Source organism: Thiothrix sp. UBA5583, from assembly GCA_002425225.1.
Lineage (GTDB): Bacteria > Pseudomonadota > Gammaproteobacteria > Thiotrichales > Thiotrichaceae > Thiothrix > Thiothrix moscowensis.
This window is the reverse complement of record DILV01000031.1, coordinates 57,672-115,342: the sequence shown is the minus strand read 5'-3', so window position 1 is coordinate 115,342 and position 57,671 is coordinate 57,672. Positions and strand designations below refer to the sequence as shown.

The following is a 57,671-nucleotide window of genomic DNA, read 5'->3' as shown; positions in this document are numbered from 1 at the left end:
TCAATTTCGGTAGCCATCAGAACTTCACTAATGCAGAACCCCAGGTGAAACCGCCACCGAAGGCTTCCAGCAATAACACTTCACCACGCTGGATGCGCCCGTCACGTACAGCAGTATCCAATGCCAACGGAATGGATGCTGCCGAGGTATTGCCCTGATCAGCCACCGTCACAACTACCCGTTCCATCGGCATATCCAGCTTTTTCGCGGTTGCCTGAATAATGCGGATATTTGCTTGATGCGGCACTAGCCAGTCAACATCAGATTTGCTCATCTGGTTGGCATCCAGCGTCTCATCCACGATGCGCCCCAAGGTATTCACTGCCATGCGGAAAACTTCATTGCCTTTCATTTGCAGAAACGCACGCCCTTCCAGCAAGGCTTCACTATTGCGTGAAATGCCACCTGCCACATTCAACAAATGCTCGTAAGCACCGTCAGTATGCAAATGCGTCGACAGGATACCTGCCTCCTCACTCGCCTCCAGCAGCACCGCGCCAGCACCGTCACCGAACAGCACACAAGTGCCACGGTCATTCCAGTCCATCAAGCGGGTCATGGTTTCTGCGCCAACTACCAACGCACATTTGCTGACACCGCTTTTGACAAACTTGTCGGCAACACTGAGCGCAAACACGAAACCGGAACAAGCCGCTTGCACATCAAATGCCGCACCGCCATTTTTAATGCCCAGCCGACCCTGCAACAACGACGCGGTGCTAGGAAACACCAAATCAGGGGTGGATGTACCCAGCACAATCAGGTCAACGTCTTCAGGCGCTTTACCTGCCATTTCAAGGGCACGACGCGCCGCAATTTCTGCCAGGTCGCACGCGGACTGTGTTTCTGCCACATGACGCTGACGAATGCCAGTGCGTTCCACAATCCATTCATCAGTTGTGTCAACAAATTTTTCCAAGTCTTTGTTGGTTAACACTTTTTCCGGCAAATAACCACCAGTTCCGGTAATGCGCGAATAGATCATGCGTTCTGCCTCTGTGCAAGCAAATGTTCGAGTTGTTTGTGAATACGTTGCGGCACTTGCTGGATAATTTCGGTGCGGGCAATACCAATGGCGTTAGCATACGCCAAACTGTCCGCTCCACCGTGGCTTTTCACCACAATACCCTGCAAGCCTAGCAAACTGGCGCCATTATAACGTCTTGGGTCGAATTTGCGGCGAAATGCTTTCAATACCGGCATGGAAATCAATGCCGCAATTTTCGTAAAAATGTTGGCGGAGTATTCGGTTTTCAACTGTGCCGATACCATCTTCGCCAAACCTTCACTGGTTTTGAGTGCGACGTTGCCAACAAAACCATCGCAGACCACCACATCAACATCACCGTGGTAAATATCGTCGCCTTCCACATAACCGATGTAGTTTAACGGGCTGTTTTGCAGCAAGGCACTGGCAGCTTTGACTTGTTCGTTGCCCTTGATGGCTTCCTGCCCGATATTAAGCAAACCGACCTTCGGACTGGAATTATTATCATCCATCGCCTTAGTCAGTTCTGAACCCATCAATGCAAACTGGTAGAGGTGTTCGGCTTCGGAATCGACATTCGCCCCCAAGTCCAGCATGTGGACATGCCCGCGCGTAGTCGGCAGAATACCGCAAATCGCCGGACGGTCAATACCGGGCAAGGTTTTCAGCACAAAACGCGCCGTTGCCATCAGTGCCCCGGTATTTCCGGCACTCACGGCGGCTCCAGCTTCACCAGTTTTTACCAGATTAATCGCCACCCGCATCGACGAGTCTTTTTTGTTTTTCATGGCAAGAGCAGGTGACTCATCCATTGCCACCACCTGGGAGGCGTGCCTGATGTGTAACCGGTTGCCTGGTGCGGACTTGTGCTGAGACAGGGTAGCCACGATTTGTGCTTCATCACCTACCAGAATCAGCTCAATGTCATTATATTGTTGCAGGGCTTGCAGTGCGGCTGGCACCACGACTGACAATCCATGATCTCCCCCCATCGCATCCAGCGCAATGCGATACCGCTCAGTCATGCTTCCCCTCTCCTGAAAAAAAATCGCGGGTCAAGCCCGCGATTCTATATCATCTGTTTGCAGAAGTGCTAAAAATTAGCAACTTAGTCATCCTGATCGGCGACATCCACTGCATTTTTGATGATCTGGCGACCGCGATAGAAACCGTCTGCGGTCATGTGGTGACGCAGGTGATTTTCACCGGATACCGGATCAACCGAAATGGTTGGGTTTTTCAGCGCATCGTGGGAACGACGCATACCACGCTTAGAACGTGTCATTCGGGCTTGACCGACTGCCATCGTTAGTTACTCCGTTTTTTTCCAATCTTTCAAAACCGCAAACGGATTTTTACGACCTTGCGGTGCGTCATCCGTGTGCTCACTTTCAGTGGCAGGCAAATCCTCTGGCAAGGCTTCAATCAGTGCCTTGAGTGGTTCACACTGCTCATGCCGCGCCACCAGGGGCAGGGCAAGAAGAATTTCATCTTCGACGAAATCCTGCAAGAACAGCCGGTCGTCTTCTACCAGCCAGGCTTCAAAGCCTTCCTGTTCAGGACGTTCATCCGACTCAAACGTTGTCAGGGCAACTTGCACCGTGCAATCCACCTGAATTTCCACCGCCTGCATACAACGCTGGCATTCCAGCACTGCTGTCCCGCGCACATATCCCCTGATAATGGGCAAGCCGGACACACTGCGGGTAAAATCCAGTTCCACTGCGAAATCCCCGGTTTCAGCCAGCACCATTTCAGCCAGACGTGGCATTTGCTGGGGCGACATCAAACCAGTCAGGCATTTTTTCTGCTCGACCAGTCGGAAGGGATTAACGTCTACGGGCAACCTGTTCAACATAAGCGCGGGATTATATGAATCCAGACTAGGCAGTGTAAAGAAATTTCTGGCTTTTTTACTTGGGGAATGCGCATATCTTGCGTATCATTCCGCCCTTTCCTACCAGATAAGCCATCACAGCGTGACATCATGACCCGGCAACTGATCCTTGGCTCGACCTCGCCCTACCGGCGCGAACTGATGCAGCGTTTGCAAACGCCGTTTGTTACTGCTGCCCCTGACATTGATGAAACCCGCCTTAGCGGTGAAAGTGCCCGCGACATGGTGCTTCGCCTGTCACTGGCAAAAGCCCGGAAGGTGGCAGAACAACACCTGGACGCACTGATCATTGGCTCTGACCAGTGTGCGGTCTTGCACGCGCAAGTCATCGGCAAACCAGGCAATCACGAAAATGCCGTCAGGCAACTACAGAACTCATCCGGGCAGACCGTCGATTTTCTAACCGGGTTATGCCTTTATGACAGCCGTGACGACAGCTACCAACTGGATGTTGTGCCATTCTCGGTGGATTTCCGTGAGTTGACGGATACAGAAATTGATCGTTACTTGCGCAAAGATCAACCATACAACTGTGCGGGCAGCTTCCGCTCGGAAAGCCTGGGGATTACGCTATTCCAACGCATGTACGGGGACGACCCAACCGCGCTGATGGGTCTGCCACTGATCCGCCTGAGCCAGATGTTGCAACAGGCGGGGGTCGATTTGCTGGGGTGAGGTTTACACCACTTCCTCGGCAATCAGGAACTCGGGGGCGTCAACAAACTGCATGAATTCGCCCATGACCGCTTGCACGACGCTACTACCCATGTCTTCTGTCAGGAAGCCATCCATGTCGGCGATGTCGAAAAACTCGACGTAATCAACCGTGGGGGCAGCCTCACTTAACAGGTTGCGCACGGTACGGTAATTGACGAAACGCGCCACCCGTGTCAAACCACGCATGGTCGGGTAGTCGGTAGTGCGCGTCCAGCTCTCATACTGCTCGCGGGTAACGCCTTCCTTCAGTTTGTATTTGATGATGATTTGGGGCATGGTGGATTCCTGTTACTATGTTTGTGATTATCCGGGTTAATGACAGCACAAGTTTAGCCCACCCGCCCCATAATACAAGCACCATTGGTCATTCTGCGCCCACACAACAACCTTGCCGCTTACTTGCAGTTTCTTTGTGGTGAAACCCAGCCTTCTTCCAGACTGCTCAGCATGTAGGTAATCATCGACTTGAATTCGTTAATGGAAAGGCTGTTGCTGCCACCGTGTGCATACATGTGACCTTTACCATCAATCACGCTTCTTGCCAGTGCATCCAGACCCTTGTCCTTGCGACCTGCCCATGTTTCCAGACTACCCAACTGGGGCGCACCCAGATCGCCGTAATCGTGGCACTTGAAACAAGTCTGCTCATACAGCTTGCGCCCATGCAACAGTTGCAAGTGATGCTCCTTGTCTGCGGCACTGGCGGTGTTGACCTGCTTTTGGCTTTCCGCATCCGCCACAGTACTCATCATGTAACGGATCATGCTGCGCAGTTCCCACTCAGACCAGACCGGGCTGATGCCTTTGGGGTACATGTGGCTGGGGCCATCAATCACTGCCTTGAACAGAGTATCTTCGCCCAAGGGCAACAATTTGTTCCAATCCGCCTTTTCCGCCGGACGTGGGGCATTGCCCAGACCACGGTCATGACACATGAAACAATAGGTTTCGTACAGGGCTTTTCCCGCTAGCGGATCAATGGGCTTGCCTTCAGCCAGTGTATGCGATGCGGAAAAGGACAGAACAGCACACAGGGTGGAAACAATCAGCTTTTTCATACTGCGACTCCTTGCAGTTTATCGGTTAGACACCAGAACCTTATGCTCCCAGTCTAATCCATTTCCACAAGGTAAATATTGATATTAGCCGCCCAATTCAGCACGTAACTGTGCCAATATCGGCGCAGTATCCGGGCGCACACCACGCCAGATGAAAAAGGCTTCCGCTGCCTGCTCGACCAGCATTCCTAAGCCATCCAGTGCCTTGGCTGCCCCTTGCGCCCTGCCCCATTGCACGAAAGCGGTCGGTTTGGCGGCATACATCATGTCGTAGGTACTACCACCCTCTGCCAGACAGCCAGCGGGTAGCGGTGGCAAATCGCCTTGCAGGCTGGCTGCCGTGCCATTGATGATGAGGTCAAACTGACCACTGATTTCATCGAAACCACCACCCGCAACGCGAGCAAATTCGGTGAAATCCTGCGCCAGTTCGGTGGCTTTAGCGGCTGTGCGGTTGGCGATAAACAGGCTGAAGGGGTGCGCTTCCAGCAACGGTTGCAACACGCCACGTACTGCCCCACCCGCCCCCAGCAGCAGGATGCGTTGACCTTGCAAAGCAATGCCGTGGTTTTGCTGGAGATCACGCACAATGCCGATCCCGTCGGTATTCGCGCCGTACAACGTGCCATCATCGCGGAATGCCAGCGTATTCACCGCTTTGGCACGGGCAGCGTAAGCGGAAAGCTCATCCGCCAATTCCCACGCTTCCTGTTTGAAAGGCACAGTTACATTGCAACCCTTGCCGCCAGTGACAAGGAACATCATCACGTCCTGCGCAAATTCTTCCGGCTCGGATAGCAAGGCACTGTATTCCACCGATTCGCCCGTCTGTTGGGCAAACAGGTTATGGATGCGTGGGGATTTGCTGTGAGCAATGGGATTGCCGAATACGGCGTAGCGGTCAACCATGTTTCAACCACTCCGCCACCTGTTTGGCGTAATAAGTGAGGATGCCATCTGCACCAGCGCGTTTCATCCCGAGCAAGGCTTCCATCACACAGGCTTTTTCGTTGATCCAGCCATTCATGCCCGCTGCTTTCAACATCGCGTATTCACCACTGACGTGATAGACATAGGTGGGTGCTTTGAACTCGTACTTGACCCGGCGCACGATGTCCAGATAAGGCATCCCTGGCTTGACCATCACCATGTCTGCACCTTCCTGAAGATCAAGCGCGACTTCCCACAAGGCTTCATCGGAATTGGCAGGATCCATCTGGTAGCTGTATTTGTTGCCACCCTTGAGGTTGGCTGCCGAGCCGACTGCATCACGGAATGGCCCGTAGAAACTGGAGGCATATTTGGCGGAATATGCCAGAATCCGCACATTCACATGCCCATGTTGCTCCAGCACATCGCGGATTTCACCGATACGCCCGTCCATCATGTCGGAAGGGGCGACCACATCAGCCCCCGCTTCAGCATGGGACAACGCCTGTTTGACCAGTGCCGCCACTGTTTCATCGTTGAGGATGTAACCATTTTCATCCATCAGCCCGTCCTGCCCATGGGAAGTAAACGGGTCGAGTGCCACATCGGTAATCACACCCAATTCCGGCACGGCAGCTTTCAACGCACGCACCGCACGCTGCGCCAAACCATCCGGGTTCCAAGCTTCTTCGGCCTTGTCGGACTTCGCTTCCTGTGGGGTAACGGGGAAAATCGCCATCGCCGGAATCCCCAGTTTCGCTGCGGCTTCGGCTTCCTGCACCAACAAGTCGATGCTCACGCGCTCCACACCCGGCATGGAACTGATGGCTTCACGCTGGTTTTGCCCTTCCAGCACGAACACAGGCCAGATCAGGTCGTTAACAGTCAGCACGTTTTCACGCATCAGGCGACGGGAAAAATCATCGCGGCGCATACGACGCATTCGAGTATAGGGGTACATTCCGGGGAAGTTAGCCATTGCAAGCCCTGCATGTGGTGGAAAGGTGGCTTATTTTGCCGCGTAATGCCTACCTTTGCAAAAGTCTGCTGCATGATTCAGAGTGGCTGGAGCCCTGATTTGCCCGGAAACAGGGCTTCCGGGCGGGCAAACGCTTATGTTAGCGTTTAATAAATGAGCGAGAACAATTTGTTGCGGTATTTTTTCACCAGCGGGTTCTTCGCCCCGATCAGTTCAAAAGTGCTGAACAAGCCTTGCTTGCCTGCACCATCCTGATAGTTGCTGTTCTTTTTGTGGACGGTGAAATACAGTTCCAACCCAGCTTCAATGTCGTCGGTGGCAATGCGGATTTTTGCCAGTTCCAACATCGCATCCAGATCGTCGGGATTGGCTGCCAACCGCTGTTCCAACGCAGAGGTATCCACCCCACTGACCTGCTCCTGTAACCTGGCTTTTTTCGCTTCTGCCAGTAGCTGACTGAGAATTTCGTTATCAATCGCATCCGGTGGTACCGTTTGCAGCATGAATTCGGCTTCTTGCGCCCGGTTTTGCTGAATCAGCATCCCTGCCAGTTCCACCACTGCTTCGTAGAAATCAGGCTCATGCTGCACAACCTGTTCCATCAGTTGCACTGCCCCTTCCAAATTACCCGTCTCGTACATCTGCAAGGCTTGCTGGCGGTATGGTTCGGTTGGGCGTACCCGGTGACGGTTGATGATTTTGCGGATTTCGCTTTCCGGTTGTACACCCATGAATTCGTCCACAATCCTGCCACCTTTAATCACCTTGACAGTTGGCAGGTTACGCACCCCGAACTGGGCAGCCAGTTGCTGATGCTGGTCGGTATTGACCTTGACCAGAATGAAACCACCCCGGTATTCGTCGGCGAGTTTCGCCAGCATCGGCATCAGGGTTTTGCATGGTTGACACCAGTCAGCCCAGAAATCGACCAGCACGGGTACTTGATGAGAGTTTTCCAGCACCAGTTGCTGAAAATTCTGTGGAGTAGCATCAAAGATGTAGGGGGAATCAGCCATTGCCAAATGTCCTTAGCGACGAGTTTTAATAGCCATTAACAATAAGGGCTAGGACGAAAAATGCAAGGGAAGCCCCCTCGGGGAAACCGGGGGGCTGGTGGATTTTACTTCTTTTTCTCTGCTGGCTCAGCGCCTTCGTCCATACCTTGCTGCATTTGCTGGAGTTGCTTGAACATTTCCAGCGTTTCAGGTGGCACGTCGTCGCTTTCTTCCAGCATCTGCATGATTTCAGGGGTCAAACCTTCATCCTGGATACGCTGCATCAGGTCTTCAGGAATACCCATGTCGTTGGCGGAACCCGACATGTCACCCCCCTCTTCCGTCATGCCACCACCCATGTTGGGTGCAAGCAACTGGAGCAGGTCGGCAAATGGCATCTGCTTGCCGTTGAGGATGGCGTTTTCACCTGCCAGCTCAAGCTGGGCAGTGATTTTTTCGCCTTCCTGCTTGAGCAAACCCTGCTCAGCCAAAGGCGCAACCATCATGTCTGTGCCTTCTGGCAGAATGGCTTTGTCAGCATCCAGCAGGATTTTGCCTTTCATCATCTTTGCCCAGTCGTTGGGGCCATAGGATACCATCTCCATCAGTTTGGGCGGTTCCTTCCCGGTGTAAGTCAGGTCGATACTGGCATTCAGCTTACCTTTGGGGGATTCCGCCATGAGGGCGTGTTGCATCCGGCTTTTGTCAGTTTTCAATACCTTGGTGAAAATGACTTCAATCATTTCCTCGGCTTTCTGACTGGTGTTGGTCATCAGCTCCTGCATTTTTTGCTGACCTTCCGGGGTTTCCATCGCTTCAGCATTCCAGTCGATCTGGCTTTGCATGTTGGTCATTTCAGTCTGGATGCGGTTGACTTCCTTCAGACCGTCCACCGCTAGCCCCTGGAATGTCAGGCTGTAATCCAGCTTGCTGAGGACATCCTGCGCACCCTTGATATTTGCCATGCCGAATTTGACCGTACCTTCTGCTTCGTCATTCTTGATGTCGCTGTTGGTCTGCACATTCATGTCAAACACGAACGGCTCGGTCACGCCTTCTGCCTGGATACTCACTTGTGGCGCTTTGATGTCGAAGGAACCCAGCGCCTGACCGGCTGCCATGCCGGTAATGTTGCCATCAACCTGCATGGATGGCATGGTAAAACCGCTGCTGGCTTCCTTGATTTCCACCTTGCTGACCTGCATGTTGAACTTGCCGGTCATATCGGCAGCGGAATCACCTGTGAGGGTTGCGCCTTCCATCACGATGGTGGTGCCGTCCTTGTCAAGTTTCATCGGGTTGACTACTACGTCATAGGTACTGCCGCCCCCAAAACCCAGTACAGCATGGCTCTCAAACGGTGGTTTGCCGGAAAAAGCAGCTTCCAGTTCCTTGCGCACGGTTTCATCCAGTGCATCCATATCCAGACGGCTGTTGATGCGCGACATGCCGAATTGGGGCGCACCCGCCAAAAACACCGGGCCATTGTCAATTTCATTGACGAACTGGATGTCCTTGAACATTTCACTCAGCGGCGGCGTGGTGAATTTGAGTTTGGTAACAGCTTTTGCCCCAAACGTGCCTTTTTCATAGCTGACCACTTCCTGGGTAACGCCTTGGGAAGACGTCTGTTCATTTTGCTGCTCAATGAACTGGCGGAGTGTCGACTCGGTTTGCTGCCCTACATACCAGCTTGTGCCAGCCCAGACTACCCCCAACACAACCGGGACAGACAAAACCGTGATTAATTTTTTCATGAAAGAACTCCTGAGTATTCGGTATTTATTCCGTTATGGTGCGCAGCATGTCGCTGCCGCTGCCCACAAGTCTAGCAAACAAACCGGTATTACCGGCCCAACATCTGTCTGAACGGCATTCCCAACAGACGCAACGTAGCAAAATAACTTATCAACGCCAGCAGGATCAGCCCGAGAAGCCACCAGACCTTATGCCACACCAGTGCCTGTTGCCACCAGACATCAGCCGGTGAAACCAGCCACAAAGCCGCCCCCATTGCCACGCACGCCAGCAGGATTTTCAGCAGGAAAGCTGCCCAGCCCTTCTCCGGGTCAAAAATCTGCTGCCGGTGCAGGCTGTAAAACAGCATTCCGGCATTCACGTAACTCGCCAGTGCGGTAGCCAGTGCCAGACCCGCGTGCGCCCCCGCCGTGCCGGAAAAATGCCAAGGCAGTACAATCACCACATTCAGCGCCATATTGGCAAAAATCGAGACAATACCGATTTTTACCGGGGTTCTGGTGTCTTGCCGCGAGTAAAAACCGGGAGCCAGCACTTTCACCAGAATGAAACCGCTCAAACCAAACGCATAAGTGGTGAGGCTCAGAGCGGACATTTGCACATCCTGCCAACCATACGCGCCATGCATCATCACCGTCGCCAGAATCGGCTTGGCAAGCAGCATCAAGCCCAACGTTGCCGGGACAGAAATCAGCAAGCCCAACCGCAGCGCCCAGTCCATCGTATGCCGGAACTGGGTGGCATCCGCTTTGGCATGGTCGCTCGACAGCTTGGGCAGGATCACGGTCGCCAATGCCACCCCGACAATCGCCAGCGGCAATTCCACAAAGCGGTCGGAATAATACAGCCAGGAAATGCTGCCCACCGCCAGAAACGATGCCAGCATGGTATTGATCAACAAATTCAGTTGCGCCACGGACGAACCAAACAGGGTCGGAACCATCAGCTTCATGATGCGACTAACGCCTTCATGTGCCCGGCGGATGCGAAAACGCGGCAGCAAACCCAGACGACTCAAGGTCGGCAACTGGAACAGCAATTGCGCCAACCCGGCAAAAAACACCCCCCAAGCCAGTGCCAGTACCGGCTCGTCGAAATAAGGTGCTCCCCAGATGGCTGCGGCAATCATCACCACATTCAGCAAGGCTGGGGTCAATGCCGGAATCGCAAACTTGTGGAAAGTATTGAGGATGCCACTGACAAACGCCGTCAAGGAAATGAACAGGATATAGGGGAACGTGATCCGCAGCATATCCACCGCCAAATCAGGGCGAGCACTCGGCTTGCTGTCAAAACCGGGCGCAAACACCCACATCACCACAGGCGCTGCCACCACCCCAATGACTGTCACCACCAGTAGAATCAATGCCAGATAGCCCGCCACATGGTCAATCAGATCCTTGAGGGTTTCACGATCCTGCTTTTCCTTGTATTCCGACAACACCGGCACAAACGCCAGCGAAAACGCTCCCTCAGCAAACAAGCGACGTAACAGGTTGGGAATGCGGAACGCAACATAAAAGGCGTCGGTTGCCCCATCCACCGGGAAATAGCGGGCAACAATCATGTCGCGCAACAACCCCAACACACGGGAAATCATGGTCATGGCGCTGATGACGGCGCCGGAACGCAAAAGGCGGCTCATTTTGTTATGTGGTATCCATCCAGTGAAGGCGCAAATTGTGCATCAATCGCGTGCAAAGGTCATGCAGGAAATGTGGAATCCTGATGAAACCTTACATTAGCCCCCGAATACAGCAAAATCCGCTATCATGCACCACCCTGTTTACCAAGAGCTGCCCCATGTCGACCCTATTTGCCACCCTGAACCTGCCCGAAGCCCAACTCAGCAATCTGGATAATCTCGGCTATCAGAAAATGACCGCGATCCAATCATCTGCCTTGCCACACGCCCTGCAAGGTGCTGACCTGATTGCACAAGCCAAAACCGGCAGCGGCAAAACGGCTGTATTCGCCATTACCTTGCTGGCAAAGCTCGACCCGCAAAACTTCGCCGCCCAAGCCCTGGTACTCTGCCCAACCCGCGAACTCAGCACCCAGGTTGCCAACGAAATCCGTCGCTTGGCACGCTACCAACCCAATATCAAAGTCGTCACCCTGACGGGTGGTCAACCACTTTCCCCGCAAGCCGCGTCACTGGAACACGGTGCACACGTTATCGTCGGTACACCGGGACGCATCAACGACCACATCGGCAAACGCACCCTGGATTTAAGTAAAATTCACACACTGGTGCTGGATGAAGCCGACCGGATGCTCGAAATGGGTTTCATGGAAGACATCAGCAAGATCATCCGTTTGACCCCGGCTTATCGGCAAACCCTGCTGTTTTCAGCCACCTACCCGGATGACATTAAAGCCCTCAGCAAGCAATTCCAGCGCAACCCGGTACAAGTCAAAGCAGAAACCTTGCACCAGGCCAATGCCATCACGCAACACTCATTCCTCTGCCAAAAGCATGAACGCCTGCCTGCCCTTGAAACCTTGCTGGCGCATTTCAAACCACGCTCAGCAGTCATTTTCTGCAACATGAAAGTGGGTGTACGCGAAATCACTGAACACTTGCAGCAACGCGGTTTCAGTGTCAAAGCCCTGCACGGCGAAATGGAACAACGTGACCGCGATGAAGTATTTGTCCAGTTCAAGCACCACAGTTTCAATTTCCTGATTGCTACCGACGTTGCGGCACGCGGGCTGGACATTGAAGACCTGCCCTGTGTGATCAATTACGAATTGCCGCATGACCCCGACATTTACATCCACCGCGTCGGGCGTACCGGGCGTGCAGGCAAGGAAGGTCTGGCACTCAACCTGCTCACCGATGCCGAACGCCACAAACTGACCGACATCGGCATTGCGCAACAAACCGAACTGGATTTTGAGGTAATTTCCGCCATTGCAGGCTCGACCCTCACGCCGCGCCAACCGCCCAACATGACGCTGTGCATCGCCGCCGGACGCAAGGAAAAAGTCCGCCCCGGTGACATCCTCGGCGCACTGACCGGGGATGGCGGGATTGATGGCAAGGCTGTCGGCAAGATCGACGTGCTGGATTACGCTGCCTACGTTGCCATCGAACGCAGCGTTGCCAAACAGGCTGTTACCCGCTTGGCTAACGGCACAATCAAGGGGCGCAAGTTCAAAGTGAAATTATTGTAGTGGTGAGGCAACCCACTCACTGAAGCGTGGCCTGTGCCACCTTCAGGGTTTGCATGTCGGCGAGTACCGCACGGAAATCCTTGCCCCATGCCTGTAACTGCTGCTGCAATGCCGGGTCGGCATCCAGTAACGGTGCGACCGATTCGGGATTCAGCACAGACAGTACCGTAGCATCACCTTGCGTATAAATGGCCAGTTTGAAAGGAAACAGCGGCACAAGATCAGGATATTGCCTGCTCAAGGCGCGAACTTCTTCCACACGCCCGAAAAACACGATCTTGTAATCATCCGTTTTGTAGCCCATGCCTTGCAAACCGCTGTCACACTTCTGGATATGGGCGACACTGAAACCGTGTTGTCTAAGCACGTCCTGCACCTGTTCCAAGGCTAGCTCAAAATCCTGCGAGGTACGAACACTCAACAACTTTTCCTGCGCCGATGCCGGGCTGGTAGCCAGTGCCATGACACCTAACCAGATACTCAGTCCAACGCCCAGGCCAACACCTAACCAGCGAGTTAACCGTTTCATAACGTCACCTCGTCAATAATCGCCTGGTATTTATCCTCCAAATCCTGAAACGCAGCGGTCAAACGCGGATTATCAAACAAGGTCAGCATCGCTTTCACGTTGCCTGTCACCAGTGTCACCTTGCCTGTTTCATCCTCAACCACCGTGATTGTACATGGCAACAGCACACCTGCCTGTGGCTCAATCTGCAAGGCTTGATGCAAATCACTGAAATTGCAGAAACGTACACTCACCTGTTTGGGGTTAACCGACAACTCGTCGGTCAGACCTTCTTCCAAATAACGATCCGGGAATACCCGGAAATTATTCGCCAGGATCGCTTTGCGTAAAGCATCCAGCGTTTCCTCGAAGCCATGCGGCGACTCCTGTACCAACGTCAACTTCAGGTCGCTGGACGTCGTTGCATGTGCAGTGATGCTCAGACACCACCAAGTGATGCCTAGTATTATAAAATTTTTCAACATTTTCATGGCAGTAGCCACCCTTCATTAATATTAGATTTTCCTAATATATTAACAATTGGTGGTGACTTCAATATCCATGATTAAAGTTTAACCGACTCATTGCAGGGAACGAACACGGAAAGCAGAGTCACGGCTTTCCGTATCCGCGTATCGCTATTTACTGACCAATAGTGTTGTTTACACCATCGCCAGCATCAAGCCATTCAAGCGATGCACAAATCCAGCCGGGTCTTCCAGTTGCCCGCCTTCCGCTAGAATAGCCTGATCCAGCAGCACACTCGCCCATTCGGCAAAGCGGTCGTCGTCGGTTTCCGCTTCCATGCGCTTGAGCAGCGGATGAGTCGGGTTGATTTCCAGCGTCGGTTTGGTGCTTGGCATTTCGTGACCGGCCTGCTTGAGCAGTTGCTGCATGTACAGCGCCATGTCGTGATCGCCCAGCACGATACAGGAGGGCGAACTGGTCAGGCGGTGGGAAACCTTCACGTCTTCCACTTTGCCATCCAGTGCCTTCTTGATCTGCTCGACCATGTTCTTGGCTTCGGCTTCGACCTTTTCCTGTTCCTTTTTGTCTTCTTCGGTTTCGAGTTTGGACAAGTCCAGCGCACCCTTGGCAACCGATTGCAGCGATTTGCCGTCGAATTCCATCAGGTGTTGCACCAGCCATTCGTCCACACGGTCGGAGAGCAACAGCACTTCGATGCCTTTCTTGCGGAACACCTCCAGATGCGGGCTGTTTTTCGCGGCGGTGTGGGTGTCGGCGGTGATGTAGTAGATTTTGTCCTGGCCTTCCTTCATGCGGCTAATGTAGTCGGTCAGGGAAACCTTTTGCTCGGCGTTGTCGTCCAGCGTGGAGGCAAAGCGCAGCAGTTTGGCGATTTCTTCGCGGTTGCCGAAGTCTTCGCCGGGGCCTTCTTTCAGCACCTTGCCGAATTCTTTCCAGAAACTCTGGTACTTTTCCGGCTCATTCGCCGCCATGTTTTCCAGCAAGCCGAGGACTTTTTTCACCGAACCGCTTTTCATGTTCTCGATGATCTTGTTGCCTTGCAGGATTTCGCGCGACACGTTCAGCGGCAGGTCGGCAGAATCCAGCACCCCACGCACGAAACGCAGGTAGCGCGGCATCAGCTTGAACTCCTTGTCTTCCATGATGAAGACGCGCTGCACATACAGCTTCAGGCCGTGGGTGTTGTCGCGGTCGAACAGGTCAAACGGCGCTTTGGAAGGCAGGTACAACAAGGATGTGTATTCGTATTTGCCTTCGACGCGGTTGTGGCTCCACGCCAGCGCGTCTTCCCAGTCGTGGGACACGTGCTTGTAGAATTCCTGGTATTCCTCGTCCTTCACGTCAGACTTGGAGCGTGTCCACAGCGCATTGGCCTTGTTGACGGTTTCCCATTCATCCTTGATTTCACCGGCTTCGGTTTTGCGCATATTGACCGGCAGCGGGATGTGGTCGGAATACTGACGGATAATGTTGCGCAAACGCCAGCCATCAGCCAGCAGCTTTTCGTCTTCCTTCAGGTGCAGGACGATTTCAGTGCCACGAGTGGCTTTTTCCACCTGCTCCAGTGAGTAGCCGGATTGCGCGTCGGATTCCCAGCGCACGCCTTCGGTGCTGCCTGCGCGGCGGGTGGTCAGCGTCACTTTGTCGGCAACGATGAAAGAGGAGTAGAAACCGACCCCGAACTGACCGATCAGGTGCGAATCCTTCTGCTGGTCGCCGGTCAGTTTGCTGAGGAATTCCTTGGTGCCGGATTTGGCAATCGTGCCGATGTTGGCAACGACTTCATCCCGGCTCATGCCGATACCGTTGTCACGCACAGTGATCGTGCCTGCCTGGGCATCGAATTCCACCTCGACGCGCAGGTCGCCGTCGTTTTCATACAAGCTGTCATTGCCGATGGCTTCAAAACGCAGCTTGTCGCAGGCGTCGGAACCGTTGGAAATCAGTTCGCGCAGGAAGATTTCCTTGTTGGAATACAGCGAGTGGATCATCAGGTGCAGAAGCTGGTTCACTTCTGTCTGGAATTGCAGGTTTTCCTTGTTTACAGTCATGGGTCGTTAGTCCTCACATCTTGTTCGTTTGATGGTCGGAATGTGGGGAACAATCGGAATATTTCAAGGGAGAATCTGATCAGCTTCAGGTGTGACGCAGCTTTCCCACCACCCGCCGCATCCCGCTCACCCCATCATCCACCAAGGTAAACATCACCGGAACGACCAACAGACTCAAAAACGTCGAAGCAATCAGCCCGCCTATCAGTACAATCGCCATTGGCGCACGGAAACTGGGGTCAGCCCCCAGCCCCAAGGCGGTCGGCAACATCCCCGCACCCATTGCAATCGAGGTCATCACAATCGGTCGCGCCCGCTTGTGGCAGGCATCCACCAGCGCTTCAAACCGCCCCAACCCATGTTCGTGCAGCCCCAACATGGCGTAATCCACCAGCAGGATCGAGTTCTTGGTCACAATCCCCATCAGCATCAGCAAGCCAATCACCGACGGCATAGAAAAACTGTTGCCTGTCACCAGCAATGCCAGCAACGCCCCCCCCACCGACAACGGCAACGCCACTAAAATGGTCACAGGCTGCACAAAGTCGTGGAACAACAGCACCAACACGATGTAAATACACATTATCCCAATAAGCATTGCCGTACCGAAACCACCGAACAATTCACCCATTGTTTCCGCATCACCGATATTCTGGCGGCTGACCCCGGCAGGCAGGTTCTGCAAACTCGGCAACTTATCCGCTTCCACCATCACATCGCCCAAACTACGCCCGTTCAGCTCCACATCCAGCGTCACGTTTTGACGACGGTCGAAACGGTCAATCTGTGCCGGGCCGCTGCCCATGTGTACATCTGCCACGCTGGCAAGATTGACCATGCCCTGTTTGCCGGGGATATTCAGTTGCTGGAGTTGCGCCAAATCGGTGCGGAAACTTTTATCCAGTCGCACCCGAATCGGCAACTGACGTTGTGGCAGGTTGAGCTTGGGTAATTGCGCGGCAAAGTCACCACTCGTTGCCATCTGGATGGTGCTGCTCAGTGATTGCGCGGTAACACCCGCATCGGCAGCGCGGGCAAAATCCGGCACGATCTGAATTTCCGGGCGTTGCAAGCTGGCGCTGGAACTGATGTTGCCCAGCCCCGGCAATGTGCGCAAATCGCGGATCACCGCACTGGCAGCGGTTTGCAGCGCAGCACTGTCCTGGCTAGCAAGGACGATTTGCATCTTTTCCCCACCCAAACCAACCGTCACCCGCGCACCGGGCAGACTTTGCAAGCGTTCGCGGATTTCGGTTTCTACTGCACCTTGGCTGCGGCTACGATCGTCGCGGTGTTTGATAACAATACTCAGGGTAGCTTTGCGCACATCCACACTTGCGCCCATCGCAAACGGCCCACCATCGCCGCTGAAATAGCCAACGGTGGTGAACACACGGGTGATTTCAGGAATGTCTTGTAGGAGTTGCCGCGCTTGTTCCGCGCTGCGGTGAGTTTCCTCCAGCGTACTACCAGGTGCAAGCTCCAGCTTAACAGCCGTCTGCGTACCGTCATCGGGCGGAATAAACCCGGTCGGTAGCAGCGGTACAATCCCCAGCGAAGCAATGAACAGCGCAACCGTTGCCACCATCGTCAGCAGCCGATGCTGCAAACACCAACGTGCCGCACGCAAATAACGACGCATGATCGCACTATCCTCTTGTCCCTTTTCCTCTTGCAGGGAAAGGTTAGGATGAGGGGCTGTGGGCGGTTTCATAATATACGCCGCCATCATCGGCGTCAGCAGCCGCGCCACCACCAACGAGAAAAACACCGCCACCGCCGCTGTAATTCCAAACGGCTCAAAGAAACGCCCCACAATTCCGCCCATGAAAGCAGTCGGCAAAAACACCGCTATCAGCGTAAACGTCGTGGCAATCACCGCCAGCCCGATTTCATCCGCCGCCTCCATCGCCGCTTGGTAGGGCGTTTTGCCCATGCGCAAGTGGCGTTCAATGTTTTCCACTTCCACAATCGCGTCATCGACCAGTACCCCGACCACCAATGCCATTGCCAGCAAGGTCAGGATGTTCAACGAAAAACCGAAATAGTGCATTACCGCAAAGGTGGGAATAATCGCCAACGGCAGCGCAGTCGCCGACACCAGTGTTGCCCGCCAGTCCCGCAAAAACCACAACACCACCAGAATTGCCAGAAATGCGCCTTCGTACAACAGAATCATCGAGCCGTCATAGTTCTCCTGAATTGCCGCCACGATGTCAACGGCTTCCTCAATCTTGACGTGCGGGTATTCCTGTTGCAGGCGTTCGATGGTGGCGCGGGTGGTAGCTGCTACCGCCACTTCACTCGAACCTTTGGTACGGGTAATCTGGAAACCAATCACTGGCTTGCCATCAAGTAGCGCGATGGTGGAGCGTTCCGCCACACCATCGCGTACCTTGGCAATCTGATCCAGACGTACCTGCCTGCCATCGGGTAAAGGAATATCCAGCGCGGCAATTTCTGCTGCTGTTTGCACTGCCGCGAGGGTGCGAATGGACTGGATACCGCCGCCAACATCACCACGCCCGCCGGATGCATTCTGCTGTACCTGTTTGACGCGGGCGGAAACATCGCTGGCAGTCACATTCAATCCCGCCATTAACACCGGATCGAGGTCAACCTGCACTTCGCGGTAAACACCACCCAGCCGTGAGATGCGCCCTACACCTTTAGTCGCCAACAATGCTTTGGAAATCTCGTTGTCGACGAACCACGACAGTTCCTTTTCATCCAAGCGGTCAGAAGTGACGGTAAACGTGATGATCGGCATTCCGGCAGTATTGAGTTTGGAAACCACCGGGTCGGTCATGGCAGGGGGCAAATCAGCGCGGATGCTATCCACCGCGTTACGCACTTCGTTTTGCGCAACCTCGGTATCCTTGTCGATGGTGAATTCCACGCTGACCGCACCGCCGCCGTCGCTGAGGTTGGCGTAGATGTGCTTGATACCGGGTAACGCGGCTACTGCATCTTCAATCTTGCGAGCAACTTCGGTTTCGAGCTGAGTGGGAGATGCACCTTCCAACCCAAAACTGACCGTGACAATCGGTAGCTCAATATCAGGAAAAAGCTGAATGCCCAAGCTGCGAAAACCGCTGATACCGATAAACGTCAGCAGAATAAACAGCAGGATGGAGGGAACAGGATTACGGATCGACCAGGCGGAGACGTTCATGGTTGAGCCTCAACCACGTTCACCGTATCGGCATCGTTCAGAAATGCGCCACCGCTGGCAACAATGCGGGTCTGATCGGAAATGCCGCTGCGGATTTCCACCTTGTCCTGCACTCGTCGCCCGACTTCGATCATGCGCTGGCTGACGCGGTTATCTGCGCCGACTTCAAACACGTAGCTGTTGCCATCACGCAGCACCACCGCGCTTTGCGGCACGATCAGGGCTTTGGATGCTCCCGTGAAAATTTCGCCCTGGGCAAACATTCCCGCCCGTGCTGGACTGTCGGTGGGCAGGCTGACGTAGACGGTGATGTTGCGGGTGTTGGGGTCAATAACGGGGGAAACCAAGCGGATTTCACCTTCCACCTGCTTACCAGTCGGTAAAGTTAGGCGGGCTTTTTGCCCCGATTTGAGGTTGTCGGCATCACGACCGGGGATGTCGGCTTTCCACTCGATACGGTTTTGGCGCACGAGGCGAAACAGTTCTGTACCCGGTTGAACCACCGAGCCGAGGGTAGCTGGTCGAGCGGCAATCACGCCATCGTCCACCGCCACAATGCTGGTGTGGCGTAAGCGGATTTGTTCGCCCTGTAACACTGCTTTTTGCGCAGCGAGATTGGCGGCAGCGGTGGCTTCTCCTGCGAGGTATTGGTCAATCTGCTGGGCAGGCAACGCACCGCTGGATTTGAGGCGGCGGGCACGATCGGCGTTCATTTTCGCTTCGGCAAGACTGGCTTCGGCTTGCGCTACCCCAGCTTTGGCACGGGCGAGGTCGGCTTCGACACTCTCTTTTGCCAGTGTTGCCAACTCTTGCCCACGCTTGACCTGTGCGCCGAGTTCGGCGTGTAGGGCAGTGATGCGCAAACCACCGATTTCAGCAGCGATCACCGCTTCTTGCCACGCGACCAACGAGCCGTTGGCAGTAATGCCGGTAGACCAGTCTTCGACGCTGGGGGTGGTGACAGTCACAGCAAGCGCGGCTTTAGGGGCGGCAGAGGCGGGTTCATCGGCTGCCCATAATGGGCTGCTAGCGGTGGTTAACAGCAGGGCAACCAACCATTGGGAAACAGAAGCGGACAGAGTTTTCATGCGTTAATGACTGCCAGTCAGTTGTTTGGACGAAGCTTAGATGACCATTGGTCAGTTGTCCAGTTCGACCCCGAAAAGCAGAGTTTGTTAGCAGACTGATGGCGAAATTCCTGTAAAACTAATCTGCCTTGACCTTTTGCAGCGCCAGCGCATTCATGCAGTAACGCAAACCACTGGGGGCTGGGCCATCCGGGAACACATGCCCCAGATGTGCGCCACAGCTATTGCAGGTGGTTTCAACCCGGTACATGCCATGCGAACGGTCGGCGTGGTAAGCAATGGCATTAGCCTTGACCGGCTGGGTGAACGAAGGCCAACCCGTGCCTGAATCAAACTTCTGACTGGCATCAAACAGCAGGTTGTCACAACAAATACAAGCATACAGACCCGGCTCAAACAGATGGCACATCGGCGAACTGAACGGGCGCTCAGTCCCTTGCTGACGGGTGACACGATACTGCTCTGCCGTCAGTTGTTGCTGCCATTCCGCTTCTGTTTTCTGCACGTGCTGATCCGGCTCCAGATTGCCGTTGTTGGCAAGCCGAATAACCTGATTCCAGTCCAGCATGATGCCTCCTTCTGCTAACGCTTACGCTATGTTTATCAAGAAACAGCCACACCCGCAGCAACCAGCAACAGGGTAACAATGATGGTCAGGTGTAGGCGCATCCGCCCGTAATCGCCTGTCAGCTTGCTAAACAGCAAGATCGAGTCAGCAATATAAGCCAATACAATCAGGGCTGCCAACACATACAGGGTGTAATGGATGGGCAGTAGCAGGGAAAACCACGCCACGACAGTAGGCAACACACTGAACAGCAACAGCTTGGCAAGCTCGTTTTCTGCCAGCCTGTCCTGCATTCCCAAAGCCACACCCCAATGCACTGCGCCGATGAAACTCAGCACTACTGCCGCATAAGTTGCCAACCACCAGCCCAAACGGGCACTCTCCAGCCCCGGCAGGGATATTCCCAGCAACAAGATGACTGTCAATACAAAAAATGGTATCAAACCACCATAACCAAGCCACCACATGACCTTGGGCAACGGCTTTCTCATACGCCTCTCCTCTCTTTCTTATGAAATGCTAACTGTGTGTTATGTCAGGTACTTAGTTGCCCCTCCACGTCTGCCAAAGCTACCACTACCGGCTTCAGGGGGGAAGCCTCTGCCTGCACTTGCTCCTCCAGCATCATGCGTAGAAAACTGACATGCTCCGACATGTAACGCAACTGGCGGGGTGCAGCCCCCCGCCCTACCGACTCTTCATACAAACGTACAACCCGCTGGACTTGTTCGGTTTCTGCCAACCGCGCCCCTAGCAGGTAATGCAGCAAGGCACATTCTGCCCGCGCAATCCCTGTCAGAAAACTGGGCATCGTGCGGTCAGACTGCTCGGCAATTTGCGTAACCTGATCCAGCCAACCTTTGAGTTCCTGCCGGTCAAGCTGTTTGAGATGCCCACGCAGGTAGCGGATCATGCGACTGGTCAACCAGTTGACCAGGGCATAGGCAGACAGTGTGCCGGTTTCTTCCAGGGCAAATTCATGCGCCCGCCGATAGGCAATCTCCATCATATGCAAGGCTCGCACACGCTCCTCCCCGCTTTGCATCATCGTCTGCCGCTTCCAGAATTTGCCTTCGCCTTCCAGCCGGTTCTGGCTATTACCCAACCCGTCCAGCAGCTTGAGGGTTTTCAGGCTGTCATCCATGAACTCTTGCGGGGATTGCGCAAACTGGCTATCCGGTATCTCGCTGGTCTTGCCCAGTTTCCATGCGAGTGCCCAGGCCGTTTGCAGGCTTACCCGGTCTTCCAGCAACAGTACCGGGTAATTGGATTCCGGTGACTCAATTGCAGCCCGGTAGGCATCCAGCGCCTTGCCGAACATTTCCAGCTTGCCGTAAGCCCGCCCAAGTGCGTACAGGATGTCTGCATGGTTAAGCCATTCAGAGGGAATCGCACGGTGCAACTGCTGCAAGCGTTCCTGCAACCACGGGAAATCATTGGCTTGTGCGGTATCGGCCATGCTGATCAGGTTTTGCAGCTCAGCCACCACTTCCACTTCTGCAACGAAACGCCAGGCATCTGCCAGCTTGTCGGCATCCGTTTCGTTGGGTTTACGGCTCAGTAGCTTGTAATCAGGGTCGCCATAACACTGGTAAGCCCCCCAAGTATTGCTGTTGGGGTATTGGCTCCAGGTTTCACGCCGCGCCATCAGCACCGCCCTGCCAAAGGTGTGCCCCTTGAGCAAGGCGCTGTAACAGGTTTCGGAAAACACCTTGGCAGCATCGTCATTGATGGCCCAGCCTGCGGCAATTACCGCCCTTACCCCCATGCGGATCAGTTCCTGCGCCAGACTTGCAGCCAACCTGCTGCGGTCGCCTGCGGTCTCCTTGTCCATTTTCGCCAGATGGCAGCAATTGATGAAGGCAAATTCCGGCACTTTGCGCATCTGCCCGATTTCCACTGGCGTCAGGAAAATGCCATCCCCCAAAACCATGCCACTGACCAGCAAGTCGCTGTTTTCATCGGGTTTGTACTGATAAACCCCATGTCCTGCCAGATGTAGCAGCCGGTAATCGGCAGTGTGCAATGCCTTGAGGATGGCTTGCGGGCTGGAAGCAATCTCGCGCACTACCTGACTGAAACCGCCCTCTTCCAGCAAATTGGCAACGGCTTCTGCCTCCTGCCGTGCCGCAGGCAAAGGTACGAAACGCCCATCGGTCGGCGGGTCGCCAATCACCAGTGCAGAGCGGTCAATCGGATTGATCACCTGCCCCCGAAATTGCCCCACCGCCAACTGACGCAACAGCCCGGCACGCACTGCCAGCGGTTGCGATTCCAGATCCAGCCGGTTGTAGAGCAATTCCCACGGGTAAGCGGATGCTGCCGCATCCAGCACCAGCACCAGATTTTCTGCATTCGGCGCTTGTTCTTTCATCGCAGGTGGCAACAGCAGCTCAAACAGGATTTTGCCGACATCCGGGTCATCATGACTGGATGAAACAGCTCGCTCAATGAACTGGTCAACCAGTTTGCGCTGGGTAGCCTGCAACACCATTTCTGCCCGCGCCCGATCAGTCAGCGCGGTATATTTCAAACCATCGTCACCCGCCTCCACCTGCAAACGCCGCCACCACCCTGCCGGTTCCTGATACATGACCCGCCGACGCTTGCCCGGCAAGGTTTTCATCAGGTTTTTGACGGTGAAATCGTTGCGGAATTCAGGATGCAACACCATGTCCTGCACCAGCCGTGCCGCTTCCACTGCCCGGTCTTCAAACAGCTCGATAAACTCCACTACGCTCAAACGCAGGCGCACACCCCCTTCGGTTTTGCCCAAGGCGGCATTGGTACGGGTAATGGCACGGAAAATGGCTGCGATCGAATCTGCCAGCCCGATACTGCCACCACCCACTGTGCCGACCAGCAAGCTGGCAACATGCACCGGAATGAAATCGCTATCGTCTTGCTGGTTTTCATGCAGCTTTTCCAGCGTGGCGCGAACTTCCAGCGTGTAATTCATCATCGCCCGCATGAAAGTGGCTGTCAGGTCGCCGGTCGTCAGCTTGCCGACTTCCCCCAACCCCACCACAATAGCTCCGCCGGGTTTGCGACCGGGGGCATTGAGGAAAATTTCTGATGTACCCAATGCGCCCGGATACAACCCCAGACGTAACAATTCACTCATGCGCCCGTTGAGGCGCTTGTCCAGCACCGCTTCAGCACTAAGGATCGAATCACCCTCGTAATGCCCCACCACCACCGGATAAGCCACGTATTCCAGATTGCCGTGTAGTACGCGGATTTCCACCTGCGGGCGTACTTCTTCCAAAGTCTGGCGGGTATGGTAGCCAAGCGCGGCTGCCAACAGTTCATTTTCATCCGGGAACAGTTCAGCACTGATCTTCGGCAGCCACTGTGAACCGGTGTTGCCGATCTGGGGCGGAACCTGATCCAGCTTACGGGTCGTACCATCATCCAGCAGGTTGACCAGTGCCGACAGGTAATCCTTGTGACTGATCATGCGCCCGTGTTCAACCGGCATGTACCATTGCGGCAAGGTGGTTTTGCAGCTATCCCACAACACTACCCCATCACCTTCACCACTGGCACGCAACCGCCAGCCCTGCCCGTCAGCTTCCAGTGCATCCGGTGTCAGGCGGGCACGCCCATGCACGTACTGGAAGCGATCCGCATCCAGGGGCACATCTGCCAGTTGCTTGCGCACCCGCAAGGCAGCAGGCAGCAGGTTACGGGCAGGCCAGTTGGCGAAACGTTCACCCAGTGGCGCAAACCAGCGGTTTTCTTCCAGAAAGGCCAGCGGCAGTTGTTCCAGCAAGCCAGGGTAAGAAGCAAACTGAGCTGCCAGCAGGTCACTGGCAGGCAATTGCCCGTCCACCATGTCCAGCAGGCGGATCAGGCGGTGTTCACCCAGCAGCAATTGCACGGCGGTATACGTACCTTGCAGCGGGGTCGCCAGCAGCACACAGCGGAAATCGGCCTCGTGTTGCAAGCGTTGCCAGACCCCCGGCATTTCCACCATCATGCCCTGCACAACCATGCCACCGGCAGCGTGCGCCAGTATCCTCAGCACCGGCTGGCGGTTGTCGGCTCTGGCATCATCCAGCACCCGTTCCAGGGCTTCACCGAAACGGCGACCGGCATCCAGTACTGAACGCCGCCAGTCCCAGGCGAATGCCACGACTTCGTGATTTTCCTCCAGCAAATCCAGCAAGGGGCGGAAAGCTGCCAGCACCCCATCCGGCTTGATACCGGTCTGCTCCATGTTGAGGTAGGTAAAATCTCCCCACGACAGCGCCCCCATGTCCAGCCATACCGGATTGCCCCCGGCAGCCAGGGTGGAACCCATGAAACCGGGCAGGAAATACACTGTACTTTTTTTCTCACGGTTGGCGGTGCTGGCTGAACGGCTACGATTACCGTCCGTTTCCTCCCTGAGTGGCAGCAGACGCAAATCGTTATCAGGGCGTTGCAGTGCATTGATCAGGCGTTCCAGCACCTGCGCATCACGGAAATACCCGAAGTGGCTGCTGTCATCACGCTGGTCGAGGTAAAAGCGCATCCCTTGCACCCGTTGCGCCCCACCGTACATCCCGGCGGTATTCACCACATAGTCGTTATCCTCGCCGAAAAAGCGTTCGGATACCCATTCCCTGAAATGTCCCAACAACGAAGCCGCCTTGACGTTGCCTGCAATGACCGCAAGGCCGGAATCCAGTTGCACGTTGGGGCGGTTCAGCAAATAAACCAGTGGCGAATTCGGAATCATCGCTTCCAGCCCCGGCAATTCCTGCGGGTTGGTGCGTTTTTTCGCCACTGCCATCAATACCATGCGCACGAATTCTGCCAGCGCCTGAAAACGCGGGGCAGGAATGAAATTGAGGATGTTGAACATGACCGACAGGTTGTCTTCCAGTCGGGCTGATGCCAGTACCGTACCGCGCCCAGGGCAGGCCACACGGGCAAAGCGTTCCACCCGGATTTGCCGCTCTTTCAGCAGGGTTTCCAGTTCCTGCAAGGCGGCATGGTCTGCCTGCCGCTCAGGGGTGCTGAAGGCCTTGAGTTCTTCGCTGGTAAACAGGTCATCCGATTCCACAAACTTGCCAGCGGACTCACGGGTACGACGCAACAGCTTGCCCTGACACAACAACTCCCCCACCAGCCCGCCACGTGAATGGCTGACCAGATGCAAGCGGGTTTTGGGTAGCAACAGCCGTACCACCTGCAAGGCGTTCTGGATCGGGCTGGCGGTCAGGGTATGGTGTTCCAGTGCGTAAACCTGGTTGCCATACGGGGCAAACAGGCGTTGCAGGTAGGCGGAAGCGTTGTAGCCTTGCCGCGATTCCCACAATTCGCCGAAACTGCCATCGGTGCTGGAAAACGTGCCATGCAGGAACAACAGGATGGGCTTGCTGGCATCAAGCTCGTGGCTGCTGGTGATTTCCTGCAAGTTCAGACTGCTGGTGTCGGCACAACGGAACAGACCGGGCTTACCGATACGACGAGTTTCGAGCTGTTCCACCAACTGGCTGGCAATCGCATCACTCAAATCCCCCACCGGGTCAATGTCGAGCACCCGCAGGAATTTCAGTACCAGCCCGACCGCTCCCCGGTTACGACTGGTGTCAAAACTGCCAGGGCCAAGCAGGATGCCTGTACTGCTGGAACGCTTGCGATCCTGGCTCGCCTGCGCAGCCAGATCCCCTGCTCTGACCCAGCGCTTGTAACCACCGTCAAACTCCAGTTCTACCAGCGTATCGGCATCGGTATCCTTGAGTTCTACTGCATTGCTGCTACTGCGTAGTGCTTCCTCGACCTGGATTTCCTGACGGCAGGTGACTGACAGGATGTCTTCCAACCCTTCACCGGTTTTTTGCGCAATGTTTTTGCCTGTTACCTTACCACTGACCTTGATCGGTTCCATGTTGTGCCCTGTTGTTGATGCCTTGGGTGATTACTGTGCCAATTTGAGCAGATGTTCGACCACCGCCGCCAACGGAGTCAGGTCTGCCGAGGCTTTTTTCGCAGCAGCTCGCCAGCTTTCCGGCATGGCCTGACCTGATTTCCACTCGCCGCTCAACAGGTTTTCGTAACGGCTGACGGCTCGCCCACCCTTGGGCGGTGTCCACAGGAAATCGGGATGGGCGTTGGTATACCATTCACCGCCGATGATTTTGCCACTGGCATCCAGCTCAAGGTCGTAATAGTAGTAAACATCAATCACGGCATCATTTTCCGGGGTATCTTCATGCTCCTGCGCGTTGCCGTTTTCACCCATGTAGGTAGTTTTCATGATGATGCCTACAAACGAAGCTGCCGCAGAGCTACGGTATTTTTTGAAAATGTCGCTGCTGAACGCTGCGCGGCTGACCGTGGCATCTTTCAGCACATCAGTCTGCTTCAGAGTTTGCGGGTTGAAATAGGTGTAGGTATAACCCAACAACGGCTGATTCCAAACCTGATAGTCGAAACTCGCATCCATGATCATGCTGCGCTTAGCAACACCAAGCTGATTGACCATCGCCAGATGCCAGGAACCGGGGTTGGTGTCAAAACAACCAGCTTCGGTGGGACGCCCGCCAGTTCTGCCATTGGGTTCGCCGGTTTCCTCGTTCCAGCTTTCGGTGGACAGTGATACCTCCTCCGTGCCGGGTGGTGGGGCGGATGGATCGGGTGGCATATCAGGCGGCATGTCTGCGGCGATGTAGGGATTGAACAGGGTAATTACCCGCCCGGTTGCCGGATCAAATGCCGGTTTTTCCGTATTGCAACGCCCGCCGATAAAACGTGTGACCGGTTTTGATTCCGCCCACAACAAGGATGCCAGTGCCTTGATTTCACAGGGGAAGAAAGTCAGAGTGATATTGCCGGGTGTTACCACTTTCACGCTCTTTTTGGCACGCGGCAACATGTAGGCAGCCGCCGCCCAGCCGTGGCAAATACCAAACCAGCCGGGAACTTCGCCATGTTTTTCAAAATAGGCTTTGCCTTTCAGCCAAGACATGCGTGTCAGGGTTTCAGAAGCATCCCCGACCAAGGCATCGTATTTTTCGGCAGGTGACAGTTCATTGACCCACACTTCGCTGCCACTGTTGAGGATGACTTTGGATGAATGGTTACGGATATAGTCAAAACCTTCCTTCCAGCCATACGGCATACATCCGGCGTAGCGGTTGCCAAGACTGCCCTGAGCAGTTGCCCAGTAATCACCACTCCAGGGTTGTTCGCTCAGGCGTGCCGTTTTCAAACCCGCCGTTTCGATGGCTGGCAGGGTTTCATGCTTGAAGGTATCAACCAGATTGCGCGGATTGTCATTGGCAGCATAAGCCGCACGGGTAGTGTCACTACTGATGGTGGACTGCCGCAACTGGTCGCGCCCCTGGCTATAGGTGGTTTCCTTGACATCTTCTACCCCGAAAGGGCCTGAAGCGATGATTTCTTGTCCACTGCTGTCAAACTTGCGAGGAATGGCCTGCATGGATTTGACCGGATCGGCGCGGAATGCCGCCAGATGGGCATTGATTTTGCGGGTATTGAACGTATTCATGGTACTTAACCCCTTAACATTGCTTGATGATAAAAGCTACTATTGTGAAAATTATCTAACAGCCATACAGTGATTAATCTAGACTATAAATTTACATTCTGCCGTCATTTCCGCTGGCAGAACATGGTGAAAACGTCTATAGCAATAGCATGGCAACAATGATAAAGGGGAGTACCTCATGGCCTTACGACTTGCAGACCTGACTCTGGCACAAGCCAATGCCCATTTTCAGCAAAACCCGCAACAGCGCTATGACCGCCCGCTGCCTGCTTCTGCCTACGACATCAATCCGGCAGCGGCACAAGCCTTGTGGAAAGATGCCACCCTCAAAAACAACCGTTCACTTGTCACCAAACTGATTGAGATCGGCGGTAAATGGGAGGAAGTGCCCACTCACATCCACAACGACCAGGACTTGCGCCTGATTGCCTATCAAAACGTGTGGAAAACCAAGCAACGCGATCTGTTGCGTTTCATCCAGCCGGGTGAATGGTATATCGGCTCCTCCCACCATAACCCCGGCAACCGCCAGATAGTACAGTCCGTTTTCCATGATCAGGAAAAAGGGCTGGAAATGCTCAAGTTCAGTATTACCCACATCCGCAACTATGTCGGGGTAGCGGATGGCATGGTCGCCACCGATAGCCCACGCAGTTACGCCAACCAGCATTCGGCAGGGCACGTCAACCCCAAGGATTACCCCTCCCTGTTGTGGCGGGTGAAATTCATCGGTGGCATTACTCCGGCAGAACAGCGAGCCTATATCAACAACTGCCGCACCTGGGCAATGTTGCTCCAGAAAGTCACCAAGTTCCCGCCTGACTACAACGGCAACGACAACCTGATGACCAACACCTATGCCAAGGTGATGGAATTCGGCAGCAACGTGCTGGATGCTGTACTGGGCAGCCGCACCGCACTGGCTACCCTGCACGGACAAGCCGAACAGGTGTATTGTTCCGAATCCGGGATGCACCTTGCCCTCAACCTCGGTCTGAATGCCCCGCTCAATCAGGCCACGGTCGATGCCCTGTTCGGTGCTGGCAAATGGCTCAAGGTACAAGCCATGCTGAATGAAGGTGCGACCTTCTGGAAAAACGGGCAGCATCTGGACTATTACGGCAACGGCACTGATGGCTATATGCAGAACACCGAGCAAAACCGGCTGGTGGAACTGGAACCTGCCCCGGCTTGGCTTGCCCCCCTGAAAGACCGTCTGCCCGGCAGGCCACTGTCAGGTGGCGGGCTGGTGTTCCACCCATGGGATACTGCTGACATGATTGACCATTTCATCAAGACTGCTATTCCACGTGACGGGCGTGAAACCTGGGAAGTATCCAATGCACAGGCAGAACTGTTGCTGTGGCTCAAACCGGGCATTTTCCACTCTCTGGGCTTCAGCCGCACCAACCCACCACCACCCCAATTGGTCATGCTGTTTGACACACTGGTGGCAAAAGTTCGTCGCAACTACAGTTCCTATCAAGAATTCCGCGCCACTATTGAGCCGGAATTGCAGGCTGCCCACCAGATCGTTGCCCCCAAGGCACAAGGCGATGGCGCATTCGTGCCACCACACATGGTGACGAGCATCCGGGGCGATGCTGACGAACTGATTGGGCTGGAAGCAGTCGGGCAACTGTTCCATGAAGATGTATTGCGCAAACGCTGATAGAAACAAACAGCCCATCCACATTAGCCTGCGCTAATCCCACAAATCCTCTATAATCAGGCCGTTTTGACCAGCGGCCTGAGTGCGGGAACTTTGCGCGTATGCCTTTTGCACACCCTTCCGAAGACAACAGCATGAACATGGAACAAGCCCCATCCACCCTTTCCTCCATCGGTAACGGACGCTACGGCTTACGCCGTTGCATGGCAGAAACAGCCCTCGGCAAATTGTGGTGGGCGTGTGACCAGCAACGGGAACCTGCCGGTTGTGAAGCTGGTAACGTACTGGTTTTCACCGTTTTGCCCGCACTGACACAAAATTCCGTGTTTGAACAGGCGTTGCGTCAGGTCTTGCCCACGTATCAGAAAGAGGTATCATCCCAACCGTATATCACCGACAACGGGCGGGAAGCGGACGGAACCCGCTGGCTGGTCATTAGCAATATCCGGGGCATGTTGCTGGCGGAACGGATGCATGAACTGGATGACCGGGGGATGCCGCTGGCACAAGCGATGGGCATTCTTGAGGAGCTGTCTGCCACCGTTGGCAACCACCGCCCGGAAGGGGTATTCGGATTTCTTGAACCCGGTGCAATCCTGTTTGGCGAAGATGGCTGCCGCCTGCTGAATGCACCGGCTGTTACGGCTCTGCGCCTTGCCAGCAATGGCATTATTGCCCACACTGGCAACCACCAGACCTTTCACTCCGGTTTTATCAGCCCGGAAGTCGCACTTGGCGATCAGCCAACCTCGGCAGATGACACATTCTCACTGGCCTGTATCGCCTATAACCTGCTGCAAGGGCACGCCCCTTTTGGCAGGCAAACCACACTGGAAGCCGCCGTGCGCAACGCTGCACCGTCAGTAATCAGTAAACTGAAACCGGCAACTTGGGTTCCCCTGCAACAAGGCATGAACCTGAAACGCAGCGTCCGCCAGCCGACACCGACCGCCTTGCTATCAGCCTTGCAACCGAAAAGACGTTCCCGCCTGTTACTGCCTGCTGCGGCTCTGACGGTTGCCAGTGTGGTGGCTTACGCCAGCTACCATGTCCTGAGCGGTTTCATGCAGACGGCTGAGCCACCCAAAGCAGCCCAGCCCATCAACCTTGGTCTGCCACCTGCGACCTTGCCCCCCGGTGGCACGACGACCACCCCATCCCTGATAGGTGAAACCGCTGCCCACACACCGCTGGATCAAACCAGTGTCAACGCTGAAGCAGCCCGCCTTGCGGCTGAAAACGAAGCCCGCTCACGGGTAGCAACCACGCTTACTGCCAAAGCAGAAGCCGACAAACTGGCAGCCGATGCCGCCGCCAAAGCAGCCAGCGAAGCTGTCGCTGCTGAAGTCGCCAATAGCGAAGCTCGCCGCCAGGAAGTCAACAAACTGTTACAGGAAGCAGAAACGGCCTTGCAACAAGGCAAGCTGACCAACCCAGCCCCCGGTCAGCCATCCGCCCTTGAACCGTTACGCAAAATACTGGCACTCGACCCTGCAAATGCTGCCGCCAAAAAGCTGGCAGCCCGTATGGTAGATGACCAGCACAGTGAAGCCAGCATCCTGCTTGCCGCTGGCAAGACCGAAGATGCCCGCAAACTGTTGCTGAATGCTGACAAGCTGATTAGCGAACTTGCCCTGACCGATAGCCTGCAACGGCAAGTAAGGCTGGAAAGCCAGCTCGAACAGGGCAACCGTGACACACAAAAAGTCCAAACCTATCTGGATAGTGCGCGTAATGCCATGCAGTACGGCAACCTGATGCAAGGTGACGGACGCAGCGAAAGTGCCGTTGCCTATATTAGTACCTTGCTGCAAGAACAACCCAATCACCCGGAAGCCATCAAGCTGCTCAAGGACATCGCCCGCACCCAGCAAGATCAGGCGCTGAGTGCCCTGCGCAAGAATAATCCTGAAACTGCCCGCAGCCTGCTGGACAACAGTCAGCAACTGATTGGCAAATACCTGCTGGACGATCTGGTAGAACAGCAACTGTCGCTGGAAAAACGTTACCGCGATACCGGTCAAATGGGTGTTTTCCCATCAGGTCAGGAACCTGCTGTCAAAACCGACAGCAAACCGGATACTGCTGCCAGCAGCAACCGCCCGACAAAACCGGAAACTGCACCTGCGGCTGACAGTAAACCTGCACCGAAACCAGAAACAAAGCCAGAACCCAGACCGGAACCTAAACCCGAACCAGTTCCACCCGAGCCTGCGGAAAAACCGGCAATCACACCTCCGACCGACACGGCTCCACCCAAAGTTGTTACCGTGCCACCTGACGTACCGGTCGCGGAACCACAACCAGTACCTGCCAACGATGCAGGCAACCTGCCACCAGTGCAAATCGACATTCCAGTTGTGCCACCACCACCTGCTGAGCCTGTGCCAGCACCTGTGCAAGACACTGCTCCACCCGTACCGGCAACCACCGAACCTAACCTGCCACCACCCGTGTTCGATATTCCTGCGGATACAGGCAAAAATACAGGCGGCAGTTTTACCCCTGATGTTCCCGGCCTAATGGAAGTGCCACTGGATGCCATCAAGGAAAACCTGCCGCCTGCACGCAATGCCCCAACTGATTAGCGTTCAAGACGTGGGCGACGCCACTCCATTGGCATACGGGGCAAGCGTTCACGCTCGAACCGTCCCGGTGGGAAAGCCGGAGCATGGGAACTAGGTGGTGTGTTATTCGCTGGTGGTGGCACCGGGCGTGACTCGCAACTGCGGTACTGAAGGTGGTAAACCATCCCGGCACTGAAATCTGCCGAATCCACCGTTGCCAGTGCGGCTGTTCCTGTTGAACTGACCGTCAAGCCGGAATTCACCCGTAGGTTGACATCTGCCCCGCAGGCCGACCAGACCGCTGCCCCCGCCAGCAAGCCGTGCCGCTGGGTATAGGTGTTGCTGAGCCTGCCCCGGAAGGCATGGGAAAACGCCGGGCCACGCGAACCACCGAAAAAGTACTCGGTATCCAGGCGTGCATCAGCACCAGCGGGCAGATCCGTGAAACCGCGATAATCCGCACTGATCAGGGAAACACTCATGCCATTAGGCACTTTCACCGGAATCGACAGGTTGCAGCTTTTGCGGGCAACCCGTGGATTGCTACCCCCGGCTTCCACCGTGTAGCTGTCGAACAGCACGCTGAGGGCGCTACCATCCGGGCTGACGGAAGCCGAAGCAGAACCGGCAGGACAGCCGCTACCGCCATAACTGGGCTGCCCCAGGCTTACACTGGCGGCATTGGCCTGATTGGCAAAACCCAATGCCGCCAATAGCAGCAGACTTGCACCGGTAAACTTGCCTGCCGGGTTCAGGCTAATGGATATGGTTGTTGGTTTCATCATTTGGTCTCCCTGATCCTTGTTGGTATATCCTGATTAGCGGCAAGCACGGTAGCGGATGTGGTACACAATACCTGCATTGAAGTCGGCAGAATCCACCGTTGCCAGACCTTCACCGCGTGGGGCACGCACCATCATGCCGGTATTAGCCCGCAGGTTGACATCCTTGCCACACTCAGACCAGATATTGGCTGTAGCTGCCAGATTATGGGTTCTGGTGTAGGTGTTGCTGAACCCACCCCGGAAGTTGTGGCGGAAAGCCGGGCCACTACGTCCTGCAAAGAAATATTCTGCATCCAGTTGCGCACTGCCTGCACGCGGTACATCCACGAAGCCCCGGTAATCCGCACTGATCAGGGAAATGCTGAAACCGTTGGGCACATGTACCGGTATGGAAAGGTTACAGCTCTTGCGAGCAATGCTGGGGTTTCTGCCACCGGCTTCCACACTATAACTGTCAAACAGGATGCTCAGGGATGAACCATCCGGGCTGACAGTGGCAGCAGCACTACCGGCAGGGCAACCATTACCACCATAACTGGGTGCTCCCAGTGAAATGGTATCCGCCGCAGTCGCATGGGAAACACTCAATGCCAGCACAGCACCAGTCATCAGCATTTTGGCAAACATGAACGTTTTCATCGTTATCACTCCTTCGTAAGCATGTGGTTTGGGGGATGAGGGCAAACAGCCTTGTTTGTCCTGACATGCTCAGGTTAATACCCCGCCCCTCTGGATGGCAGACGCGAGGTTTTCACCCCTGTAAAACCTGACCGGCTAAAAAATCAACCACCCTTGTCATCCTGACAAGGCTTTACTGCGTTAGCGATTTATGGGAGTAATTGGAGAGCAAACAAGATGCAAGCGGACTGCGACGGTGAAATGCTACGCAGGGTGATAGCCGACCTCCAGCGACAGGCGCAATGGGCAGAAATCATCCCGTTTCTGGAACATAACTCGCCAGAATTGCTGGAAAAGCGGCGGAAATCCCCCGCCACCTATGCCAAAAACAAACGCTGGTTGTTGAACACGGAACGATTGACCATTACCCAGGTATTGGTGTTCCGGGCGCTGACCGGCAAGCCTGCCATGTCGCAGGGCGAATTTGTCCGCCTGTTGGGGGGCAACCCCAACCGGGAAAACACCTCCCCGGAAGAACAGCGGGAAATTCTGGCGCTGCACCAGTACTGGGGCAACCAGATACGCAACAACATACGCCCCCTGCTGGCTGATTATTTCGGCTTGATGGTGGTGCAATGGGAGGGTTCGGACAAACCGGGCAGCGGTGAATATTCCATCTGTGCCAGCAGCCTGTTGCTACGCTTTTTTAGGGAAAAGCTCTATCTGTGAGCTTGTTGATTAATCTTCATCAATGGAACGACCAATGAAACCACGTACCGCCCTTTTCCACACCAGCCTGCTGCTGGTCATGTTTGGCAGCCAACCTGTTTTCGCGGTTGACTCTGAATCCCTGGCTGACGAGTTGAAGAAACTCCGCAAAACAGTCACAGCGGAACAACCCACCCAGCCAGTACCACCCAAACCGGGCAGCACAGCCGTGCCAGACAGCAAACTTGCTACAGGCAAATAAAGCTAGCGAGCGGAAACAGACGGTCATTAATCCCCCCGTCATGTAAATAGACTTATGCTGTTTATGCATAAATAAAAAACGCAAATAACACAATATCCTGTCAACAACAGGCATTGGGCTGCGTTATAAGTCATATGAATAACAACCTGTTTCATCAGGGGGCTTGAACATGAACACTCAACTGAACAAACCGTTCGTTGCACCGCTATTTATTATTCTGTTGTTTAGTAGTGCTGCACACACCATGCCGCTACCCACCAGCCCGGATTTTGTCAAACTCGACAATAACCGGGATGGGCGCATTTCCTGGCAGGAATATGCCACTCGCAACCCAGTGTCCGGCAGGCTGAACCCGCGGCGCATTTTTGACAATGTGGACAAAAACCTGGATGGTTTCATCGACCGCCATGAATTTGATGCCATGAAACAACGCGAAGGCAACCGTCGCACCGGTTAAAACCTATCCCGCAAGGAATCTGGCGTTTATTTATTTCCTAGGGCAGGTAGAATGTAATCATCCTGGTTTCTGAATTTGAGGAAAAAACGCATGAGCGCATTGCAACGTATCGACGAGGCCGTCAAAGGCAACCCTGTCATCATTTTCATGAAAGGCACACCACAAATGCCGCAGTGCGGCTTCTCCAGTCGTGCCGCGCAGGCACTGATGGCGTGTGGTGAACAGTTTGCCTATGTCAACGTCTTGGGCGACCCGGAAATCTTCCAGGAATTGCCACAATACGCTAACTGGCCGACTTTCCCACAGATTTACATCAACGGTGAACTGATCGGTGGCTGCGACATTACGCTGGAAATGTACCAGAACGGTGAATTGCAAAAAATGGTCAAAGAAGCCACCGGTAACGCCCCGGCTGCCTGATTGCCTTACCTGCACAGCCCCTTTGTCTGCCTGACAAAGGGGCTGCCCGCCTTAAACCGCCAGACTCTTGCTGACAATCTCGTAAACATCACCCGACAAGCCTGTATGTGCCTGAATGCGCTCCAGTTGTGCTTTCATCAGCCCGCTACGTACCGGCTCGTAATGCTGCCAGTTGATCAACGGTCGCACCATGCGTGAGGCAATCTGCGGGTTCATCGCATCCAGTTGCAACACAGTATCGGTGAGGAAAGCATAACCACTGCCATCTTCCGCGTGGAAATGCAGCGGGTTGCGCATGGCAAAACTGCCGATCAGGGCGCGTACCTTGTTGGGGTTGCGCAGGTCGAACAGCTTGTGTGCCATCAGGCTTTGTACCTGCCCCAATGTTTCCGGCAAGCAGGAAGCGGCCTGCAAGGCAAACCATTTGTCCATCACCAGCGGGTCGTGCTGCCAACGGTCGTGGAAATGCTGCAAGGCTTCAGCACGTTGCGGGCAATCAAGTTGGTTGAGGACAGCCAGTGCTGCCAGTGCATCGGTCATATTGCCTGCTTCACTGTACTGCTGATAGCAACTCGCCTGGATGCTTTCATCATCAATCCGCCCCAGATAAGCCAGACAGACGTTTTTCAGGCTGCGCCGACCAATGCTGTCTGCATCAGGGCTGTAACTGGCCTGATCCTGCAAGTCGGTATACAGGCTTTCCAGATCCAGCCGCAGGGCTTTTGCCAAGGTTGCATGGACAAACTCGCGCACCTGATGGATAGCTGCCGGGTCACTCGGGCGGGCTGCTTCGGCAATATCGGCTTCCGACGGCAATTGCAGGGCTTCGGCACGCAGGGCATGATCCAGTGAAGCATCGGTCAGTACGGCTTGGAAGGCACTGATGAAATCATGTTCCAGACCAAACGCTTCACCTTGCTGCCAGGCTGCCAGCAAGCGGAGCATGGTTCGCATCGCCAGCCGTTGCCCTGCATCCCAACGGTTGAAAGCATCACTGTCGTGTTTCATCAAAAACACCAGCTCAGCCTCGGTATAAGGGTATTGCAGTTTCACCGGGGCAGAGAAACCGCGCAATAACGAGGGTACGGGTTGTTCGGGCACATTAGCAAAACTGAACGACTGCTCCGCTTGCGTCAGGCGTAACACTTGCGTACCGATCAAGTCATTGCCCTCACTGTCCAGCAAGCCCACGGCTACCGGAATCAGGAATGGCTGCTTGTCGCTGCATTCCGGGGTTGGTGGGCAACTCTGACAGAAATGCAGGGTGCAACGCTGTTGGTCGGCATCAAACTCCATGCTCACGGCAACGTTGGGGGTTCCGGCCTGATCATACCAGCGCTGGAATTGACTGAGGTCGGTGTCATTGGCATCTGCCATCGCTGCCAGAAAATCCTCTGTGGCGACAGCCTGCCCATCATGCCGCTGGAAATACAAATCCATACCCTTGCGGAAACCGTCACGCCCCAGCAGGGTCTGGTACATGCGCACCACTTCCGCACCTTTCTCGTACACCGTCACCGTGTAGAAATTGTTGATTTCCATATAAGAGGACGGACGGATCGGATGAGCCATCGGACTGGCATCCTCGGCAAACTGGTTGGTACGCAACAGACGCACATCACTGATGCGTTTGACCGGACGCGAATGCAGGTCGGACGTAAATTCCTGGTCGCGGAACACCGTCAGCCCTTCCTTGAGCGACAACTGGAACCAGTCACGGCAAGTGACACGGTTGCCCGTCCAGTTATGGAAATATTCGTGCCCGATCACCGCCTCAATGCTAGTGTAATCCAGGTCGGTCGCCGTTGCTGGGCTAGCAAACACCAGTTTGGAGTTGAAAACATTCAAACCCTTGTTTTCCATCGCCCCCATGTTGAAGTCATCTACCGCCACCACCATGTAGATGTCGAGGTCGTACTCCAACCCGAAGCGTTGCTCATCCCATTGCATTGCCCGTTGCAACGACTGCATGGCATGGTCGCACTTGTCGATATTGTGTGCTTCGGTGTAGATGCGCAGGGTTACATCACGCCCGGAAGCGGTGGTGTAATGGTCTTCCACATGCTGCAAATTACCCGCCACCAATGCAAACAGATAGGCAGGCTTGCGGAACGGGTCTTCCCAGCGTGCCCAGTGACGCCCATCCGGCAGGTCGCCACTACCCGTCAGGTTGCCGTTGGACAACAGCACCGGGTATTTCTGCTTGTCAGCCAGAATCTGGGTGGTGAAGACCGTCATCACATCGGGGCGGTCAGGGTAATAGGTGATTTTGCGGAAGCCTTGTGCCTCACACTGGGTGCAGAAATTGCCACTGGACTGGTACAAGCCTTCCAGCGACGTATTTTTCTGCGGGTAAATCTGCGTCACGATTTCCAGGGTACACAGGGCAGAAACATTGTGGATGCTCATACCCTCATCTGTCAGGGTGTAATCGTCTGCTTGCAGTGGCAAGCCATTGAGGCGGATTGCCAGCAATTCCAGTTGCTCGCCATACAATTCCAGCGGAGTATCAGCAGGAACATCCGGGTTGCGGCGATAGTTGGCAACACTGGTGACACGGGTGGATTCTTCGCCCAGTTCAAACACCAGCGAAAGCGCGTCAACAGCATAGGCAGGGGAAACGTAGTCTTTGAGCAAGACCGTTTTGGGTTGTCCTTGTTTCATTATTGTATCTCTTGATTACCAGCAGAGTATAACGCTTGTAGGATAGCAGCATGTTCAGGATGTTGCCTGTCAATCCATCCCATGCGCAATAACAGATCAATATTGACCAGATTACAATTGTCCTTGAAGTCTGTGGTCATTTCGGTCAGACGGGCGATCTCTGCTAAAGGCATCAACTCGAACCTGATCACTTCACCATCGGTATTTTCCGGTACGAAGTCTTCCGGCAACCACAAGTCGTACACATAAATGGTGGAATTATCCAGCCCGCGCCAGCTTGCCTGCTGATAGCTGATAGAGCCAACTGCCTGTGCCTGCTGCGCTAGTTGTGCGGGAACATTGGCTTCTTCCTGCGCTTCCTTGATGACGTTTTCCAGCAGACCTATTCCAACGGGCTGCCCACCTGCCACCATCTGATCGAGTTGTCCAGGCCAGAACGGTTTGTCGAGGGAACGGGTTCCCACCCACACATGGATGCCATCCGCTTTACGTACCAGCCCGTTGAGATGCACACCAAAGGTTCTGATCCCCAGAAAGTTGGCAGCCGCCCGTTCAATTTCCAGTGCAGCCTGTTCGCCAAATCCCTGTGTTACCGGAAAAGCCTCGTCTACCCAGGTATCAATCACGCCCGTCTCATACAGATGGCGGAACACCGGGGCAACAGCAGCGGTACGTTCTGCATACCCTTGCAAACTCGGATTCAGGATGACATGCGTATCGGTAACGTGAAAAATGTCAGACCAGTTAGCTAGATGTCGGGCGAAATCGGACTGTATCCGCCCGAAGGTTTCACCATTGATGTGCCAGCTACGGTAAACGGTTGGGTCGAAATTGTTGCAAGTACGGATACGGTCAAGGTAGCTCATGAATAGATGGTCGCAAAGGTTGTTTTTGGGCAAACTGGTTGGCGCTATTGTAGAACGTCCACCCCAGCCAGAGAACCACCACCACCCCAACGACCGCCAAAACCCGCCCAACGCGCTTCATCAAGCAAGAAAGTTTTTCACAACGCTGGATGTCAGCATAAATTTCCCGGTTGATATACCCCTGCGCCCGGTTGAACTCGGTAAAGTCTATCTCGAAGGTTTCACCTTCGTTGCGCGGCAACAGGGCTTCCACCAAAGGGGCTTCACGGGCATAAACAGAGCGGGCGCTATCAATCAACCCTGCCTTGTCGATCTCGGTAATGCCATTGACCTTGCGCTGGCGACCATCCGGTTCCAGCAAGTGCCAGATGATGGAACCTTTTTCCGGGGAAATTACCGCATGGGTAACAGTCTGGATCGTATATGTTTTTTTCATTGTCAGACGCCAGTTTGCAAATGGACTGGCGCGAGTTTACCACATGAAAAACAGGGCTAAACCAAATTGCGATGAGTTGCAATCGGGATGAATTTTTCCGGCAGTTTTCCCGGCAACAAGTGGGGAGCCCAGGCATGACCATAAACCACTTCATAAGTTGCCGGAAATTGCCCATCCGTCAGGCGGAACTGCTCATAGGCTTGCAGGAAGCCTTGTAACCGCGCCTTGCCAGTCAGGCCGTGGTTGCGCCCGGCGGTGGCATTGTTCGCACCGATGCCCTTAAGGTCGTGCAGCAAATCCCGCACATCCGCATAAGTCAGGGTAATCATTTCCATATCGACTACCGGGTCGCGGAAACCGGCTTGCAACAACGCATCACCCACATCGTGCATGTCCACAAAACGGCTGGCATGGGTATAACCATCCACCTGCCCCCAGCTTGCCCGCAATTCCCGCAGGGTATCCGGGCCGAAGGTGGCAAACATCAGCAAGCCATCCGGTTTCAGCACCTGCACACACTCACGGAATGCGGCTGGCAAGTCGTTGCACCATTGCAGCATCAAACTCGAAACCAGCATGTCGGCAATTTGCGGCTGAAACGGTAGGTGCATCACATCGGCACACACCCCTTGCGGCTTGCGGAACCAGCCACCCCGACGGCGGGTTTTCTGCACCATGTTGCAGGCAAGGTCAACCCCGATCACACGGGCTTTTTTGTAACGCTTCAACAGGTGTTCCGTCACAAAGCCGGTTCCACAGCCCAAATCCAGCACGGTTTGTGGCTGCATACGGATAAAGTCCAGCCGCTCGCACAAGCGCTCGCCCACTTCGCGTTGCAAGACCGCGTTGGCATCATAAGTATCGGCTGCCCGCTCAAAACCGAGTCGGGTTTTGCGCTTGTCCAGCAAGTAGGGGTTAGCGGTTTCAACTGGCATCCAGAAAAGCCCTGACGTGTTCCATGAAAAGCTCCGGGTGGGTCGCAAACGGTACGTGCGCGGCACTGTTCAGCAGCGCGATGTGCTTATACCCCATTTCCGGCAGCGCGTCAGCCAGTGATGCAGGAATCAGCTTGTCCAGCCTGCCCAGTATCCACAAACCGGGCTGTTTGAACGGCATCCGGCTGAAATCGGCGGTAGCAAGGATATTGAGTCCATCTGCCAATGCCTGCTGGCTGGCAGGGTGCGCCATGATCTGCTCACGCAGGGCATTGACGGCACGGCTATCCACTTTCACCCCCAGAAATTGCAGGGCAAAAAAGCGTTTGACCGTGCCCTGATAATCGGTTTGCAGGTTGCTGGCAAAATTGACCAGCACTTCCGGGGCAAGGCCGTGTTGCCAGTGTGCATCCGCCACGAATTTGGGCGTGCTGGCAATCTGGATCAGACCGGAAACCCTGTCGGGTAAAGCGTGCGCCAAGCCTTGTGCAAGCAGCCCGCCGAGTGACCAACCCAGCAAAATCGCATCCTGTGGAATAGTGTCAGCAAGCTGGTCGATAGCGGTTTCTAGCAAACCCAGTGGCAGCTTGTGGCTGCGACCATGACCGGGCAGGTCGATACAGGTAACACGGGCAATTTTTGCCAATTCCGGCAGGATGGGTTGCCAGACGTGGCTGTTCATGCCCCAGCCGTGCAGCAGAACTACGGGTCTGCCCTGCCCTTCAGTCTTCGTATACAATGCACTCATGTTTCAACCTGACTCAATAATGGATTCACCATGGCCTACCTGTTGATTGTACTCGCCTATCTGCTCGGCTCCATTTCCACTGCGATCATCACCTGCAAACTGATGGGGCTGCCTGACCCGCGCACAGTCGGCTCCAATAACCCCGGTGCAACCAACGTATTGCGTCACGGCGGCAAGAAAGCGGCTGCCATTACCTTGCTGGGCGACGCTCTCAAAGGCTTGGTTCCTGTCTTGCTGGCTCGCTTTGTTTTCGGGATTGAGGATTATACATGGCTGATCCTGATCGGTATTGCCGCATTTCTGGGGCATTTGTACCCGGTGTTCTACGGTTTCAAGGGCGGCAAAGGGGTAGCTACTGCCATTGGCGTTTTCCTCGGTGTACATTTCTGGGCAGGTCTGGCGTTCATTGCCACCTGGCTGGTCATGGCGAAAGGTTTCAAGATTTCCTCACTCGCCGCACTGATTGCCACAGCCTTGTCTCCTGTTTACTTTTGGGTGTTGAGTGACGGGCATGGCTGGCTGACTATTGGTGTGGTGTTCATGGCAGTGCTGATTTTCTGGCGGCACGAATCCAACATCCGCAACCTGCTATCCGGCAAGGAAGACAAAATTCAGTCACGCGAAGGTGCAGAAAGCATCACCGACGAGGACTGAGCCGTGCAACTTTCCAACGAAGACAACCTGCGTCTGAATGTGCTGCTCGCCCAACCGTTGCAGGCAGTACGCATCAACGAATCCACCATGACTGTCCACGCTCTGACCGAAAAGGGCGAAGCCAAAGTCCGCCTGAACCCGACCGTGCGGGATGAACAATACCTGCGCTGGGTACGCGAACTGCTTTCCATGAAAGTGACAGGTTCCCCCGGTGGCTACCCTGTTTTCCTGAAACGTTGGACACGCATGGGGCACGCCCGCAACAACCTCGAACAAATGCTGTTGTTGGGCGAGCCGGAAGCAGTGGTGGCGGTGGTGCATACCCCCAACATTTCACATGAAACAGGCCGCCGCGCCTGGTGGGCAAACCCCAGCGCCCACAACGCCCGCCGCCTACTGGAAAAACCTGATGTTGTTGCCGGGCCACTAGGCAAGGAATTGGCAGCCTACCTACTGGAATTCCTGCCATTCGAGGAAATGCAACTGGATGTGGTCGATACCGTGCGCTTGTGCCTACAAGGTGAATTGATCGTGCGGGAAGAACGAGAAAAGCTGTGGAACCGTGCCAAGCGCAAAAACCCTTTCTATGTCGGATTCATGCACGCTGATCCTGCCCTGATCCCCTTGCCAGCAAAACCGAATCCACAACATGCTGCTATCAACCTGCAACTGGTGGAACTGCTGGCAGCAGGCAATCCTTTTGCCCAGACACTGTGCCGCATCCTCGACAGCAATGGGCAAAACTGGCTTAAAACCCTGCAACTGGCATTGGATAAACCCGTCGATCAGGATGTGGTCATTTCCCTGTTCGTTGCCATCAACCGGTATTTTGCCCTGCCATTCCCGGAATTCAGGGGCGTGCGGGAAACAGATACTGCCCAACAACGGGCAGAGCAGTATTGTAGCGGGAATTGCCTCACGGAAGCCAAAGCCGTTGTGGATGCGCTGGACAACAGCACCTTACCCTTGTTCAAAGCCATGCTGATACTGGCTCAAACAGGGGAAGATTCTCTCATCCCCTACTTTGGTGGCAATGATTCGGTGGGTTCGGTAATGCGCAACCGCATCAAGCCACTGACCGAGTTAGTACTGACACAAACCCGATCACTGCTGGGCAAACAGGTTACTTAACGACAACCGTCCCACCAGCACGGGTTGGCACGCATGAATTCGAGTAATGCCTGATACTTGGGTGCCTGCTCGGTCGGCTGGGTGATGTATTCCTTGGTTCCCCAGGTTCCGTACTTCTGGTAACTGCGTGGGCTGCTGTAGTGCATGAACAGCTTGCCACCTTCATTTTTCCAGCCATTCAGGAATTGCAGGTACAAGCCTTTCATGCGCGGATCGCGGTTGGCCTGGTACAGCAAGGGATTAGGGTGTTCATTGTCGCTGCGGGTCTTGAAATCCACCAGCCCCTGACCGCCTTCGTAGGCAATCAGGTCAACGTTATATTTGTCTGCCAGTTCTTTCTGCATCTTGATGTAACCCAGCACCGCATTGATGGAATAACGGTACTGGTCATCAGTCAACAGGCGGAAGACATCTTCCAGATTCCTGACCGAGCGGATTTCCTCATGCCCACCAAAGAAATACGGGCCAATCGCAAACGCATCGGCTGACTTGTAGGCATCCTTGTGACCAAGCACGGTTTCGGTCACATCCTTGTTGATTGTCCAGCCCGACAGAATGCGCACCAAGCGCTGGTTGCCGCCAAATACCTGTTCCCAGATCTTGAAGATTTCCACCGAACGCTCTGAATAATAGCGATAGCCTGCCCGGTTCATGTTGGGATCTAGCCCCATCTTGTAGCCCACCTGACGTACATAGTTACCCTGCAGGAACAGGTTGTTCCAAGTTTCATTGCTGTATTCGATGTGCGGTTTCAGGTTGGAATTCAGGTTCTGTTTGACGTAGCTGGCAAACTGGGTGACATAATCATCGTCTGCCTCATGCGGCATTGCAAACCAAGGATGTGCCCCCAGCCGGTTTGCCAATTCCACCATGATTTCCACTGGTACGCCGCGCGTACCTTCGTGCCCACCCCAAGTGGCCTTACTCGGGGTATTGCGTTGTCCCCAGGAACGTACCTGACTTTGGGTGATACCCGCCATATTCATAAAACGGATGACCTTGAAATCCTTCATGAAGTTCAGGTAATCGGGGTTGAAGATAATACGCCCGGAATACTCGGCAAACGAACGGTAATCATTGGATGAGCATTCCTTGGCTTCAGCCACCCGCTTGAAAATGTTGCTGGCACAAATCCCACCTGGCGGTAACACCCGGATATTGCGCACGTAGTTGGAGGGATTGGTTTTCACAATATACAAGGTAGCATTCAACATACCATCCGCTCCGGCTTCAATCTTGACGGTATCCCAGCCCTGCCCATGCTCTACCAGCGCTGCGTCATTACCGTAACGAATCTCGCCTTCCCCGTCATACAACACCGTGTAAACACCCGGCTGGATGGCAGCCGCAGGCATATTCACCAGAAACCGGCTACCAGCCTGCCCACCACCCAAATCGCGCGGCCAACCATCGGCGTCATAACTGATATTGCCTTTGGTCAACCAGGGACGAGCTTCCTCAAACGGCAAGGCTGTACGGAACAAATCCACGAAAGGCACACTAGCATCGCCTTCGGTCGCTTCATTGGTATTGGTTCCCAATGGTGCATTGGCATTATATTGTGCGATGGCAGGCTGGGAGACAAACCACACCATGCTGGCTACGACGACACCCTGAAACAGTTTTTTCCACATAACCGCTTTATCCTTCATGTTTTCTGTTATCACCTGGACGGATGCTTCCCGCAAAAGGCTGTAGATCGCCCATAGTTTAGGCAATACCTCAATCTGTTTGCCAGTGTAGTACACAGCCATTACAATTGCGCCCTTATCTGGAACCAACGCTACATAATTTGGAGTAAACGACCGTGGCTATCGAACAAACCATTTCCATCATCAAACCAGACGCTGTTGCCAAAAACGTTATCGGCGAAATTTACAGCCGTTTTGAAAAAGGCGGTCTGCGCATTGTTGCTGCCAAAATGAAACACCTGAGCCGCAAGGAAGCCGAAGGTTTCTACGCTGTCCACAAGGAACGCCCTTTCTTCAACGATCTGGTTGAGTTCATGACCTCCGGCCCTGTGTTTGTGCAGGTTCTGGAAGGTGAAAATGCGGTTGCCCGTAACCGTGAACTGATGGGCGCAACCAACCCGAAAAATGCAGATCCGGGCACTATCCGTGCTGACTTTGCTGAATCCATCGACGAAAACGCTGTACACGGCTCCGACAGCTTGGAAAATGCTGCGATTGAAATCGCCTATTTCTTCAGCAAAACCGAACTGTGCCCACGCACCCGCTAAGCCATTGAGAACAGTCATCTGTGTCTGACGCTATCAACAAACGTAATCTGCTGGATTTCAGCCATGAAACGCTGAAGGAATATTTCGCCTCCATCGGTGAAAAACCCTTCCGTGCGACCCAGGTCATCAAATGGCTCCACCAGATGAATGTTGACAGTGTTGACCAGATGACCAATCTCAGCAAACCGTTGCGCACGTTTTTGGCGGAAAACACCGTCATCCGTGCGCCGGAAATCATCATCGACCAGCAATCGGTTGACGGCACGCACAAATGGCTATTGCGGCTGGCGGATGGCAATGCCATTGAAACCGTCTTCATCCCCGAAGATGACCGGGGAACCCTGTGTGTGTCCTCACAAGTCGGCTGCGCACTGGATTGCACGTTTTGCTCCACCGCCCGGCAAGGTTTCAACCGTAACCTGACCACCGCCGAAATTATCGGGCAATTGTGGGTAGCCAAACGTACCCTGCAAGCTGATCCCAAAGGGCAACGGGTCATCAGCAATATCGTGATGATGGGCATGGGCGAACCCTTGCTCAACTTCGACAATGTAGTCAATGCCTTGCGTCTGATGCTGGATGACAATGCCTACGGCCTGAGCAAACGCCGTGTCACCGTCAGCACTTCAGGAGTATTGCCTGCCCTTGATCGTCTGGCAGACACCATTGATGTGTCGCTGGCAGTATCCCTGCACGCACCCAACGATGAATTGCGTGACCAACTGGTTCCATTGAACCGCAAATACCCCATCAAGGAACTACTGGCAACCTGTCGGCAGTTTCTTGCCAAAAAGACCACCGAACGTAATCATGTCACTTGGGAATACGTCATGCTGGAGGGGGTTAATGACAGCGATGATCATGCCCGCCAACTGGCAAACCTGCTGCGGGGAATTCCGTCGAAAGTGAACCTGATTCCTTTCAACCCGTTCCCTGCCACCCGTTATGCACGTTCCAGCAATAACCGTATCCACCGTTTCCGTGATATTCTCGTGGAAGCGGGTTACACTGTGATCACAAGAAAAACACGGGGCGATGATATTGATGCTGCTTGCGGGCAACTGGCAGGCAAGGTTAACGACAAGAGCCGCAGAGAGATTCACTTCGCCCGTATTGAACGGGAAAATTAAAAATGAAAACAACAAAATATGGCTTTGCTCTCTTGCTGTTTGCCAGCAGTCTTGGGGGGTGTTCCAACTCACCTTCTTCAGAAAGCAACACGGCTGCCAGTTATTACACCCAGTTGGGGGTAGGTTATCTGCAAAAAGGTCGTCTTGATCTGGCTAGCATGAATCTGGAAAAGGCACTGGCGCAGGATTCCAGTTCTGCCGATACCCATCATTACTATGCCCTGTTACAGGAAAAACTGGGGCAGGATGGCAAAGCACGGGAACACTTCCGTCGAGCCTTGAATCTGGATGGCAAGAACGCAGCCCTATTGAACAATTATGGCTCATTCCAGTGCCGAACAGGTGATTACACCGGTGCAGAACAGTCATTCCTTGCCGCGATCAGCGACCCTCTCTACCCAACACCGGAATTTGCCTATACTAATGCGGGCATTTGTGTGCGCAAACAGGGAGATACTGACAAAGCTGAGAGTTATTTCCGCAAGGCATTGCAAATTAACCCCCGTTTTTCTGAAACCCTCTACCAAATGGCAAGATTGAGCTACGAAAAACAGGACAACACCAAAGCACAGGCTTTCCTTTACCGCTATAATGAGGCCGCACCCACAAACGCCGATGCGCTGCTGCTGTGTTACCAGATTGAAACAGCATTGCGTGAGACGGAAAAAGCCGAAGCCTGTGCGCTTGATTTGCGCACAAAATTTCCTGACAGTACGGCTGCAACCCAGATTAACTGACCACCCTATTGCACAATGGAGGAAATGTGACGGAGACCACAACCCCGGTTGAAGAACAGGCTTCTTCAATACAAGCAGGCGACCTGACAGCCAGACTGCAAGCCTGCCGTGAAAAGGCCGGTCTTGATATTGAGCAGGCCGCTGATGAAATGCATCTGTCCGCCAATCTCCTGCGGGCGCTGGAAAGGGAGGATTTCGCCCATTTGCCGGAACCTCCCTATGTACGGGGCTACTTGCGTGGCTATGCCAAACTGGCTGATGTGGATGCCAAAGATCTGATCCGCACATATGAAGCCTTGCGCGGTGCAAATCCTGATGAAATTGCCCATCACTTCGCCCCTGCCCGTCCACTTGGCAAAGTAACCCAGCCAAGCATTTCATCCGGCACGGTCAAATTTATCGGCTTGTCAATCGCTATCCTTGGTTTGGGTCTGCTTTCCATGATTCCGGGGGTACGCCAATGGGCGACTGATACCTGGGCATCTTTCTCAGCACAAACCGCCCCACCACAAGTGGTACGCCCTGCACCAGCACTGGACACGTTTGCAGCCCAAAAAGATGCTGAGGAAAAGTCTGCCAGCACCGACAAACCAGCCGACAGCACAACCCAAGCAGCAACCGACAAACCAGCGACTGACGCATCGGCAGCACCCGCTACCGATGCCAGTAAACCGGCAAGTGATACCGGCAGCACAGCCAGTGCCAGTACACCAGCGGATACTGGTACTGCTGCACCTAGCATTGCCGCCAACAACACAAATACACCTGCTGATTCCGCCGATACCGACAAACCTGCGACAGCAACAGACATAACTGCCACCCCGGCAGCAACAACTGCTGACAAACCTGTCACAGACACAAGTACAACCCTGTCTGTACAGACAGATGCCACCAAACCGGTAACAGAGACTGCCACTGCAACACCGGCAACCACACCGGATGCTGCCGCCACAACGGCAACAGACGCGACTGCCACCCCGGCAGCAACTGGCACAGATACCAGTACCACCGCAGATGCCAGCGCGGCGACTCCTGCCCCCATCGCAGGTGAAGTCAACATCAAACTGGAATTCACTGAAGAAGTATGGATGCAAGTCAAGGACGACAGCAAAAAAAGCCTGTTTGAAGCCCTCAACTCTGCTGGCAGCACCAAAGAGTTCAAGGCCAAAACCCCTCTGGATTTCAAGGTTGGCAACGCCCGTGGCGTCAAAATCTACCTGAATGGTCAGGAATATAATCAGACCCCACACATCAAGGGTAGCGTTGCCCGTTTCAAAGTTGAGTAAACATGGCTAACAACATCCAGTCCATCCGGGGGATGCATGACATCCTGCCGGATAGCACACCCCTCTGGCAGCATTTTGAAAAGATTGTCCGTACCCTGCTGGGCAACTACGGTTATAACGAGATCCGTATGCCACTGGTCGAACAAACCGACCTGTTCAAACGCGCAGTTGGCGAAGTTACTGACATCGTTGAAAAAGAAATGTACATCCTTGAAAACCGCAAGGATAGCGAAGGTAGTGAACCCTTCAGCATGGCATTGCGCCCGGAAGGCACCGCAGGCTGTGTACGTGCAGGCATTCAAGCTGGCCTGATTTTCAACCAGCAACAACGCTTGTGGTATGCAGGCCCGATGTTCCGGGCTGAGCGCCCACAAAAAGGCCGTTACCGTCAGTTCACTCAGATCGGGGTGGAAACTTTCGGCTTTGCCGGGCCGGACATTGATGCCGAACTGATCGCCATCAGCGCCCGCCTGTGGAAACAACTTGGCTTGCGCAACATCCATCTGGAAATCAATTCACTGGGCACACTGGAAGCACGTCAGGCATACCGCCAACTGCTGGTGGACTATTTCAGTGACCAGCAGGAACTGCTGGACGAAGACTCCAAACGCCGCCTGCACACCAACCCGTTACGCATTCTGGACAGCAAAAATCCTGCCATGCGTGAGCTGGTTGCTGCCGCCCCCAACCTGCATGAACACCTGGATACTGAATCAGCAGAACATTTCTCCCAGTTGCAAAGCCTGCTGGATGGCATGGGCATCCCTTATCGCCTCAACCCACGTCTGGTACGTGGCCTGGATTACTATTCCCGCACCGTCTTTGAATGGGTTACGGACGAACTGGGTTCGCAGGGAACGGTTTGCGCCGGAGGCCGCTATGATGGTCTGGTGGAACAGCTTGGTGGACGCCCTACCCCCGCCTGCGGTTTTGCGATGGGAGTTGAACGCCTGATCCTACTGCTGGAGACACAAAACATACCAACGCCTGCCACCGCCCCTGATTTGTTCATGATCATGGCGGGAGACAAAGCGATACAAGCGGGTCTGGGCTTTGCCGAACAACTCCGGGATAACCTTCCCGATCTGCGACTGGTCAGCAACTGTGGTGGCGGTAACTTCAAGACCCAAATGAAACGAGCCGATAAATCTGGCGCTGCATTTGCCCTTATTCTGGGTGAAAACGAAATCGAACGTGGTGAAATCGGCCTGAAACCCTTGCGCACGAAAGGTGAGCAGATTAACCTGCCTTTTAGCAGCCTGACTGCGCATTTATCACAACTGCTTGAAAACGCAAAACAACACTGAACAGAGGAATCATAGGGGCAAACTGATGAGTGATTACAAAACGGATGATGAAAAAGTCGAAGAACTCAAAGCCTGGTGGAAAGAAAACGGTACATCGGTAGTTGCCGGGGTTGCATTGGCTATTGCCGGTTTGTTTGGCTGGGAATACTGGAAGGATTACCAGACAACAACCGCCGCAGAAGCTTCTGCCCTGTATGCCAAGGTCAATGCTGCTGCGGAAAAAGCACCTGAGCAATTGATGACTGAGGTGCAGGCACTGCAATCCGGTTACGCTTCCACCCCTTATTCTGCCACTGCCAGCCTCAAGGCCGCCCAGCATTTCGCAGAAAAAGGCCAATATGAACAAGCCATCAGCGCCCTGCGTTGGGTAGTCGATAACAGCAAACAGGATGAATACCAACACTTGGCCAGCATCCGTTTGGCACGTGTCCTGCTGGCAAGTGGCAAGGCTGATGAAGCCCTGCAACTGACAGCCAAAACCTATCCTGCCGCTTACCAGTCACTGCTTGAAGAGTTGAAGGGCGACATTTACACTGCCCAGAACAAACCCGCAGAAGCGCGGACGGCTTATGACTCAGCCATCCGTGCTGCTACTGGTGGCTCCACCGAATTTATCAAGATGAAACGTGACAACCTGGGTGAGGGATAACATCGCGTATGAAACCAATCTTTGCCGCCGTTTGCATTGCCTTGTCGCTTGCCGGGTGCAGTACTGTCCAGCAGGTACTACCTGCCAAGGACACCAACCCACCCAAAGCCTTAAAGGAATTCACCCCGACCGCCAATGTGCGGACGCTATGGCAAGCTAGTACAGGTAGCACCTCTGGCAAGGATTACGTGCGTATCAACCCACATGTGGACGAGACCGCCGTCTTTACTGCTAGCGGACGTTCCGCCAGCGCATGGAACAAAAGCGGTGGACGCATCTGGCTCAGCCCAGTCGATGAAGACATTACCGGCGGCGTCAGTGGTGATGCGGACAGCATTTATTTCGGCACTGGCAGCGGCAGCGCCGTGGCACTGGATCGGCAAAGCGGTAAACTGCGCTGGAGCGTGCGCCTCAGCAGTGAAGTGCTGGCGGTTTCCCCTTCCAGCCAGGGTGTTGTCGCATTCCGTACCAGTGATGGCGCTCTGCATGGCATCTCTGCTCAAACAGGGGAAATTGTCTGGCAGCAGATGCGCAAAAGCCCAGTGTTGTCCTTGCGGGGCGCTGGTGTGCCGGTGCTGGCTGGCAACATGGTCATTGCTGGGTTTGACAACGGTGTAGTGACTGCGTTTGACATGCAAAGTGGCAAGCCCCTGTGGGAAGCAACCCTCTCTGAGCCACAAGGCCGCAGCGACCTCGACAAAATCACTGACGTGGATGGCAAACTCAAGGTGCTTGGTGAGGCGCTGTTTGTCGCCAGCTATAACGGAAAACTGGCGGGTATCAACATGCGCAAAGGTAGTGCTGCCTGGTCAGCACCGTATTCCAGCTTCACTGGAGTTGACGCCGACCCGAATGGCCTTTACACCACCAGTGCGGAAGGTGACTTGTGGAAACTGTCACCGCAATCAGGCCAACCCATGTGGAAAATGGACGATTTGCAACGCCGCTTGCCAACCGCGCCAACGCTGGCTGGAGGGTATGTTGTGGTGGGCGACAAGGATGGATTCATCCACTGGGTAAACAGTGACAATGGTCACTTCGTTGCACGAGTACGTGGTGACACTGCCGGTTACACCAGCCCGCCCGTAGCTGATGGCAATGTTGTCTACACACTGGGACGCAGCGGCTTGCTGTCAGCTTTTAGCGCCCAATAACAAATACAAAGCCGGGTAACTGAACACTGTCAGTTACCCAAGCTCGCATTATTTGCTGGTATTACCTTGCTGGGCAGCAGCAGTTTCCGGTGTAGCAGTAATTTTCATCTCTTGCTTTTCCCCGTCACAATAGCTCCAGATAGCTTCCCAGCGTGAAGGGAAGTTCTTATCAATGAACTTGACCTGGATACGCCCCCAATAGCGGGTCATCTTGCCATAAATGCCTGGGCGTTCCGTTTCACACTCAACCTTGGATTTGTCCTTGGCCCAATAGCCATCATACGTACCCCGGTTCTGGTAAACCTTGGCTAGCCCCAGCAGGTATACCACACCCGGATCTTCCTTCGGGCCATAAGCGAACACAGCCGTTGGGCCGATCTCGTCTGCGTATATGATCCGACCTACATTGCTGCTCCAGACCTCATCGGCTACTGCCTGACCCGTGAAGGCCAGCATCGCCACCAATCCAGCCGTTTTTATCCAGCGATTCATCATGGTTCATTCTCCTTGCTGTTGTCTTTTTGCCTGAGTGAGGCACATTAGCACACTCTGGTTGGACAACCCAACCACCTGCAAAGTTTACTTGCGTGAGAATGCAACGGCTGAAAAGTTGCCGAAGGTTGCGTTTTACTTGTTGGTACTCTTACCCAGCAGGGTATACGCCGGACAAGTCCCCAGAAATCCGGTCGCTAGCAAGACAATCCCCAGCAAAACAAACAGCCAGCCCCCCTTGAATAGGCCGAACAGCAGCAATACGGCTCCAGCGCCCATACGAATGCTTTTGTCAGTCGGGCCAACATTTTTTGGCATATCCATGATTACACCTCATTGTGTTTACGGAAGGGTTCAACCAGTTGCACAAACTATCTGGCAGCTACCGATTCATGGTAGCATCTGCCCACTAACTTTAGACAACACCGCGACGAAAAGCATGGAATTCCAGAACGCCATAAAGAAAATCATTGAAAACAAGCCATTAACCGCAGAAGAAATGACTCAGGCCATGCGCACCCTGATGACAGGACAGGCAACTCCGGCGCAGATCGGCGGTTTTCTGGTCGGGTTGCGGATGCGGGGCGAAACCGTCACCGAAATCAGTGCTGCGGCTGGCGTCATGCGCGAGCTTTCCACCCGGGTCAGTGTCAGCCCTGAACATCTGGTGGATACGTGCGGAACGGGTGGCGATTCTTCCGGGACGTTCAATATTTCCACAGCCAGTGCATTTGTCGCTGCGGCTGCCGGTGCACGGGTTGCCAAACACGGCAACCGTTCGGTTTCCAGCAAATCCGGCAGTGCTGATGTACTGGAAGCAGCGGGAATCCACCTCGGCATTAGCCCCGAACAGGTAGCCCACTGCATCGACCACGTGGGTGTCGGTTTCCTGTTTGCCCAATTGCATCATAGCGCCATGAAACACGCGATTGGCCCACGCCGCGAGCTGGGAGTACGCACCATTTTCAACCTGTTAGGCCCCCTGACCAACCCGGCAGGTGCACCGCATCAGGTACTGGGCGTTTTCAGCCAGCAATGGGTACGCCCGATGGCTGAAGTACTGCAAACCCTTGGCAGCCAGCATGTCATGGTGGTACACGCCGCAGATGGGCTGGATGAAATCAGCATTGCCAGCCCCACATTCGTTGCCGAACTCAAGGACGATGCCATCCACGAATACAGCATCTGCCCCGAAGATTTCGGCCTGTCAACGACCAGTCTCGACAGCATCCGCGTTACCACCGCACAAGAAAGCCTTGCCCTGATTCGGCAGGTATTGGCGGGGGAAACAGGTGCAGCTCGTGATATTGTTTGTCTCAACGCTGGTGCTGCCATTTACGTCGCCGGTCTTGCTGCCAGCCATGCCGAAGGCATTGCCAAGGCTCAGCAAGCCATTGATTCCGGTGCAGCCGCCCAGCGTCTGCAACAACTGAGTGACCTGACCAACAGTTTCAAAGCCTGATGAGTACTTCTGACATTTTGCAAAAAATCCTGCAAACCAAGCAGGAAGAAATTGCCACCCGTTCTGCCGTTCGTGGCCTTGCCCAAATACGGGATGACGCAGCCAGTGGCTTGCCAGTGCGTGGTTTTCTGACGGCCATGCGCCGTAAGATTGCGGTGGGTGAACCAGCCATCATTGCCGAAATCAAAAAGGCATCACCCAGTAAAGGTATCATCCGGCCTGATTTCGATCCGCCTGCCATTGCGCAAAGTTATGCGCAAGGCGGGGCAGCGTGCTTGTCAATCCTGACAGATGCGCACTATTTCCAAGGGCATGAAAGTTACCTGCAAGCTGCACGCACAGCCTGTAACCTGCCGGTTATCCGCAAAGACTTCATTGTTGACCCTTATCAGGTATACGAAGCACGTGCCATTGATGCAGACTGCATCCTGCTGATCGTGGCAGCACTGGATGACGCACAATTGCAGACGCTGTATCAGCTTGCCACCGAACTGGGCATGGATGTACTGATCGAAGTCCACGACCGCGCTGAAATGGAACGAGCCCTGCGTCTGAATGCCCCCCTGATTGGCATCAACAACCGCAACCTGCGCACGTTTGCCACTAGCCTGCAAACCACTATCGACCTGCTGGCGGATGTGCCCGCAGAGGTATTGCTGGTAACGGAAAGCGGCATCCACACCCAGGCAGATGTGCAACTGATGCGTGAGCATGGCATCCATGCTTTTCTGGTCGGTGAAGCCTTCATGCGGGCAGAAAACCCCGGTGAAGAACTGAAACGCCTGTTTTATTGAACTTGTGAGTGACAACGTATGCTGGTTCACCCCCAATTTGACCCGATTGCCCTGTCGCTTGGCCCGCTGAAAATCCATTGGTACGGGCTGATGTATGTGATTGGTTTCCTTGGTTTCCTGATCATCGGCAAGATGCGCTCGAAACAACCCGGTAGCGTCATGAACCCTGACCGGGTGGATGACATGATGTTCTGGGGAGCCATCGGTGTGGTGGCGGGTGGTCGTATCGGCTACATGCTGTTCTACAACCTGAAAGGTTTGCTAGCTGACCCCTTGTCCCTGTTCCATATCTGGGATGGAGGCATGAGTTTCCACGGTGGCTTGTTGGGAGTCATCCTTGCCATGTTCCTGCTGGCACAGCGCTGGAACCTGAATGTGTTCCAGGTCAGTGACTTTGTTGCCCCACTGGTTCCGATTGGTCTGGGTGCAGGGCGTATCGGCAATTTCATCAACGGCGAATTGTGGGGCAGACACACCGATGTTGCCTGGGGTATGGTGTTCCCTGCAGTCGATAACTTGCCACGTCACCCTTCCCAGTTGTATCAGGCATTTCTGGAAGGCTTGATCCTGTTTCTTGTGCTGAGCTGGTTCAGGAAACGCTCACCACCTGTCGGTGCCATTTCCGGCTTGTTCCTGGTGGGTTATGGCATTGCCCGCTTTATCGTGGAATTCGTGCGTGAACCGGACAGCCAGATTGGTTATCTGGCATTCGGCTGGCTCACCATGGGGCAAGTATTGTCGTTGCCGATGATCCTGCTGGGGCTGCTGTTCATGTGGTGGGCATACAAGGCACATAAAGCATGAAACAGTATCTCGACCTGATGCGTCACGTGCGTGACCACGGCGTAAAAAAGGAAGACCGTACCGGCACTGGTACTGTGTCGGTCTTCGGCTACCAGATGCGTTTCGACCTGAGCGAAGGCTTTCCGCTTGTTACCACCAAGAAACTGCACCTGCGCTCCATCATCCATGAACTGCTATGGTTTCTCAAAGGTGACACCAACATCCGTTACCTGAAAGAAAACGGGGTCAGTATCTGGGATGAATGGGCGGATTCCAATGGTGAACTTGGCCCTGTCTACGGCTACCAGTGGCGTAACTGGCCTGCCCCGGATGGGCGGCACATCGACCAGATTTCCCAGGTTATCCAACAACTGAAAAACAACCCGGATTCACGCCGCATCATCGTTAGTGCTTGGAACGTGGCAGATGTGGACAACATGGCGCTGCCTCCTTGCCATGCGTTTTTCCAGTTTTACGTGGCGGAAGGCAAGCTGTCTTGCCAGTTGTACCAGCGCAGTGCCGACATTTTCCTTGGCGTACCGTTCAATATTGCCTCCTACGCCTTGCTGACCCTGATGATGGCACAAGTAACCGGGCTGCAAGCTGGCGAGTTTATTCATACACTAGGCGATGCACATCTGTATTCCAACCACATGGCACAGGTGGAATTGCAACTCAGCCGTGAGCCGCATCCCTTGCCGCAGATGAAGCTGAATCCGGCAGTGACGGATTTGTTTGCATTCACTTACGATGATTTTGAACTAGTGGGATATACCCACCATCCGCACATCAAGGCGCCAGTAGCGATTTAGGAACTACCGGGCATCAGGCTGAAATCATCCAGATACAGGTGCATGTCGGCAGGTGGCGCCCATTCCGAGCCATGCCCACCAAAGAACACGGCAAACAGGAAGCGCTCAATCTTCAGGTCATTGCCGATGCGGAAACGTAAACCACGTTGTTCCAGTACCTTCTTGCCATTCAGCCAGGTGGTAATGGCACCATTGCTTTGCCCGGCAGCATTCAGGGCGACGGAGGTTTTCACCTGATACCACTTGCCTTTTTCAGCAGGTGGGACATCCCACGCAAGGAAATCACCGTAGTTGTCTGTTTGGTCAGGGTGATAGACGTATTGCCCCAGCTTGCCATCTTTCCCCCACATGGCACGTACACTCCATCCATCACGTCCATTGGGTTTCGTCCCGCCGGTACGGGGTTCCAGGCTGCCGATACCGGGTAATTTGCCGCCCAGCACAAAATCGAAGTTTTCAGGAAATTTGAACCAGTAAGAATAAGTGAGGCTATCCAGTTGCGCACCAATATGTGGTTTCCAGTTGATGCAGGAATCCCCCTGCTCCGTGCAGCCACTTGCCCCCTTGCGCAACTTTAACTGCAAGGCTTTGCCATTGCCGGTGCGGGAATCACTGCCTGCCACCACCTTCACATAAGCCAGCCCCATTTTCCAGCCAGGGCAGTTCCAGTCGCGGAAAAAGTCCTTGTCGCTGTAGTTGCCGGGCGTATCCTGCTCAAAGGTGATGTGGAACGGTTTACCACTGGTCAAAGGGGTTGTGCCTGAACAATAGGCATCCAGCCGGAATGGTTTGTAATACAGGTTTTCACCATCGGTAGCCGCTGCCCGCTTGGGGACTTCCAGCGAATCCAGATAAGCCCAGACCGGGTGGCTGACAGGTGGAGCCTGATTGCCGTTATATGTCACCAGCACCTTGTCCCAATGACGGTCGTGCGGGTTCCATTGCAACTTGGCCGCAATCTCGAAAGGTTGCGCCGGATTTTGCATCGGAATGATACGTACATCCTGGCGGTTCTCCGCATATGCGTTTCCTGCCACCCACAATAATGCCGCCAGCCCTGCTGCTATCCGTCTCATGCCCCAATCCCATAATGATGAACGCCCGCGTATGGTAGTACACTTCCACTATGCAACACCATGCCACTGACAGCCTGCTTGACCAACCTGTAACCGCCCTGCGTGGGGTAGGGGATGCACTCGCTGAAAAACTAGGCAAGCTAGGGATCCTGCGCGTAGTTGATCTGCTGTTTCACCTGCCGATGCGCTATCAGGATCGCACCTGCATCTACCCGATCGCCAACCTTAAAGTTGGGCAGGAAGTGCTGGTGGAAGGCGAAATCGACGCTACCGAAGTGGTCAATCGTGGGCGCACCATGCTGCTATGCCACATCAACGACGGCAGCGGCATCCTCACCCTGCGCTTTTTCCACTTCACCACCGCGCAGAAACACAGCCTGCGCAAGGGAGCTTTGCTACGCTGTTTTGGTGAAGTACGTCAGGCAGGTTTCAAGCTGGAAATGGCGCACCCGGAATACCGTCTGGTTAATCCTGACACTCCAGAACCGATTGAAAACACCCTCACTCCCACCTACCCCACCACTGAAGGCTTGCAGCAGCGTAGCTTGCGACGGCTGATCGAGATGGCTTTGCAGCAAACGTATGTATTGCCAGATTTGCTGCCAGAAAACGTGGTCAGGCAATACCAGTTCCCGCCACTGAAAGCCATTTTGCACATGCTGCATACCCCCCCTTCCGGCTCAACGGTGGAAGGAATGCGCCCCCAGCGCCTGATCTTCGAGGAACTCCTCGCCCACCAGCTCGGTGTCCAGCAAGCCCGCCACGAACTCCGGCAAGTACAAGCCCCTGCGATGCAGGAAGCCAACCATTACTGGCGCAAACTGCTGCGTGCTCTGCCCTTCGCCCCTACCGACGCACAAAACCGGGTAATCAGCGAAATTACCCACGACTTGCAGCAAGGCATCCCCATGAACCGGCTGGTGCAAGGCGATGTCGGTTCCG

The 57,671-nt window shown here is 54.5% G+C and carries 54 protein-coding genes (2 of these 54 cut by a window edge); 22 read left to right on the top strand and 32 right to left on the bottom strand.

Annotation, left to right across the window (positions count from 1 at the left end; genetic code table 11):
* The 5 genes from B2U47_RS13240 to B2U47_RS13220 form a co-directional block, all read right to left on the bottom strand.
* Positions 1–17, bottom strand: partial view of a CYTH domain-containing protein gene (locus B2U47_RS13240; RefSeq protein WP_296674366.1) — the 5' end (the start) only. 472 nt of this gene lie to the left of the window's left edge; 17 of the gene's 489 nt are visible here — the first part of the coding sequence; it begins with the start codon at positions 15–17; its stop codon lies off the left edge, out of view.
* The gene (locus B2U47_RS13235; RefSeq protein WP_296674365.1) at positions 17–985 is read right to left on the bottom strand and encodes a beta-ketoacyl-ACP synthase III; all 969 of its coding nucleotides are present in this window, start codon (positions 983–985) and stop codon (positions 17–19) included. Before B2U47_RS13235 ends, B2U47_RS13240 begins: the two co-directional genes overlap by 1 nt.
* A complete protein-coding gene (gene plsX, locus B2U47_RS13230) occupies positions 982–2,013 on the bottom strand; it encodes a phosphate acyltransferase PlsX (protein WP_296674364.1) in 1,032 nt (343 codons plus the stop codon). Before plsX ends, B2U47_RS13235 begins: the two co-directional genes overlap by 4 nt.
* A gap of 83 nt (positions 2,014–2,096) precedes the next feature.
* Positions 2,097–2,294: a 50S ribosomal protein L32 gene (gene rpmF, locus B2U47_RS13225; RefSeq protein ID WP_296674363.1), complete on the bottom strand. Its 198-nt coding sequence runs from the start codon at positions 2,292–2,294 to the stop codon at positions 2,097–2,099.
* A gap of 6 nt (positions 2,295–2,300) precedes the next feature.
* Positions 2,301–2,846 carry a YceD family protein gene (locus B2U47_RS13220; RefSeq protein WP_296674362.1) on the bottom strand — a complete coding sequence of 182 codons (546 nt, stop codon included), beginning with the start codon at positions 2,844–2,846 and terminating at the stop codon, positions 2,301–2,303.
* Between the two features lie 129 nt (positions 2,847–2,975).
* On the opposite strand from B2U47_RS13220, the gene B2U47_RS13215 reads away from it, so the two are divergent.
* Positions 2,976–3,560 carry a Maf family protein gene (locus B2U47_RS13215; RefSeq protein WP_296674361.1) on the top strand — a complete coding sequence of 195 codons (585 nt, stop codon included), beginning with the start codon at positions 2,976–2,978 and terminating at the stop codon, positions 3,558–3,560.
* Positions 3,561–3,563: 3 nt separating this feature from the next.
* Here the strand turns inward: B2U47_RS13215 and B2U47_RS13210 are convergent, their stop codons facing one another.
* From B2U47_RS13210 to murJ, 7 genes are all read right to left on the bottom strand, one after another.
* Positions 3,564–3,878: a hypothetical protein gene (locus tag B2U47_RS13210; protein ID WP_296674360.1), complete on the bottom strand. Its 315-nt coding sequence runs from the start codon at positions 3,876–3,878 to the stop codon at positions 3,564–3,566.
* Between the two features lie 119 nt (positions 3,879–3,997).
* Complete coding sequence (locus B2U47_RS13205) at positions 3,998–4,660, bottom strand: c-type cytochrome (RefSeq protein WP_296674359.1); 663 nt, start codon at positions 4,658–4,660, stop codon at positions 3,998–4,000.
* Between the two features lie 84 nt (positions 4,661–4,744).
* Entirely contained in the window at positions 4,745–5,569 is an 825-nt protein-coding gene (aroE, locus tag B2U47_RS13200; protein WP_296674358.1) for a shikimate dehydrogenase, read from the bottom strand.
* Positions 5,562–6,569, bottom strand: coding sequence for a porphobilinogen synthase (gene hemB / locus B2U47_RS13195; RefSeq protein ID WP_296674357.1), 1,008 nt, complete (start codon positions 6,567–6,569; stop codon positions 5,562–5,564). The genes aroE and hemB overlap by 8 nt, the downstream gene beginning before the upstream one ends.
* A 146-nt stretch (positions 6,570–6,715) precedes the next feature.
* A complete protein-coding gene (gene trxA, locus B2U47_RS13190; protein ID WP_296674356.1) occupies positions 6,716–7,585 on the bottom strand; it encodes a thioredoxin in 870 nt (289 codons plus the stop codon).
* Between the two features lie 104 nt (positions 7,586–7,689).
* Complete coding sequence (locus tag B2U47_RS13185) at positions 7,690–9,321, bottom strand: YdgA family protein (RefSeq protein WP_296674355.1); 1,632 nt, start codon at positions 9,319–9,321, stop codon at positions 7,690–7,692.
* 89 nt (positions 9,322–9,410) lie between these two features.
* On the bottom strand, positions 9,411–10,967 hold the full coding sequence (murJ, locus tag B2U47_RS13180; RefSeq protein WP_296674354.1) for a murein biosynthesis integral membrane protein MurJ: 1,557 nt from the start codon (positions 10,965–10,967) through the stop codon (positions 9,411–9,413).
* Between the two features lie 158 nt (positions 10,968–11,125).
* Here murJ and dbpA point away from each other — a divergent pair, with 158 nt between their 5' ends.
* Positions 11,126–12,502, top strand: a complete 1,377-nt coding sequence (gene dbpA, locus B2U47_RS13175) for an ATP-dependent RNA helicase DbpA (protein ID WP_296674353.1) — start codon at positions 11,126–11,128, stop codon at positions 12,500–12,502.
* A gap of 16 nt (positions 12,503–12,518) precedes the next feature.
* Here dbpA and B2U47_RS13170 read toward each other — a convergent pair whose 3' ends face one another.
* The 9 genes from B2U47_RS13170 to B2U47_RS13130 all read right to left on the bottom strand — a co-directional run bounded on the left by B2U47_RS13170 (position 12,519) and on the right by B2U47_RS13130 (position 27,885).
* Entirely contained in the window at positions 12,519–13,031 is a 513-nt protein-coding gene (locus tag B2U47_RS13170; protein ID WP_296674351.1) for a hypothetical protein, read from the bottom strand.
* Positions 13,028–13,501: a DUF302 domain-containing protein gene (locus tag B2U47_RS13165; RefSeq protein WP_296674349.1), complete on the bottom strand. Its 474-nt coding sequence runs from the start codon at positions 13,499–13,501 to the stop codon at positions 13,028–13,030. Before B2U47_RS13165 ends, B2U47_RS13170 begins: the two co-directional genes overlap by 4 nt.
* A gap of 171 nt (positions 13,502–13,672) precedes the next feature.
* The gene (gene htpG / locus B2U47_RS13160; protein WP_296674347.1) at positions 13,673–15,550 is read right to left on the bottom strand and encodes a molecular chaperone HtpG; all 1,878 of its coding nucleotides are present in this window, start codon (positions 15,548–15,550) and stop codon (positions 13,673–13,675) included.
* Between the two features lie 85 nt (positions 15,551–15,635).
* Complete coding sequence (locus tag B2U47_RS13155; RefSeq protein WP_296674345.1) at positions 15,636–18,725, bottom strand: efflux RND transporter permease subunit; 3,090 nt, start codon at positions 18,723–18,725, stop codon at positions 15,636–15,638.
* Positions 18,722–19,813 (bottom strand): efflux RND transporter periplasmic adaptor subunit, encoded by a 1,092-nt coding sequence (locus tag B2U47_RS13150; RefSeq protein ID WP_296674343.1) that lies wholly within the window; start codon positions 19,811–19,813, stop codon positions 18,722–18,724. The genes B2U47_RS13155 and B2U47_RS13150 overlap by 4 nt, the downstream gene beginning before the upstream one ends.
* 118 nt (positions 19,814–19,931) lie before the next feature.
* Positions 19,932–20,381, bottom strand: coding sequence for a peptide-methionine (R)-S-oxide reductase MsrB (gene msrB / locus B2U47_RS13145; protein WP_296674340.1), 450 nt, complete (start codon positions 20,379–20,381; stop codon positions 19,932–19,934).
* Positions 20,382–20,416: 35 nt separating this feature from the next.
* Positions 20,417–20,872 carry a DUF3429 domain-containing protein gene (locus B2U47_RS13140; protein ID WP_296674338.1) on the bottom strand — a complete coding sequence of 152 codons (456 nt, stop codon included), beginning with the start codon at positions 20,870–20,872 and terminating at the stop codon, positions 20,417–20,419.
* A gap of 44 nt (positions 20,873–20,916) precedes the next feature.
* The gene (locus B2U47_RS13135) at positions 20,917–26,262 is read right to left on the bottom strand and encodes a CHAT domain-containing protein (RefSeq protein WP_296674337.1); all 5,346 of its coding nucleotides are present in this window, start codon (positions 26,260–26,262) and stop codon (positions 20,917–20,919) included.
* A gap of 30 nt (positions 26,263–26,292) precedes the next feature.
* Positions 26,293–27,885 carry a hypothetical protein gene (locus tag B2U47_RS13130; protein WP_296674335.1) on the bottom strand — a complete coding sequence of 531 codons (1,593 nt, stop codon included), beginning with the start codon at positions 27,883–27,885 and terminating at the stop codon, positions 26,293–26,295.
* Positions 27,886–28,063: 178 nt separating this feature from the next.
* Here B2U47_RS13130 and B2U47_RS13125 point away from each other — a divergent pair, with 178 nt between their 5' ends.
* Both B2U47_RS13125 and B2U47_RS13120 read left to right on the top strand, forming a co-directional pair.
* The gene (locus B2U47_RS13125; RefSeq protein ID WP_296674332.1) at positions 28,064–29,557 is read left to right on the top strand and encodes a hypothetical protein; all 1,494 of its coding nucleotides are present in this window, start codon (positions 28,064–28,066) and stop codon (positions 29,555–29,557) included.
* A 101-nt stretch (positions 29,558–29,658) separates the two neighbouring features.
* Positions 29,659–32,145, top strand: a complete 2,487-nt coding sequence (locus tag B2U47_RS13120; RefSeq protein WP_296674331.1) for a hypothetical protein — start codon at positions 29,659–29,661, stop codon at positions 32,143–32,145.
* On the opposite strand, the gene B2U47_RS13115 is transcribed toward B2U47_RS13120, so the two are convergent.
* Together B2U47_RS13115 and B2U47_RS13110 are read right to left on the bottom strand one after the other, a co-directional pair.
* A complete protein-coding gene (locus tag B2U47_RS13115) occupies positions 32,142–32,909 on the bottom strand; it encodes a DUF4360 domain-containing protein (protein WP_296674329.1) in 768 nt (255 codons plus the stop codon). The two genes, B2U47_RS13120 and B2U47_RS13115, sit on opposite strands and share 4 nt — an antisense overlap.
* A gap of 33 nt (positions 32,910–32,942) precedes the next feature.
* Positions 32,943–33,548 (bottom strand): DUF4360 domain-containing protein, encoded by a 606-nt coding sequence (locus B2U47_RS13110; RefSeq protein WP_296674327.1) that lies wholly within the window; start codon positions 33,546–33,548, stop codon positions 32,943–32,945.
* 216 nt (positions 33,549–33,764) lie between these two features.
* Here B2U47_RS13110 and B2U47_RS13105 point away from each other — a divergent pair, with 216 nt between their 5' ends.
* From B2U47_RS13105 to grxD, 4 genes are all read left to right on the top strand, one after another.
* The gene (locus tag B2U47_RS13105) at positions 33,765–34,256 is read left to right on the top strand and encodes a hypothetical protein (protein WP_296674325.1); all 492 of its coding nucleotides are present in this window, start codon (positions 33,765–33,767) and stop codon (positions 34,254–34,256) included.
* A 34-nt stretch (positions 34,257–34,290) separates the two neighbouring features.
* Positions 34,291–34,497 carry a hypothetical protein gene (locus tag B2U47_RS13100; protein ID WP_296674323.1) on the top strand — a complete coding sequence of 69 codons (207 nt, stop codon included), beginning with the start codon at positions 34,291–34,293 and terminating at the stop codon, positions 34,495–34,497.
* A 169-nt stretch (positions 34,498–34,666) separates the two neighbouring features.
* On the top strand, positions 34,667–34,954 hold the full coding sequence (locus B2U47_RS13095) for a hypothetical protein (RefSeq protein WP_296674322.1): 288 nt from the start codon (positions 34,667–34,669) through the stop codon (positions 34,952–34,954).
* A gap of 90 nt (positions 34,955–35,044) precedes the next feature.
* The gene (gene grxD / locus B2U47_RS13090) at positions 35,045–35,374 is read left to right on the top strand and encodes a Grx4 family monothiol glutaredoxin (protein WP_296674320.1); all 330 of its coding nucleotides are present in this window, start codon (positions 35,045–35,047) and stop codon (positions 35,372–35,374) included.
* Positions 35,375–35,425: 51 nt separating this feature from the next.
* On the opposite strand, the gene pepN is transcribed toward grxD, so the two are convergent.
* From pepN to bioH, 5 genes are read right to left on the bottom strand one after another with little or no spacing between them, the layout of a single operon-like run.
* The gene (pepN, locus tag B2U47_RS13085) at positions 35,426–38,038 is read right to left on the bottom strand and encodes an aminopeptidase N (RefSeq protein WP_296674318.1); all 2,613 of its coding nucleotides are present in this window, start codon (positions 38,036–38,038) and stop codon (positions 35,426–35,428) included.
* A complete protein-coding gene (locus B2U47_RS13080) occupies positions 38,038–38,904 on the bottom strand; it encodes an NUDIX hydrolase (RefSeq protein WP_296674317.1) in 867 nt (288 codons plus the stop codon). Before B2U47_RS13080 ends, pepN begins: the two co-directional genes overlap by 1 nt.
* Positions 38,891–39,340 (bottom strand): hypothetical protein, encoded by a 450-nt coding sequence (locus B2U47_RS13075; RefSeq protein WP_296674315.1) that lies wholly within the window; start codon positions 39,338–39,340, stop codon positions 38,891–38,893. Before B2U47_RS13075 ends, B2U47_RS13080 begins: the two co-directional genes overlap by 14 nt.
* A 56-nt stretch (positions 39,341–39,396) precedes the next feature.
* Positions 39,397–40,275: a malonyl-ACP O-methyltransferase BioC gene (gene bioC, locus B2U47_RS13070; RefSeq protein WP_296674313.1), complete on the bottom strand. Its 879-nt coding sequence runs from the start codon at positions 40,273–40,275 to the stop codon at positions 39,397–39,399.
* Positions 40,265–41,023 carry a pimeloyl-ACP methyl ester esterase BioH gene (gene bioH, locus B2U47_RS13065; protein ID WP_296674312.1) on the bottom strand — a complete coding sequence of 253 codons (759 nt, stop codon included), beginning with the start codon at positions 41,021–41,023 and terminating at the stop codon, positions 40,265–40,267. Before bioH ends, bioC begins: the two co-directional genes overlap by 11 nt.
* Positions 41,024–41,053: 30 nt before the next feature.
* Between bioH and plsY the strand changes: the two genes are divergently transcribed.
* Together plsY and B2U47_RS13055 are read left to right on the top strand one after the other, a co-directional pair.
* Positions 41,054–41,677: a glycerol-3-phosphate 1-O-acyltransferase PlsY gene (gene plsY, locus B2U47_RS13060; protein ID WP_296674310.1), complete on the top strand. Its 624-nt coding sequence runs from the start codon at positions 41,054–41,056 to the stop codon at positions 41,675–41,677.
* A gap of 3 nt (positions 41,678–41,680) precedes the next feature.
* Complete coding sequence (locus B2U47_RS13055) at positions 41,681–42,808, top strand: hypothetical protein (protein ID WP_296674308.1); 1,128 nt, start codon at positions 41,681–41,683, stop codon at positions 42,806–42,808.
* Here B2U47_RS13055 and B2U47_RS13050 read toward each other — a convergent pair.
* A complete protein-coding gene (locus tag B2U47_RS13050; protein ID WP_296688405.1) occupies positions 42,805–44,460 on the bottom strand; it encodes a hypothetical protein in 1,656 nt (551 codons plus the stop codon). The two genes, B2U47_RS13055 and B2U47_RS13050, sit on opposite strands and share 4 nt — an antisense overlap.
* Positions 44,461–44,615: 155 nt before the next feature.
* Here B2U47_RS13050 and ndk point away from each other — a divergent pair, with 155 nt between their 5' ends.
* The 7 genes from ndk to bamB are packed head-to-tail and all read left to right on the top strand — an operon-like array spanning position 44,616 to position 51,310.
* Positions 44,616–45,047: a nucleoside-diphosphate kinase gene (gene ndk / locus B2U47_RS13045; RefSeq protein WP_296674305.1), complete on the top strand. Its 432-nt coding sequence runs from the start codon at positions 44,616–44,618 to the stop codon at positions 45,045–45,047.
* Positions 45,048–45,067: 20 nt separating this feature from the next.
* Positions 45,068–46,177 (top strand): 23S rRNA (adenine(2503)-C(2))-methyltransferase RlmN, encoded by a 1,110-nt coding sequence (gene rlmN, locus B2U47_RS13040; RefSeq protein ID WP_296674303.1) that lies wholly within the window; start codon positions 45,068–45,070, stop codon positions 46,175–46,177.
* A 2-nt stretch (positions 46,178–46,179) separates the two neighbouring features.
* A complete protein-coding gene (pilW, locus tag B2U47_RS13035; RefSeq protein ID WP_296674302.1) occupies positions 46,180–46,914 on the top strand; it encodes a type IV pilus biogenesis/stability protein PilW in 735 nt (244 codons plus the stop codon).
* A gap of 26 nt (positions 46,915–46,940) precedes the next feature.
* Positions 46,941–48,200, top strand: coding sequence for a helix-turn-helix domain-containing protein (locus tag B2U47_RS13030; protein ID WP_296674300.1), 1,260 nt, complete (start codon positions 46,941–46,943; stop codon positions 48,198–48,200).
* A 2-nt stretch (positions 48,201–48,202) separates the two neighbouring features.
* Positions 48,203–49,507 (top strand): histidine--tRNA ligase, encoded by a 1,305-nt coding sequence (gene hisS, locus B2U47_RS13025; protein ID WP_296674299.1) that lies wholly within the window; start codon positions 48,203–48,205, stop codon positions 49,505–49,507.
* Positions 49,508–49,532: 25 nt separating this feature from the next.
* Positions 49,533–50,156: a YfgM family protein gene (locus B2U47_RS13020; RefSeq protein ID WP_296674297.1), complete on the top strand. Its 624-nt coding sequence runs from the start codon at positions 49,533–49,535 to the stop codon at positions 50,154–50,156.
* 8 nt (positions 50,157–50,164) lie between these two features.
* A complete protein-coding gene (bamB, locus tag B2U47_RS13015) occupies positions 50,165–51,310 on the top strand; it encodes an outer membrane protein assembly factor BamB (RefSeq protein WP_296674296.1) in 1,146 nt (381 codons plus the stop codon).
* Between the two features lie 48 nt (positions 51,311–51,358).
* Here the strand turns inward: bamB and B2U47_RS13010 are convergent, their stop codons facing one another.
* Positions 51,359–51,805 carry a hypothetical protein gene (locus B2U47_RS13010; RefSeq protein ID WP_296674294.1) on the bottom strand — a complete coding sequence of 149 codons (447 nt, stop codon included), beginning with the start codon at positions 51,803–51,805 and terminating at the stop codon, positions 51,359–51,361.
* 132 nt (positions 51,806–51,937) lie between these two features.
* Positions 51,938–52,126, bottom strand: coding sequence for a YgaP family membrane protein (locus tag B2U47_RS13005; protein WP_296674293.1), 189 nt, complete (start codon positions 52,124–52,126; stop codon positions 51,938–51,940).
* 115 nt (positions 52,127–52,241) lie between these two features.
* On the opposite strand from B2U47_RS13005, the gene trpD reads away from it, so the two are divergent.
* Genes trpD through B2U47_RS12985 form a run of 4 tightly spaced genes read left to right on the top strand, consistent with a single transcriptional unit; the run spans position 52,242 to position 55,653 of the window.
* A complete protein-coding gene (trpD, locus tag B2U47_RS13000; protein ID WP_296674291.1) occupies positions 52,242–53,264 on the top strand; it encodes an anthranilate phosphoribosyltransferase in 1,023 nt (340 codons plus the stop codon).
* Positions 53,264–54,058: an indole-3-glycerol phosphate synthase TrpC gene (gene trpC, locus B2U47_RS12995; RefSeq protein ID WP_296674290.1), complete on the top strand. Its 795-nt coding sequence runs from the start codon at positions 53,264–53,266 to the stop codon at positions 54,056–54,058. Before trpD ends, trpC begins: the two co-directional genes overlap by 1 nt.
* An 18-nt stretch (positions 54,059–54,076) precedes the next feature.
* On the top strand, positions 54,077–54,862 hold the full coding sequence (lgt, locus tag B2U47_RS12990) for a prolipoprotein diacylglyceryl transferase (protein ID WP_296674287.1): 786 nt from the start codon (positions 54,077–54,079) through the stop codon (positions 54,860–54,862).
* Positions 54,859–55,653 (top strand): thymidylate synthase, encoded by a 795-nt coding sequence (locus tag B2U47_RS12985; RefSeq protein WP_296674285.1) that lies wholly within the window; start codon positions 54,859–54,861, stop codon positions 55,651–55,653. The genes lgt and B2U47_RS12985 overlap by 4 nt, the downstream gene beginning before the upstream one ends.
* Here B2U47_RS12985 and B2U47_RS12980 read toward each other — a convergent pair.
* Positions 55,650–56,729: a polysaccharide lyase gene (locus B2U47_RS12980; RefSeq protein ID WP_296674283.1), complete on the bottom strand. Its 1,080-nt coding sequence runs from the start codon at positions 56,727–56,729 to the stop codon at positions 55,650–55,652. The two genes, B2U47_RS12985 and B2U47_RS12980, sit on opposite strands and share 4 nt — an antisense overlap.
* Before the next feature lie 50 nt (positions 56,730–56,779).
* On the opposite strand from B2U47_RS12980, the gene recG reads away from it, so the two are divergent.
* Positions 56,780–57,671, top strand: partial view of an ATP-dependent DNA helicase RecG gene (gene recG / locus B2U47_RS12975; protein WP_296674282.1) — the 5' portion only. 1,193 nt of this gene lie beyond the right edge of the window; 892 of the gene's 2,085 nt are visible here — the first part of the coding sequence; the start codon lies at positions 56,780–56,782; the stop codon falls past the right edge of the window.

What these genes read in the sequence shown, in the direction of transcription:
- B2U47_RS13235 (WP_296674365.1), bottom strand. Translation starts at nt 985, where the DNA reads ATGATCTATTCGCGCATTACCGGAACTGGTGGTTATTTGCCGGAAAAA.
- plsX (WP_296674364.1), bottom strand. Translation starts at nt 2,013, where the DNA reads ATGACTGAGCGGTATCGCATTGCGCTGGATGCGATGGGGGGAGATCAT.
- rpmF (WP_296674363.1), bottom strand. Translation starts at nt 2,294, where the DNA reads ATGGCAGTCGGTCAAGCCCGAATGACACGTTCTAAGCGTGGTATGCGT.
- B2U47_RS13220 (WP_296674362.1), bottom strand. Translation starts at nt 2,846, where the DNA reads ATGTTGAACAGGTTGCCCGTAGACGTTAATCCCTTCCGACTGGTCGAG.
- B2U47_RS13215 (WP_296674361.1), top strand. Translation starts at nt 2,976, where the DNA reads ATGACCCGGCAACTGATCCTTGGCTCGACCTCGCCCTACCGGCGCGAA.
- B2U47_RS13210 (WP_296674360.1), bottom strand. Translation starts at nt 3,878, where the DNA reads ATGCCCCAAATCATCATCAAATACAAACTGAAGGAAGGCGTTACCCGC.
- B2U47_RS13205 (WP_296674359.1), bottom strand. Translation starts at nt 4,660, where the DNA reads ATGAAAAAGCTGATTGTTTCCACCCTGTGTGCTGTTCTGTCCTTTTCC.
- aroE (WP_296674358.1), bottom strand. Translation starts at nt 5,569, where the DNA reads ATGGTTGACCGCTACGCCGTATTCGGCAATCCCATTGCTCACAGCAAA.
- hemB (WP_296674357.1), bottom strand. Translation starts at nt 6,569, where the DNA reads ATGGCTAACTTCCCCGGAATGTACCCCTATACTCGAATGCGTCGTATG.
- trxA (WP_296674356.1), bottom strand. Translation starts at nt 7,585, where the DNA reads ATGGCTGATTCCCCCTACATCTTTGATGCTACTCCACAGAATTTTCAG.
- B2U47_RS13185 (WP_296674355.1), bottom strand. Translation starts at nt 9,321, where the DNA reads ATGAAAAAATTAATCACGGTTTTGTCTGTCCCGGTTGTGTTGGGGGTA.
- murJ (WP_296674354.1), bottom strand. Translation starts at nt 10,967, where the DNA reads ATGAGCCGCCTTTTGCGTTCCGGCGCCGTCATCAGCGCCATGACCATG.
- dbpA (WP_296674353.1), top strand. Translation starts at nt 11,126, where the DNA reads ATGTCGACCCTATTTGCCACCCTGAACCTGCCCGAAGCCCAACTCAGC.
- B2U47_RS13170 (WP_296674351.1), bottom strand. Translation starts at nt 13,031, where the DNA reads ATGAAACGGTTAACTCGCTGGTTAGGTGTTGGCCTGGGCGTTGGACTG.
- B2U47_RS13165 (WP_296674349.1), bottom strand. Translation starts at nt 13,501, where the DNA reads ATGAAAATGTTGAAAAATTTTATAATACTAGGCATCACTTGGTGGTGT.
- htpG (WP_296674347.1), bottom strand. Translation starts at nt 15,550, where the DNA reads ATGACTGTAAACAAGGAAAACCTGCAATTCCAGACAGAAGTGAACCAG.
- B2U47_RS13155 (WP_296674345.1), bottom strand. Translation starts at nt 18,725, where the DNA reads ATGAACGTCTCCGCCTGGTCGATCCGTAATCCTGTTCCCTCCATCCTG.
- B2U47_RS13150 (WP_296674343.1), bottom strand. Translation starts at nt 19,813, where the DNA reads ATGAAAACTCTGTCCGCTTCTGTTTCCCAATGGTTGGTTGCCCTGCTG.
- msrB (WP_296674340.1), bottom strand. Translation starts at nt 20,381, where the DNA reads ATGCTGGACTGGAATCAGGTTATTCGGCTTGCCAACAACGGCAATCTG.
- B2U47_RS13140 (WP_296674338.1), bottom strand. Translation starts at nt 20,872, where the DNA reads ATGAGAAAGCCGTTGCCCAAGGTCATGTGGTGGCTTGGTTATGGTGGT.
- B2U47_RS13135 (WP_296674337.1), bottom strand. Translation starts at nt 26,262, where the DNA reads ATGGAACCGATCAAGGTCAGTGGTAAGGTAACAGGCAAAAACATTGCG.
- B2U47_RS13130 (WP_296674335.1), bottom strand. Translation starts at nt 27,885, where the DNA reads ATGAATACGTTCAATACCCGCAAAATCAATGCCCATCTGGCGGCATTC.
- B2U47_RS13125 (WP_296674332.1), top strand. Translation starts at nt 28,064, where the DNA reads ATGGCCTTACGACTTGCAGACCTGACTCTGGCACAAGCCAATGCCCAT.
- B2U47_RS13120 (WP_296674331.1), top strand. Translation starts at nt 29,659, where the DNA reads ATGCCTTTTGCACACCCTTCCGAAGACAACAGCATGAACATGGAACAA.
- B2U47_RS13115 (WP_296674329.1), bottom strand. Translation starts at nt 32,909, where the DNA reads ATGATGAAACCAACAACCATATCCATTAGCCTGAACCCGGCAGGCAAG.
- B2U47_RS13110 (WP_296674327.1), bottom strand. Translation starts at nt 33,548, where the DNA reads ATGAAAACGTTCATGTTTGCCAAAATGCTGATGACTGGTGCTGTGCTG.
- B2U47_RS13105 (WP_296674325.1), top strand. Translation starts at nt 33,765, where the DNA reads ATGCAAGCGGACTGCGACGGTGAAATGCTACGCAGGGTGATAGCCGAC.
- B2U47_RS13100 (WP_296674323.1), top strand. Translation starts at nt 34,291, where the DNA reads ATGAAACCACGTACCGCCCTTTTCCACACCAGCCTGCTGCTGGTCATG.
- B2U47_RS13095 (WP_296674322.1), top strand. Translation starts at nt 34,667, where the DNA reads ATGAACACTCAACTGAACAAACCGTTCGTTGCACCGCTATTTATTATT.
- grxD (WP_296674320.1), top strand. Translation starts at nt 35,045, where the DNA reads ATGAGCGCATTGCAACGTATCGACGAGGCCGTCAAAGGCAACCCTGTC.
- pepN (WP_296674318.1), bottom strand. Translation starts at nt 38,038, where the DNA reads ATGAAACAAGGACAACCCAAAACGGTCTTGCTCAAAGACTACGTTTCC.
- B2U47_RS13080 (WP_296674317.1), bottom strand. Translation starts at nt 38,904, where the DNA reads ATGAGCTACCTTGACCGTATCCGTACTTGCAACAATTTCGACCCAACC.
- B2U47_RS13075 (WP_296674315.1), bottom strand. Translation starts at nt 39,340, where the DNA reads ATGAAAAAAACATATACGATCCAGACTGTTACCCATGCGGTAATTTCC.
- bioC (WP_296674313.1), bottom strand. Translation starts at nt 40,275, where the DNA reads ATGCCAGTTGAAACCGCTAACCCCTACTTGCTGGACAAGCGCAAAACC.
- bioH (WP_296674312.1), bottom strand. Translation starts at nt 41,023, where the DNA reads ATGAGTGCATTGTATACGAAGACTGAAGGGCAGGGCAGACCCGTAGTT.
- plsY (WP_296674310.1), top strand. Translation starts at nt 41,054, where the DNA reads ATGGCCTACCTGTTGATTGTACTCGCCTATCTGCTCGGCTCCATTTCC.
- B2U47_RS13050 (WP_296688405.1), bottom strand. Translation starts at nt 44,460, where the DNA reads ATGAAGGATAAAGCGGTTATGTGGAAAAAACTGTTTCAGGGTGTCGTC.
- pilW (WP_296674302.1), top strand. Translation starts at nt 46,180, where the DNA reads ATGAAAACAACAAAATATGGCTTTGCTCTCTTGCTGTTTGCCAGCAGT.
- hisS (WP_296674299.1), top strand. Translation starts at nt 48,203, where the DNA reads ATGGCTAACAACATCCAGTCCATCCGGGGGATGCATGACATCCTGCCG.
- B2U47_RS13020 (WP_296674297.1), top strand. Translation starts at nt 49,533, where the DNA reads ATGAGTGATTACAAAACGGATGATGAAAAAGTCGAAGAACTCAAAGCC.
- bamB (WP_296674296.1), top strand. Translation starts at nt 50,165, where the DNA reads ATGAAACCAATCTTTGCCGCCGTTTGCATTGCCTTGTCGCTTGCCGGG.
- B2U47_RS13010 (WP_296674294.1), bottom strand. Translation starts at nt 51,805, where the DNA reads ATGATGAATCGCTGGATAAAAACGGCTGGATTGGTGGCGATGCTGGCC.
- B2U47_RS13005 (WP_296674293.1), bottom strand. Translation starts at nt 52,126, where the DNA reads ATGGATATGCCAAAAAATGTTGGCCCGACTGACAAAAGCATTCGTATG.
- trpD (WP_296674291.1), top strand. Translation starts at nt 52,242, where the DNA reads ATGGAATTCCAGAACGCCATAAAGAAAATCATTGAAAACAAGCCATTA.
- trpC (WP_296674290.1), top strand. Translation starts at nt 53,264, where the DNA reads ATGAGTACTTCTGACATTTTGCAAAAAATCCTGCAAACCAAGCAGGAA.
- lgt (WP_296674287.1), top strand. Translation starts at nt 54,077, where the DNA reads ATGCTGGTTCACCCCCAATTTGACCCGATTGCCCTGTCGCTTGGCCCG.
- B2U47_RS12985 (WP_296674285.1), top strand. Translation starts at nt 54,859, where the DNA reads ATGAAACAGTATCTCGACCTGATGCGTCACGTGCGTGACCACGGCGTA.
- B2U47_RS12980 (WP_296674283.1), bottom strand. Translation starts at nt 56,729, where the DNA reads ATGAGACGGATAGCAGCAGGGCTGGCGGCATTATTGTGGGTGGCAGGA.